This window comes from Rhizobium sp. UGM030330-04 (assembly GCF_003208455.1).
Taxonomy (GTDB): domain Bacteria; phylum Pseudomonadota; class Alphaproteobacteria; order Rhizobiales; family Rhizobiaceae; genus Agrobacterium; species Agrobacterium rhizogenes_A.
In genome coordinates this window covers 1-56,518 of record NZ_QKML01000018.1, presented here as the reverse complement: position 1 = coordinate 56,518, position 56,518 = coordinate 1, and the positions used below count along the sequence as shown (strand labels likewise).

Genomic DNA, 56,518 nt, shown 5'->3' with positions numbered 1-56,518 from the left:
ACATAGGCGCGGACATCCTGCCGGCGTCGTTTCAGGTCGAGCATGACGTAGACGACCCGCTGTCCCGGCCCGTGATAGGTATATTCGCCGCCGCGGCCCGTCGCAAAGACAGGAAAACGGTCCGGTTCTATAAGATCGGCGGCATCGGCGCTGGTGCCGGCCGTGTAAAGCGGCGGATGCTCCAGAAGCCAGACGAGTTCGTCGGCCTCGCCGGCGGCGATGGCGGCAACTTCCCGCTCCATTTCCTCGATTGCCTGCCCGTAAGGGACGAGACCTTCGGAGATTCGCCAGCGAACGGGCGGCGAACCGGGGGTCGGCAGCATATTTGTCTCGATATCCGTGCGTGTGAGCATGAAAAAGTCCTTTCCACAGCCTTCTCGCAAAATGGCGGGAGGCCGGCAACCCCAGCATTTCCGGGCTTCCTGCATATAGGGCGGCGCGGTGCGATTTTTAATTTCAAAAAACTGTCACGACGCTCTTGTGCACCGAAAATCCTTTTGCTACATGCACCCCCGTCGGCGCAAGTTGACATCTACCACGATGCGGTCGTGGCGGAATTGGTAGACGCGCAGCGTTGAGGTCGCTGTGGGGCAACCCGTGGAAGTTCGAGTCTTCTCGACCGCACCAAAGAAACCCGCTTCGGCGGGTTTTTTCTTTTTCAGGCAATTGGTTAGCCTTGAATTCCGTGGAACGGAAAATCCCACTGGCGTAAATTATTCGCACTTTCGACGGTGCCCCGCCTTTTATCTTTTTGCCGGAGCGCTGCAATTTGACAGCGGCAAATTATGGGCTTGCCGCCGTCCGCATCGAGCCTTTCCAGGCTTAGCGTCGGATAATATTCGAAGCGGTACCGTTTTCCTGATGGTTTCCATCACCAACGCGATACGGGTCGCCATCCATGACCTGATCCATCCGCCATCCGCTTCCACGATATGGGCTTTCCCAGGTCTGGCATCCCGCCAGAACGACGGTTGCGGTCAGCAGTCCAAAAGTAAGGGCGGTTCGCAGCATATTGAGCTCCTTCGAAATGGTATCCCAAGTCATGTAGGTGCCGGATGGCTGTTTTGCGACGTCTCTTCGGAATTTATCGTTGCTTCCAGACCGATAACGGAATTTGAGCATCAGGAAATTTCGGTGGATATCGATGCACGCTGCGGTAGCCGGGTGGTCTACCCTGCAAAAACGAGGGGTGGAATATTAGAGGTCTGATGTTAGCTTTTGTCAGGAAAAAATGTCCGGGGGTTTTCGTGCTGGGGGACAAGACGGATTCAGACAAAGCGCTCGGTTATTATATGTGGAGCATTTCCGACAACAGGCTGATCATGGATGCGGTTACCGCTGAATGCCATGGATTTTCCGAGCCGGTGGCATCGCGTGGTGTGACGATCGAAGCGGTTCTTGAAAAAATTGACGTCGAAATGCGCGACCGGGTGGCGCAGGCCATTTTTGACAGCATCACCACCGGTGTGTTCTTCGACCAGCGTTACAAGGTCAACCTGCCGGACGGTTCGGTGCGCTGGATCGTGGCGAAGGGCAGGGCGATCTTTGACGCGGACAATACGCCGTTTCTCGGTATTGGCAGCGTTCGGGATATAACCCTGAAGAAGCCCTATCAGTTCGAGCCGCGCCAATAGGGACCGGGCTCTGGACATATTATAAAAAGAGGCGGCTTTCGCCGCCTTTTTCCGTTCGCGTGTCACCGGGACATCAGAAGACCGCGAGATATTTCAGCAGCGAAATGATGCCGATGATGATGACGATCACCTGGGCGATCTGTTTCGCGCCGCCGCCCACGGGCAGTCGTGCGATGAGCCACAAGACGAGCACAATCACCAGGAAGGTGATCAGAATGCTGACGAGCGTAGATGTAACCATATGTCCCAGCTCCCTTTTTAATCAATCTTCAACGGTCGTTCACCGTTGCGTGAGTAAAAGCGCGAGGCTAGTTTTGGTTCCATCGGCTGGAATCGAGATACGAGGCGGGATGTGAATCAGTTCAGGGTCAAGAAGCGGCCGACGGGTGCTGCGGTTACGCTTGGCCGTCTCGGCCATCCCGAGATCGTCACCGCGACCGGTGGCGCACTCACCGTGGTGACGGCGGCTTCGGAGCCGGGTTTCAACCCGCTTGATCTTCTCTATTCATCTCTCGCCGCCTGTCTGGCGCTGAGCGCCCGGATAGCAGCGAGCCGCATGGGAGTTCTCGACCGGTTCGAAAAGGTCACGGTGCATGTTTCCGGCGAAAAGGCGGAAGAGGAACCATCGCGTATTGTCCGCTTCGATATCCGCATCGCGATTGAGGGGGATTTCGACGGGCCGACCCGCGATGCAATTGCCCATGCCGCCGAAGATATATGCACCGTCAGCAATACGCTGAGGGGTGACGCGGAATTCATCCTGTCGATCGCCGGCTGAGTATCAGGGTTTGCGGGATTTCTCCCATTTTTTCACCAGCCGGTCGCGTTTCAGCTTGGAGAGGCGTTTAAGCCAGAAGATGCCGTCCAGCTGGTCGATCTCGTGCTGGATACAGATGGCATGGAACCCTTCGGCGGTCTGCCGGTGCTCCGCGCCGGATACATCGTGAAACCTCACCTCGACCCTGGACGGACGTTCCACCTCTTCCGTGAAGCCCGGCATGGAGACGCTGCCTTCCACATGCCGCATGGTCGGGGCGGATTGGCTGATGATTTCAGGATTGACGTAGGTCAGGACGGTTCCCGGTGTGAGTTCCAGCACAAAAACGCGTTGTTGCACGCCGATATGGGCAGCGGTAATGCCGACGCCCGGCGCGGCGCGCATGGTGTCGGTGAGGTCGGTCACCAGAGACTGCAGTTGCGTGTCAAAAACCGTGACCGGCACGCAGATATCGGAAAGGCCGGCATGGGGGTAGGGAAGGATCGGCCTGATTGCCAAGGAATGCTCCGTTCGTTTCAAATCCGGCAGGTGGCGGCGAGTGCCTGTCCTTCCGCCGTTGCCTCCAGAAAGCTGCGCTGGGTGCGGGCGTCGCGTTTTGTCACCCGCACATAGCGGGGCGACAGGGCAGCGATTTCGCGCAGAACGAGGGCATGTGCAAGCCCCAGCCGGTTGGCGATGCTGCGGCTGTCGGTGGCTATATCCAGATGAATCGCAAGAAGGATCGCGGCGCCCGTGGCCGTCAGTTCCTGCGATGTCGCTTGCCGGATCTGCTCCACCGCCGCCATGAAGGCGGCAGCAGACTGTTCCTCATCCATCAGGAGGCATCCGGGCGCAGGCGGACGGAAACCAGCACTGATTTCGATGTCGGTGTGAAGCTGCCTTCGCCATAGCTCGACAGCGGCACCAGCACGTTCAGTTCCGGGTAATAACCGCCGATGCTGCCCTGCGGGATATTGTAGGGTACCAGCCGGAAATTTTCCGCGACGCGCTCCACGCCGTCACCATATTCGCCGATGACATCGACACGCTGGCGCGAGTGGGCACCGAGCGTTTCCATGTCCTTCGGGTTCATGAAGATGACCTGGCGTTCGCCATAGACGCCGCGATAGCGGTCATCCATGCCGTAGATGGTGGTGTTGTACTGATCATGGCTGCGGAAGGTCTGCAGCACGAACAGATCGTCACGCAGCAGCGCCTGCTGGTGTTCGGTCTGTTCGGGCAACGGGCCGCTATAGAAGGTCGCCTTTTTCGCCGCCGTGTTCCATTGCCGCTCCGCCGCTGCATTGCGCAGGTGAAAACCGCGCGGCACGCGGACACGCTCGTTGAAATTGTCGAAGCCCGGAATGACCCGCTCGATCATGTCGCGGATGAGATCGTAGTCATCGGCGAGCGCCTTCCAGTTCACGGTGGCGTTGCCCAGCGTCGCTTCGGCTATGCCCGCGATGATGGCGACTTCCGAGCGCAGTTCGTCCGAAGCGGGCGGGTTGATGCCGCCCGAACCATGCACCATGCTCATGGAATCCTCGACGGTGACGATCTGCGCCCTGCCGGCCGAATTCAGGTCGATTTCCGTTCGTCCGAGACAGGGCAGTATGAAGGAGGTTTCGCCCGGCACCAGATGGGAATGATTGAGCTTGGTGGCGATGTTGACGGTGAGCTTCTGCTTCTCGAAAGCCTTGATGATCAGCGGGCTGTCAGGCGTCGCCCGCATGAAATTGCCGCCGAGCGCGATAAAGGTCTGAGCCTTGCCGTCCAGCATGGCGGCCACCGCTTCCACCGTATTATGGCCGCGCCTGCGTGGCATGGAAACGCCGAGTTCCTTTTCCAGCGCGTCGAGAAGTGCCGGCGGCGCTTTTTCATCGATGCCGACGGTGCGGTCGCCCTGAACGTTGGAATGGCCGCGCACCGGGCAAAGGCCGGCGCCGGGACGGCCGATATTGCCGCGCAGCAGCATGAAATTGGTGATCTCGCGCACGATGATGACCGAGTGGCGGTGCTGGGTGACACCCATGGCCCATGTGGCGATGACGGAGCCGGCATTCATGTAGATGCGGGCGGCTTCCTCGATGTCGGCACGGGTGAGGCCCGACTGATCGAGGATTGTTTCCCAGCTCGTCGCATCGACAGCGGCGCGATAGGCCTCGAATTCCGCCGCATGTTCGGCAATGAAGTCGTAATCGATGATGGCGGGTTCGCCCGCGGCCCGCGCGGCATCATCGGCCGCGAAGACCGCCTTGCTCATGCCGCGCACGGCCGCCATGTCGCCGCCCTGACGAGGCTGGTAATAATTGGTGGCGATGCGGGTGCTGCCGCCGGTGATCATCTCGATCTTGTCCTGCGGGTCGGCGAAGCGCTCCAGCCCCTTTTCCCGGATGGGGTTGAGGACGGCGATGCGGGCGCCGCGAAGGGCGGCCCGGCGCAGGTCACCCAACATGCGGGGATGATTGGTGCCGGGATTTTGGCCGATCACGAAGATGGCGTCCGTCTTTTCGAAATCCTCAAGCAGCACCGTGCCTTTGCCGACGCCGATCGACGCCTGCAGGCCAACACCGCTTGCCTCATGGCACATGTTGGAACAGTCGGGAAAATTGTTGGTGCCATAAAGCCGCACCATCAATTGATAGATGAAGGCGGCCTCGTTGGAGGCGCGGCCGGAAGTGTAGAATTCCGCCCGGTCCGGGCTGTCGAGGCTGTTGAGGATGCGACCGATCTCGGCAAAGGCCTCGTCCCAGGAGACCGGCAGATATTTGTCGCTCGTCCTGTCATAACGCATCGGATGGGTGAGGCGGCCCTGTTTTTCCAGATCGTAGTCGGACCAGCCGCGCAGTTCGGAGACCGTGCGGGTGGCAAAGAAGTCCGGCGGCACGCGGGCCTCCGTCGCTTCCCAGGCGACAGCCTTGACGCCGTTTTCGCAGAATTCGAAGGAGGAGCCGTGTTCGGGGTCGCCCCAGGCGCAGCCCGGGCAGTCGAAGCCGTCCGGCTGGTTGGTCTTCAGCAGGACGCGGGCGCCGGAAATCGGCGCGCCCGATTCCATGAGCCGTTTGCCCACACTTTTAAGCGCGCCCCAGCCGCCGGCTGCGGTGGATGCCTTGCCTATGAAGTCCGTCTTGCTCATTTTTCTGGTTTCCCGGAATTTGCCTGCCTGACGCTGAGATGGGAGGCGGCTTGCCGTTTGTCAAAGTCATATTCACAAGCGCCGATGTGCGCTTTATGTCAACGCCTTTGTTGTGCATTGCGATAAAACCGCAATGTCGGCGCCATCTGCGAATTTGGGAACGGCTCGGAGGTTGCGGACGTTGTCGTAAAATAGGCCGCAGAGATTGGCTATTCATCTCCGGGAGCCAGTCACGGTGGTGCCGGATTCGCGCTGAAGAGGAATGACGAATGGAATTTTCGCCGCAGTCGCGGAGCTTGTGGTTTTGCAGCTATCCGGTTGTTGACAATACGCTTTTTAACGCCATTCTGCCTGCGCATCCGTGCACTGCCGCATTTGACTACAAGGGGACGCAAGATTGACAGACCGTGACCACGATCCTGCCGCGCCCGAGGAGTTGAAGCCTGCGGATGCGCCCTCCGATATCTATGCCGAGGACGGGTCGGTCCGCTCCGACTTTCTGACGATGGTGGGCGCGGCAATCGCCGACCGCGACCTGCTTTTCCTGCGCAAGAACGTGGCGCGGCTGCATGAGTCCGAACTTGGCGACGTGCTGGAATCCATCCTGCCGGAACAGCGCCATGCGCTCGTGCGGCTTCTCGGTTCCGATTTCGACATGACGGCGCTGACCGAGGTGGATGAGGGTATCCGCCTCGATATCGTCGACCAGATGTCGAACGAGCAGATCGCCGCCGGTATCGGCGAGCTGGATTCCGACGACGCCGTCTACATTCTCGAGGACCTCGACGACGAGGACCGCGAGGATATTCTCTCGCAGCTGCCGTTTACCGAACGCGTGCGGCTGATGCGGGCGCTGGATTATCCGGAAAGCTCGGCCGGTCGACGCATGCAGACGGAATTCGTCGCCGTGCCACCGTTCTGGACCGTGGGGCAGACCATCGACTATCTGCGCGAAGAGGAAGAACTGCCTGACTCCTTCACGCAGATCTTCGTCATCGATCCCACCTTCAAGCTTGTCGGTGCGCTCGATCTCGACAAGGTGCTGCGCGCCAAGCGTCAGGTGAAGATCGAAACGATCATGCACGAGACCAACCACTCCATTCCGGCCGAAATGGACCAGGAAGAGGCGGCGCAGCTTTTCGAGCAGTATGACCTTCTGTCCGCCGCCGTGGTCGACAATAATGGCCGTCTGGTCGGTGTGCTGACCATCGATGACGTGGTCGACGTCATTCAGGAAGAAGCGGAAGAGGATCTGCTGCGCCTTGGCGGCGTGGGTGACGAAGAACTGTCGGACAGTATCGCCAGCACCTCGCGTTCACGTGTGCCCTGGCTTGCGGTCAATCTCATCACCGCCTTTCTGTCCGCCTCGGTCATCAGCCTGTTCGATGCGACGATCCAGCAGATCGTGGCACTGGCGATCCTGATGCCGGCGGTCGCCGGCATGGGCGGCAATGCCGGATCGCAGACCATGACCGTATCCGTGCGGGCGCTGGCGACCAAAAGTCTCGATATTCATAACGCCGCCCGCATTATCCGGCGCGAAGCGGGTGTAGGCATCCTGAACGGCATGTTGTTCGGCTGCGCCATCGGCGTTGTCGCCGGACTGTGGTTTCAGGACGTGCATATCGGCGGCATCATCGCCACCGCCATGTGTCTCAACATGCTGGCGGCGGCGCTGGCAGGCATTCTCATTCCGCTCGTCCTCGACAAATTCGGCGCTGACCCGGCGGTTTCCTCGGCCGTCTTCGTGACGGCGGTGACCGACATTGTCGGGTTTTTCGCCTTTCTGGGCATTGCGACCTGGTGGTATGGTATTTCAGGATAGGCGAGGGCGGCTGGCAAAAATTGACTTTTACGTGAAGGTCAAATAATATTTTCCGGTTATGAATCGGATAGGCCCGTGAACAAATATTATAGCATAACCGAACTGACCCGAGAATTCGGTGTTTCCACCCGTACCCTCAGATTTTACGAGGATGAGGGGTTGATCCATCCTGAGCGTCGCGGGCGCACACGGCTTTTCCGGGCCGCGGACCGCCGCCTCATTCAGGAAATCCTGCGTGGTCGCCGTATCGGTTTCACGATTGCTGAAATTCGCGAGATTATTCAGGTCTACAAGGAGCCGCCGGGCGAATCGGGCCAGCTTGTGCTTCTGATGAAGAAGGTTGATGAAAAGCGTGCCGACCTGCGGCAGAAGCGCAAGGATATCGAGGAGACGCTGGCGGAACTCGACAATGTCGAAGAGGCCTGTCTGACGCGGCTCGCCGAAATCGGCGTCGGGACTTGAACATAGCCCGATAGCGCTGCCGTTTCATAAATGCTGAAACATCTGCGCCTCTGGTTTCGCTTGTGAGACAGCAAATTGCGAGGTGATATCTTCGCGGGCGATCGCCGCCCTTATCGAGCGTCCGGCAAAGCGGCGGCAGGCCCTGACCTCTTTTTACTGTGCCTCAACCGTGCACTGCTGTGCCACTTCGCTGACCTTCGTCTGCTGATCGGCGCTGAGCTTGCCTTCCATCATGATGTCGAACAGGCTTTCCGCCTGCAGCTTCTCCAGCGTGCAGCCGCAGAAACGCTGGCACAGTTCCAGCCCGTTCGCCTGTTCGACACAGCTTTTTTCGCAGCTGGATTTGTAAAGCTCGACCTGATCGACGGGAGGCGGCGGTGCCACGACCGACAGGACATAAACGAGGCCGATCAACACTGGCTGATGAATGAGGTAGAAGGCCAGGCTGTGCCGGCCGGCGCTGGCAACCAGATTGCGTGGTGAGCTGGGGTTGCGAAAACGATCCAGCCAGCCGCGAGGGGTGACGAATTGCGAAACGCCAAGTCCGGCAAGGAATGGGGCGAGCCAGGGCAGCAACGGCACATAATCGTTGGAGCGGGGCGGCATGGTGGAAAAGCCGATCCAGGCCAGCCATTTCGCATTAAAGAGATCGGATTGCAGGTAGTGCGGTAGCGCGAAGGCGATCACCGCGAAAAGCAGCGTCACCAGCGCTGGTGCGCGCAGGAACAGCAGCCCGACGAGGCTTGCGGCGGCGATATTATGCAGGATGCCGAAGAAGATGAAACTGTCGGGAAAGGCGAAATAGGTGGCGGCGGTAATCAGCAGCGCCGAACCTGCCACCATGGCGAAACGCTTGCCGAAGGACGGCCAGTTCAGGCCTTTACCGTGGGCGAGAAACAGGCTGAAGCCGGCCAGAAACAGGAATGAAGTGGCGATGCCGCGGGCATAGAGCTTCCACAGGCCCGTGGTTGCCGTGCCGGGTTCGAGATAACCGAAATATTCCAGATTCCACGTGAAGTGGTAGGAGGCCATGGCGAGAAGCGCCAGCCCGCGCAGGGTATCAAGACCGCCTATACGGCCCCTGCGGTTGGTTTCGGTGGTGGCTGCGTTTTTATCCATGTTTTCCGCTTTTCACGAGACCGGTATTCATTCGGGCTTGGCCCTTGAAGTGCGGCTATTTCAAGGCCTGCTGTCTTCCATGATGGCGCGACGCGCCTCGGAAAAGAACTGCCGGCGCAAGAGCGCCACGATGATGATGACGGTGCTGGCGATGAAGACATAGGGGCTGATGAACCAGCCGAGATAACCGATGGATAGAAAGATCGTCCGCAGGCCATCATTGAAGTTCTTAGCAGCGATGATGTTCATCTTTATGACGTTTTCGGCGGCGCGCTCGGCCGCCTCGCGGTCCGCACCGGCATCGTGGACCATGGGAATGGCGCCGAACAGGATCGTGCAATAGTTGAACAGGCGGTAGGACCAGCCGAATTTGAAGAAGGAATAACCGAACAGACAGGTCAGCCCGATGACCTTCAGCTCGAAGGCCGTGCGCCCGGCATAATGCACGAATGGCATGTCGCGAAACACCGATTCGACCTGTTCGGTGGCGCCCAGCAGGGCAAAACAGCCGCCGATGGCGAAGATGGAGGTGGAGGCGAAGAAGGCCGTGCCGTTCTGCAGACCGGCCATGATCTGCGTGTCGATCATCTTCAGATCGCGTTTGAGCGAATTCATGATCCAGTCGCGCCGGCGCTCGGCCATGGCCTGGTTGAGGCTGGCGCGCGCAAACAGCCGCGATCCCGTCGTGATATGGGTATAGGCAGCCCACAGCACGACGAAAATGACGATCGATATATAGTCCATGACGGTCATCACGGGCAGGTCACCTTGCTGTTTGCGAATCTTCGAAAGCATATTGATTTGAAGGCCATGGCAAGGCAATGGCGGCGGCCCCGTCGCGCGAATATTCTGCCGCCGCGTTGCAGCTTCGTCATGGCGCGGTTTCGCTAACCTTCCGGTAACCCTATGGCTTTATCAATCGCTTCGCGGACGGAAGGTCTGCCGGTTCCGGGTGAGGTTTTGCGTACCGGTTCCGTGTAAATTCCCGGCACTATCCCCGGCCGATTGACAGAACAGCCATTCGCACCTAGCCTTTCATGAGGACCGGTGTTTCCGGTATCCGGAGTTGCCAAGGCTGATATGTCCCGCATCCCGCAGGCAGGTTTTGTCTCTCCGGTCCGGTATCAGCGGCAGTCCGGCATGAACAACCGGGGGACGCCTTTTTCTACGAATCGTTCCCTTCATGGCCGCCTGTTTCTGGCTTGCGACATCGCAAAGACGCCGGTCCGTCTCATTTTCCTCATTCAGGTTTCCGATGACAGATAAAAACCGCTCCGTTTTCATTCTTGGCGGCGCGCGCTCCGGCAAGTCGCGTTTTGCGGAAGAGCTTGCGGTAAATGCCGGCGGAAGCCTGCATTATCTGGCCACCGGCAGGCCATGGGATGAGGAGATGCGTGACCGTATCGGCCATCATCAGGCGCGGCGTGGCGGCGAGTGGACGACTCATGAAGCGCCGGTCGACATAGTCCCGGTGCTCGCGCGCCTCGACCGGCCGGAGAATATCATCCTCATCGACTGCCTGACATTGTGGCTCACCAATCTGATGATGGAAAATGCCGATATCGATGCCGCCTTCGACGTTTTGGCGGCGGCCGTGGCGCCGGCAAAAGCGAAACTGATTCTCGTCTCCAATGAGGTTGGTCTTGGCATCGTGCCTGAAAATCGCATGGCGCGTGAATTCCGCGATCATGCCGGCCGGCTGCACCAGCGTATCGCGGCCATTGCCGACGACGTTTTTTTCGTCGCCGCCGGGCTGCCCCTCAAGATGAAGGGCTGACGCGACATCTGCGAAAGCAGGTTCGCCGTGACCGCGCACTTTTGCTCTTCCGCAAATTCCCCTCATAAAGCCGCGCCCTGTTTTACCGGGGCTGCGACAGCTTTGCTTTCTTGATCTGGATCAAGGTGGCGTTGCCCTGCCGGTGGCAATGCTCCAACCGACGCAAAGGCGCGTTTCCGCTCTCCCAGGCGCACAACCTGCCTTTCGTCGGTCGGCTTGCACGTTGGGGGAAACCAACAATGAATTACACGTTAGAAACCGCGATCGTGGCCCTTGGGGCCTTTCTCGCGTTGCTTGGGGCAGCTTTTGCCCATGACAGTCTTTTCGCCGCCCATATGTGGGTGCTGTTCTTTACACTGCTGGTCAGCACGGTGCTTCTTTTGCGCCGTGTCTCCTTCGCGCCTGTCGATCCGGCCGCGCTCGCCCGCCGCAAGTCGGAATATTTCGACGAGGTGGTGAAATACGGCGTCATCGCCACCGTGTTCTGGGGTGTCGTCGGTTTTCTGGTCGGGGTCGTGGTGGCGCTTCAGCTTGCCTTTCCCGATCTCAACATCGCACCTTATTTCAATTTCGGCCGCATGCGGCCGCTGCACACCTCGGCGGTGATCTTCGCTTTCGGCGGAAATGCGCTGATCGCCACCTCCTTTTACGTGGTGCAGAGAACCTGTCGGGCGCGCCTGTTCGGCGGCAATCTCGGCTGGTTCGTGTTCTGGGGTTATAACCTCTTCATCATCATGGCCGCCACCGGTTACCTGCTGGGCATCACCCAGGGCCGCGAATATGCCGAACCGGAATGGTATGTCGATATCTGGCTGACCATCGTCTGGGTCGCCTATCTCGTGACCTTCCTCGGCACGATCTTCATGCGCAAGGAGCCGCATATCTATGTGGCGAACTGGTTCTATCTCGGCTTCATCGTCACCATCGCCATGTTGCACATCGTCAATAATCTGGCGGTGCCCGTGTCGTTCCTGGGCGTCAAGAGCTATTCGGCGTTCTCCGGCGTGCAGGATGCGCTGACGCAATGGTGGTATGGCCATAACGCCGTCGGCTTCTTCCTGACGGCCGGCTTCCTCGGCATGATGTATTATTTCATTCCGAAGCAGGTGAACCGCCCGGTCTATTCCTACCGCCTGTCGATCATCCACTTCTGGGCGCTGATCTTCATGTATATCTGGGCTGGTCCGCACCATCTGCACTATACCGCGCTGCCCGACTGGGCGCAGACGCTCGGCATGGTGTTCTCGGTCATGCTGTGGATGCCTTCGTGGGGCGGCATGATCAACGGCCTGATGACGCTTTCGGGCGCATGGGACAAGATCCGCACCGATCCCGTCGTGCGCATGATGGTGATGGCGGTGGCCTTCTACGGCATGGCGACCTTCGAAGGTCCGATGATGTCGATCAAGGCCGTCAACTCGCTCAGCCACTATACCGACTGGACAATCGGCCACGTTCATTCCGGCGCGCTTGGCTGGAACGGCATGATCACCTTCGGCGCGATCTATTACCTGACGCCGAAACTCTGGGGCAGGGACCGTCTCTACAGCCTGCAACTGGTCAACTGGCACTTCTGGCTCGCCACTCTCGGCATCGTTGTTTACGCCGCCGTCATGTGGGTGGCCGGCATCCAGCAGGCTCTGATGTGGCGCGAATATGATGCCCAGGGCTTCCTCGTCTATTCCTTCGCGGAATCGGTCGCGGCCTTGTTCCCCTATTACGTGATGCGTGCACTGGGTGGCCTGATGTTCCTCAGCGGAGCGCTGATCATGGCCTACAACGTCACGATGACCATCCTCGGTCATCAACGCGAGGAGGGCGCCCGCAAGGACGCGGCTCCTTCGCTGCAGCCTGCTGAATAAGGAGAGGCCGATGTCCATACTTGACAAACACGGCGTCATCGAACGCAACGCCACGCTGCTTCTGGTCGGCTCCCTGCTGGTCGTCTCCATCGGCGGTATCGTGGAAATCGCACCGCTCTTTTATCTCGAGAACACCATCGAGAAGGTGGAGGGCATGCGGCCCTACACGCCGCTGGAACTGGCCGGGCGCAACATCTACATCCGTGAGGGATGTTACGTCTGCCACAGCCAGATGATCCGGCCGTTCCGCGACGAGGTGGAGCGTTACGGGCATTACAGCCTGGCGGCGGAATCCATGTATGACCATCCGTTCCAGTGGGGTTCCAAGCGCACGGGGCCAGACCTCGCGCGCGTCGGCGATCGTTATTCGAACGAATGGCACGTGCAGCATCTGGCCGATCCGCGCTCCGTGGTGCCGGAATCGATCATGCCGTCATACGCCTTCCTCAAGACGACGCCGCTGAAGATCACCGACATCTCGATGGAGCTGAAGGCCAACCGCGCCGTCGGCGTTCCCTATAGCGATGAGATGATCGAGAAGTCCGCAGCCGATCTGGCCGCCCAGGCCGATCCGAATGCGGATTCGTCGGAACTTCTGGCGCGTTACCCGAAGGCGAAGGTCGGCGATTTCGACGGCGATCCGGCCAAGCTTACCGAAATGGATGCTCTGGTCGCCTATCTGCAGATGCTCGGCACGCTGGTCGATTTCTCGACCTATGACGATGCCGCCGGATACCGGTGAGGAGGCGAAACGATGGAAACCTATACGGCCATGCGCCACTTCGCCGACAGCTGGGGCCTGCTTGCCATGACCCTGTTCTTCGCCGGCGTCGTCGTTTTTACCCTTCGCCCCGGCTCCAAGAAGGCCGCGGACGATGCCGCCAGCATTCCGCTCAAGGAGGACTAGGATATGTCCGAAAAACACATTGATGACATCAGCGGCGTCGAAACCACCGGCCACGAATGGGACGGTATCCGCGAGCTGAACAATCCCATGCCGCGCTGGTGGGTCTGGACCTTTTATTTCACGATCCTCTGGGCCATCGGTTATACCATCGCCTATCCGGCTTACCCGCTGATATCAGGCGCAACAAAAGGCTTGCTCGGCTGGAGCAGCCGCGGCGAAATCGCCGCCGAAATTGCCGATGCGAAACAGGCGCAGAGCGTCTATGTCGACAGAATCGCCAATTCCTCGCTTGCCGAAATCCAGGCGGACCCGACCCTGATGCAGTTTGCGCTTTCCGGCGGTGCAGCCGCTTTCAAGGTCAATTGCATTCAGTGTCACGGTTCGGGCGCGGAAGGCGGGCAAGGTTATCCCAACCTCAATGACGATGACTGGATGTGGGGCGGCAGTACCGACGATATCTACACGACGGTGAAGCACGGCATCCGTTTTGCCGATGATCCTGATACGCGCGCTTCGGAAATGCCGGCCTTCGGCGACATCCTCCAGTCGAACGAAATCCGCGAGGTCGCCGCCTATGTCGTCAGCCTTACCGGCACGCCTTCCAACCCGGCGCTGGTGGAACCCGGCAAGCAGCTCTTTGCCGACAATTGCGCCTCGTGCCATGGGGAAGACGCCAAGGGTAATCGCGAATTCGGGGCGCCCAATCTGGCCGACGCGATCTGGCTGAAGTCGCATGGGGAGGAGGGGATCGTTTCGCAGATCCGTTCGCCCAAGCACGGTGTCATGCCCGCCTGGGGTGAGCGTCTCGGTGACACGACCGTCAAGCAGCTGGCGATCTTCGTGCATTCGCTTGGTGGAGGCGAATGAGGCAAGTAGAATATAAAGAAGGGCGCCGGAAGGCGCCCTTTTTTATTGTTCAGATCAGGCGTTTTCCGACCGTCCATCCGCATATTCGGCCGGTCCCTTCAACTCGATCTTGTTGCCGAAGGGATCACGGAAATAGAACGAATGTCCCATCCCTCTCGCGCCGCCGTGAAAGGCTTCCTGTTCTAGCGTGACGTTAAATTTCGCCAGATGGGCGCGAAGCGCATCATGGTTCAGGGGACCGGTCGCTATGCAGATGTGATCGACATTACGACCTCCGGCGACGGGCGGAGCGGCCTTTGTGCCACCGGGGTGCGTGACATCCCACAGCACGATCAAGGCATTACCGCACCAGACTTGTTCCATCCCGAGAGCAGGGTAAGAGTAACCATCCCTGCACCCCAGCACGTTCCGGTAAAAATCGAGCGCCCGCGTCATGTCGTCGACGATGAAGACGATATGATCGATACCGACCAACGAAAAAGGCGGTGTTGTCAAAGTCATGGCGAGCTCCTGCCGATCAGCTTTTCGACCAGACGGCCAGTTCATATCCGTCCGGATCGGTGAAGTGAAAACGCCGTCCGCCCGGAAACTCGAAAAGTGCTATGCTGATCTGTCCGCCGGCGGCTTCGACACGCCGCTGGACATCCTCGATATCGGAGGCGTAGAGAATGACGAGCGGTCCGCCCCTGGCCGAAACCGGCGCCGTGGTGGTGAAACCGCCGGTCAGCCGGCCATCGGAAAACTCGCAATATTGCGGACCGTAATCCTTGAAGGTCCAGCCGAATGCGCCGCCGTAAAATTCCTTGCTGCGCTCGATATCGGCAACGTTGAATTCGACATAGTCGATGCGCCGGTCATTGGCATTTTCTGTCATCATTTACTCCATCAATCCGCTTCAAGCAGGGATTTCAGCGTTTCGAGATCGGCCGTGATCGCGCTCGCGTCCTGCTCGAACTCCTCGTCCGTCATGCCGTCAAGCCGAAGCAGCGTGAAGCTCACTTCCGCGCCGCTGCCATTCGGCGTTACCCGAAGCGCGTTATAGACCTTCAGCCCATCAGGCAATGTAACGACATGATCTATGACGCCGAATTCGTTGGCCGGGGCAAAATTCACCCGCACCTCGCCAAGCGGCCCGCCATCGGCGATCCAGTCGTTGCCATCCGGTTTCAGCCCGCCGCCCAGACCTGCCGCCCAGCGCGGCATGTTCTTAGGGTCGGAGGCGAAACCATAGACCTGTGCCCACGGCTTTTCGACTGACAGGTGAATGATTCTCGACTGCATGACAGGCATCTCGTCCTCCCTCTGCGGCGCATGCCTCCGGCTGCGCCACTTTGTCGTCACTTGATGTAAGTCAAGGATGTTTCACCGGGGAGATGGGAGAAAGCAAGGAGATAAAAATGGACTCCTATCATGAACATTTATCGCGCCGGACAGGATCGCCCGCAACAGCCCGTCGAAAGACTGGAGGCGGAAGCCGTCAATTCCGCAAAAACGCGCAAACCGCTTTACGAAGCGCGCAAGAAGATTTTTCCGAAGCGCGCCGAGGGCAGGTTCCGGCGGTTCAAATGGTTGGTGATGCTGGTCACGCTCGGCATTTACTATCTGACGCCTTTCCTGCGCTGGGACCGCGGTCCCTATGCGCCCGATCAGGCGGTATTGATCGATATCGCCAACCGGCGCTTTTATTTCTTCTTCATCGAAATCTGGCCGCAGGAGTTCTTTTTTGTTGCCGGCCTGCTGGTCATGGCGGGGCTGGGGCTGTTTCTCGTCACATCGGCCGTCGGGCGTGCGTGGTGCGGTTACACCTGTCCGCAGACCGTCTGGGTCGACCTGTTTCTGGTGGTCGAACGGGCGATCGAGGGCGACAGGAACGCCCGCATGAAACTGGATGCGGCGCCCTTCACATTTGGCAAATTGCGCAAGCGGGTGCTGAAACATGCGATCTGGCTGGTGATCGGCGTTCTGACCGGCGGTGCTTGGATTTTCTATTTCGCCGATGCACCGACGCTGGCGATGCAGTTCATGACCGGGCAGGCGCCGATGATCGCCTACTCGACCGTCGCCACGCTGACCGCCACCACCTATGTTTTCGGCGGGCTGATGCGGGAGCAGGTGTGCACCTACATGTGTCCCTGGCCGCGCATCCAGGCGGCGATGCTGGATGAGAATTCGCTTGTCGTCACCTATAATGACTGGCGCGGCGAACCGCGCTCGCGGCACGCCAAGAAGGCTGCGGCAGCTGGGGAGAGCATCGGCGATTGCGTCGATTGCAATGCCTGTGTCGCGGTCTGTCCCATGGGCATCGACATCAGGGACGGGCAACAGCTGGAATGCATCACCTGCGCGCTCTGCATCGATGCCTGTGACGGGGTGATGGACAAGATCGGCAAGCCGCGCGGGCTGATCGCCTATGCGACGCTGTCCGAATATCAGTCCAACATGGCGCTGGCGACCGGCAATGGCGAATACGCCATCCGCCCCGCCAATGTGCGTGAGGAGGACGGCAGTTTCAGCAAGCGTGTCCGCCACTTCAACTGGCGCATCATCTTCCGGCCGCGCACGCTGCTTTATACCACCATATGGGCTGCCGTTGGCATCGGCATGCTGTTTGCGCTGGTGACGCGCGAGCGGCTGGCGCTCAATGTGCTGCACGACCGTAATCCGCAATATGTGCTGGAATCGAACGGTTCGATCCGCAACGGCTATACCGTGCGCATTCTCAACATGGTGCCGCAACCGCGCATAATGAGCCTGACAATAGAAGGCCTTCCCAATGCGGTGATGAAGATAAACGGCATGCCGGATACGGCCGCGCGCGCCTTCGAGGTGACGGTGGAGCCGGATGAGGCGACGACGCTGAAGGTCTTCGTCACCCTGCCGGGCAAGGATATCGCGCGGACGGCGGAAAACTTCGAATTCATCGTCAGCGATACGGTCGGCCACGAAACGGCCCGCTACGATGCGGTCTTTAATGCTCCGGGAGTGAAAAAATGACAGTCAACAATCGCCAGACCTCCGGCTTCGTTTTCACCGGCTGGCACATGCTCGGCGTCATGGTGCTGTTCTTCGGCACCATCATCACCGTCAACATGATCATGGCCTGGAATGCGGTCCACAGCTGGAGCGGGCTCGTCGTACCCAACACCTATGTTGCCAGCCAGCAGTTCAACGCCAAGGCGGAAGCCGCCAAGGCACGGGCTGCAACCGGCATCAAGGGCAGGCTTGTGGTGGATGAGAAGACCGTGCGTTACGAGGTTTTCCATCCGGATAAAGGCCCGATCGATACGGACACGGTGACGGCGCATTTTCGCCGGCCCGTGGGTGAAAGCCAGAATTTCGACATGGAACTGACCCCGGCCACCACCGGCGTCTTCACCGGCGCGCATGACATGCTACCGGGGCAATGGATCGTTGAGATCACCGCCGTCAAGGACGGCCGGATCATCGTGCATGAGGGCACGCGGATCGCCGTTATCAGGGGACGTCAATGAGCTGCTGCGCACCGGGAACGGAAGGCTCGCTTCAACTCGGCGAGCCGGTCAATCCACCATCGTCGGAGGAATTGCTGCTGGCGAGCCGCGATCTGGGGCAGGGGCTGCGTCAGACCGATCTCAGCGTGCCGGATGTTTATTGCGGTGCCTGCATCACAACCATCGAGACCGCGCTTAACCGTTTGCCGCAGGTGGAACGCGCGCGGGTGAACCTGTCGTCCAAACGTGTGGCGGTTGTCTGGAGGGAAGAGGTCAATGGCATCAGGACCGATCCCGTCGAGATTGCCCGTGCAATCCTGTCGACGGGATACCGCACACATCTTTTCGCCAGCGGGCAGGATGCTTCGGACGCGTTACGCTCGCAGCTGATAAGGGCGGTGGCGCTGTGCGGTTTTGCCTCCGCCAATATCATGCTTCTGTCCGTCTCCGTCTGGTCGGGGGCGGATGCGGCGACGCGCGACATGTTCCACTGGATTTCGGCGATGATCGCCGCGCCGGCGTTGATTTATGGCGGGCGTTTCTTCTATCAATCTGCCTGGAACGCGCTGAAACACGGCCGCACCAATATGGATGTGCCGATCGCGCTTGCCATCACGCTCTCTTATGCCGTTTCGCTGTGGGAGACTATTCATCACGGTGAGCATGCCTGGTTCGATGCGACCGTGTCGCTGCTGTTCTTCCTGCTGATCGGCCGCACGCTCGACCATATCATGCGCGACAAGGCGCGCTCGGCCATTGCCGGATTGGCCCGGCTTTCGCCGCGCGGGGCGACCGTCATCGGTGAGGATGGAACGCGGGAATACCGCCAGCTTGCCGATGTCCAACCCGGAATGTCGATTGCGCTTGCGGCCGGTGATCGTGTGGCGGTGGATGCCGTGGTCGTTTCCGGCAGCAGCGATCTCGACATGTCCATCGTCAATGGTGAAAGCGCGCCACGCCGCGTTGCGGCAGGCGACAGCCTGCAGGCCGGCACGCTCAACCTCACCGGTTCGCTCACCGCCCGGGTGACCGCCTCGGCCAGGGATTCCTTCCTGTCGGAAGTGATCGGGTTGATGGAGGCGGCCGAAGGCGGGCGGGCGCGTTACCGCCGTATCGCCGACCGCGCCGCAAGCTATTATTCGCCCGTGGTGCATCTTCTTGCGCTGGTTACATTCCTCGGCTGGGGCATTTTGGGCGGGGACTGGAAACAGGCGATGCTGATTGCCATTGCGGTTCTCATCATTACCTGCCCCTGTGCGCTCGGCCTTGCCGTTCCCGTCGTGCAGGTGGTGGCCGCTGGAAGGCTCTTCCGGCACGGCATCATGGTCAAGGAAGGCTCGGCCATGGAGCGGCTGGCCGAAATCGACACCGTATTGTTCGACAAGACCGGCACCCTGACCGTTGGTAAACCGAGACTGGTCGAGACAGGTGATGTGAAGCCGGCCACCATGGCAATTGCGGGGGGACTTGCGGCCCATTCGCGTCATCCTCTCTCGAAAGCCCTGCATGCCGCCTATAGCGGTGCCTTGCCGGCCTATGAGGTGGTGCGGGAAATTCCAGGCTCGGGCGTCGAGGCCGAGACGGAAGCCGGCATCTACCGGCTCGGCAATCGCCGTTTCGCCTGCCCGGATGAGGCACGGACCGACAATGGCGATGCGCGGTCGGAAGTGGTGCTGTCGCTCGATGGCCATCAACTGGCAAGCTTCGGTTTCGAGGATAATCCGCGCGCGGGTGCGGTTGCGGCTTTGCGTAATCTCTCAGTTCGGGGCCTGATGCAGGAAATCGTTTCGGGTGACCGGGCCGCCGCCGTCAGCGCGATGGCGCAGCGCCTGGGGATTGGCAACTGGCGTGCGGACCTGTCGCCGAAGGACAAGGCGGCGCGCTGCGCCGAACTTGCCAGCGAGGGTCGCAGGGTGCTGATGGTGGGAGACGGTATCAACGATGCGCCGGCGCTCGCCGCGGCCCATGTTTCCATGGCGCCCGCCACCGCCGCCGATATTGGCCGTCAAGCCGCGGATTTCGTGTTCATGCAGGAGGATCTCGATGCCGTGCCTTTTGCGATCGAGACATCGCAGCGGGCCGGAAGGCTTATCCGGCAGAACTTCGCGCTTGCCATCGGCTATAATATCATCGCCGTGCCGATTGCGATTGCCGGTTATGCGACGCCGATGATCGCGGCCATTGCGATGTCGACATCTTCATTGATCGTCGTTGCCAATGCGTTGCGCCTTGCCGGTGCGGCTGAAACCATCCGTCCCCGGAACGAGATGAAAACAGGATTTGCAGGCGAGGGGGCGCAACTGGCATGAACATGCTGATCTATCTCATTCCCGTCGCGCTGTTTCTGGGCGCGCTCGGGCTTTTCGCCTTCCTCTGGTCGGTTCGATCAGGGCAGTATGACGATATGGACGGGGCTGCCTGGCGGGTAATCGATGATGGGGATGACCGGCCACGACCCTCTTGAAGGAGAAGCAAAAGGTCGGTTTCGAACTGGCCTTGACCTGTCGCAAATATGCAAAGCTGATTTGCGTCATCAAAATTTAATCGTTTCAGTCGCGCCTAGCCTTGCCGTTTGGTGATTACAGTGCCACAACACGACCACCTAAAAGCAAGATGGAGGCACATCCGTGGAACAGGCAGAAATCGGTTTGATCGGTCTCGGCGTCATGGGCTCGAACCTGGCGTTGAACATCGCGGAAAAGGGCAACAAGATTGCCGTATTCAACCGAACCCCGGAAGTTACACGAAAATTCTACGCCGATGCGGGCGAACTGCAGAGCCAGATCATTCCGTGCGAAACCATCGAGGAATTCGTCGCTGCAATTCGTCCTCCGCGCCCGATCATCATCATGATCAAGGCCGGCGATCCGGTTGACCAGCAGATGGAAATCCTGAAGCCCCATCTCGCCAATGGCGACATCATGATCGACGCCGGCAATGCCAATTTCCGCGATACGATCCGCCGTTTCGACAATCTGAAGGATAGCGGCCTGACCTTTATCGGCATGGGCGTTTCCGGCGGTGAAGAAGGCGCGCGTCACGGACCGTCGATCATGGTCGGCGGCACCGAAGACAGCTGGAAGCGTGTCGAGAAGGTGCTGACCTCCATTTCCGCCAAATATAATGACGATCCGTGCGTGGCATGGCTCGGCAATGACGGCGCCGGCCACTTCGTCAAGACCATCCATAACGGCATCGAATATGCCGACATGCAGATGATCGCCGAAATCTACGGCATCCTGCGTGATGGCCTTGGCATGAGCGCCGTCGAAATCGCCGATGTCTTCGCCGAATGGAACAAGGGCCGCCTGAATTCCTACCTGATCGAAATCACCGAGAAGGTTCTGCGCGCCGCCGATCCGATCACCGGCAAGCCGATGGTCGATCTGATCCTCGACAAGGCCGGCCAGAAGGGCACCGGCAAGTGGTCGGTCATCGAGGCGCAGAACATGGGCGTCGCCGCAACCGCCATCGAGGCGGCCGTGGCTGCCCGTATTCTCTCCTCGCAGAAGGATGAGCGTGAGGCTGCCGAGAAGATCTTCGGCCTGCCGACCCTTGCAGCGGCGCCGGCTGACAAAAAGGCCTTCATCGCCGATCTGGAAAGCGCGCTTCTGGCCGCCAAGGTCGGTGCTTATGCGCAGGGCTTCGCCATCATGTCGGCCGCTTCGAAGGAGTTCAACTGGAACCTGCCGATGCCGACGATTGCCCGCATCTGGCGCGCCGGCTGCATCATCCGCTCGGAATTCCTCGATGAGATCACCTCGGCCTTCACCAAGGACCCGCATGTGGCCAACCTCATCGTGACGCCTGCCTTCTCTGCCATCGTCAAGGATACCGATGCGCCGCTGCGCCGCGTGGTTTCCTACGCCGTGCTCTCCGGCCTGCCGGTTTCGGCGCTGGCTTCGGCACTCGGCTATTTCGACGCCTATCGCCGCGGTCGTGGCAGCGCCAACCTCATTCAGGCGCAGCGCGACTTCTTCGGCGCGCATGGTTTCGAACGCACCGACGGTGTGGACAAGCCGCATGGCCCATGGGGCAGCGGCGCCGACATTTTCTGATCGGCTGAAACGATAAACAACAAAAGGCCCGCGCAAGCGGGCCTTTTTCATTTCGGTTGCTGCTTCAACTCAGCGGGCGGCGGCGAGGCCGACGATGAGGCCGCTGACAGCGTTGATCAGCAGGAACTGGTTGTCGACGCGTACCCAGCGCTGGTCGCGGCGCGGTTCTGCGAGGTGGTAACGGCGGTAGTCACGGCGATCCACCATGTTGCGGCGCTCACGGGCCGAGAGGCGCTGGCCGCGATCCCAGCGGTGCTTCTTGACGATGACTTTCTTGGTGGTGACCTGACGCTCGACGGTGACGCCGCGATGGCGATCGTCGTGGCGGCTCTGGGCCTGTGCCATCGGAGCTGCAAGAACGGTGGCTGCCAGAAGAATGGTGACGAACTTTTTCATGGAAGTTTCCTCTCGGGTTTCGATGAGAAGAACTTACGAATAAACGCATGAACGGAAACTGAATTTAAAATTACATTTATGTAATGGTTATTAACGGTTAGGGGTGGGAGTTAATCTTTTGTTTTGAGGTTTTCGGCCCAACTTTTGCAGTGTGCAGACCGCCCGGCAGAACCGGGCGGTCTCTCCTCAATCAGACGCGTTCGGCGGATTTTGCCCAGAGGTTGATATCCGCTTCCTTGGCGTAACGGTCGATTTCGGCGAGCTCTTCGGCTGTGAAGTCCGATTTTTCGAGTGCCTTCACGCAGTCTTCAACCTGTTCGACACGGCTTGCGCCGATCAGCGCCGAGGTGATGCGACCGCCGCGCAGAACCCAGGCAATCGCCATCTGCGCCAGCGTCTGGCCACGCCGCTCGGCAATGCTGTTGAGGGAGCGGATGTTTTCAACATTGCGCTCGTTGAGGAAGGCCGGGTTCAGCGACTTGCTCTGCGATGCGCGGCTTCCCTGCGGCACGCCGCCGAGATATTTCGTCGTCAACATGCCCTGCGCCAGCGGCGAAAAGACGATGGAGCCGATGCCCAGTTCTTCCAGCGTATCGACGAGACCGTCTTCCTCGATCCAGCGGTTGATCATCGAATAGCTCGGCTGATGGATGATGCAGGGCGTGCCGAGGTCCTTGAGGATGGCGGCGGCCTCACGGGTGCGCTTCGAATTGTAGGAGGAAATGCCGACATAAAGCGCCTTGCCGGAGCGCACGATCTGGTCCAGCGCGCCGCAGGTTTCCTCAAGCGGCGTGTTGGGGTCGAAGCGGTGAGAGTAGAAGATATCGACGTAATCCAGCCCCATGCGCTTCAGGCTCTGGTCGCAGGAAGAGATCAGATATTTGCGGCTGCCCCATTCGCCATAGGGGCCGGGCCACATGTTGTAGCCGGCCTTCGAGGAGATGATCATCTCGTCGCGATAGCCGGCGAAATCCGACTTCAGGATTTCACCGAAGGCGGTTTCAGCGCTGCCGGGCGGCGGGCCGTAATTGTTGGCGAGATCGAAATGGGTGATGCCGAGATCGAAGGCACGGCGGCAAATGGCCTGTTTCGTCTGGTGCGGCGTATCGTTGCCGAAATTGTGCCAGAGCCCCAGCGAGATTGCCGGCAGTTTCAGGCCGGTCTTGCCGCAATGATTGTATTTCATGGACGCGTATCGGTTTTCGGCCGGTTGCCAAACCATGGGTCTTCCTCCACTTGCTGATGACTGGCTGCCGGAGAACCCGGCAACCCTTTGAACCGATGAAAACAGGTGCGGGCGCACCTGTCATTCCCCAGAGGGATGGTTATGCCTTTCTCCGCTTGGTTTCAATGCCGGGGTTGGCCCGAGATTGGGCCCGGATTGGGCGGGGATTGGCAGGTATGAAGATCGAAGATGCGGAAATGCGGCTGGGGGCCGTCCGCCTTCGGGGTGAAGATGATGCGGCGCGTTTCGCCAGAGGAAAGATCGAACAGATTGTCCGAATATCGCCCTGGCTGGTCCGCCTCCAGCATGACGAAGAGGGCGAGACCGGCGGCGGTGACATCGATTTCAAACTGGCCGTTTTTCAGCGGGCCGACAGACAGCTCCAACCCGGCGGGCTGAAGCTCCAGCGCCTTGTAGGTGTCGCGCACGTGATGGCCTTCGCCGGTCATGCCGTTGGAGGCAATGAAGCTCCACGCAAGGATGGCGCCATCCGGCAGGCCGTCCATGTCGATTTCTGTCAGCGTCGCGGCCTTATCCGTCGCGCATGTGCCGTTGGCGGATTTCAGCGGCACGCGGTTGCCGTCCATGGTCAGCGCAACGATGTTCATGTCGATCTCGACATCTTCCGCCGTGTCGTTGACCATGGAAAAGCTCACCTGTCGCCCATCCCTGGAGGGAATGGCCGAGACCGTGACCGGCTGGAAAAAGCGGCGGGCGGCATAATGAAGCGCCTTCCAGCCGCCGCCATAATCGAGGCTCGACCATGAGGCGACCGGCCATGTGTCGTTCAGCTGCCAATAAAGCGTGCCCATGCAATGGGGTTTCAGCGAGCGCCAGTAGTCGACAGCCGTGCGGATGGCCAGCGCCTGCTGGACTTGGCTCAGATAGACGAAGTTCTCGAAATCCCTGGGGAAGCGGAAATAACGGAACATGGTGCCGGCGATCCGTTCATTGCCGCCGACATTCTTCTGGTGCAGCTCGATGACCGGGGAGGCGATGTTCATGTCCTTGTCTTCCGCATAGGTGCGGATGACGGGCATGGATGTATAGGACTGGAAACCGAATTCGGAGCAGAAACGCGGTTTCACCGATCGGTAATTGTCGAACGACTTATTCTCGTGCCAGACGGACCAGTAATGCATGTCGCCGGAGCCGTCCGCATGCCAGGCATCGCCGTAATCGAGATAACCCGACGCGGGACTCGATGGCCACCAGAGCGCTTCGGGGGCGGCTTTTTTCAGGGCCCGTTCGATGGTGCGGTTCAGACGATCATAGGCGACGAGATAGCGGTCGCGATTGTTGCGGGATTCATCGAACCAGGTCAGCGCGCCCACCAGCTCGTTATCGCCGCACCAGAGCGCGATGGAGGCATGCGAGGACAGGCGTTTCACCTGGTAATCGACCTCGTGTTCGACATTGTCGAGAAAGTCCTCGCTGCAGGGATAAAGATTGCAGGCGAACATGAAATCCTGCCAGACCAGAAGGCCGAGACGATCGCAGAGATCGTAGAACCAGTCTTCTTCATAAAATCCGCCGCCCCAGACGCGGATCATGTTCATGTTGGCCTCGACCGCGGAGCAGAGGAGGTCTTCGGTCTTTTCCCGGCTGGTCAGCGAATGGAGCGCGTCGGCCGGAATCCAGTTGGCGCCGCAGCAGAAGATTTCCCGGCCGTTGATGCGGAAAGCGAAACGGCTGCCCGCTTCATCCTTGTCCGTCAGTAGTTCGATGGTCCTGAAGCCGATCTGGCGGGTGACGGTCTCGTCGGGCAATTCCACCGTCAGCCTGTAGAGTGTCTGCTCACCACTGCCGGCCGGCCACCAGAGTTGCGGATTTTCCACGAAGAAGACGTGGCGTACCACCGTCTCGCCCGCGCCGACGCCGCAATCGAGCCGCAGTCTTTCATCGTTGAGGGAGAGGTAGACCGGCAGGCTTGCCGGGCCTTCGGCAAACAGCGTCACGGTCACATGCAACTCGACGCCGCCTTCGACATGATGCTGCGAGGTAACGACATGCTCGATGCGGGCCGTATCGAGGCGTTTCAGCAGGATTTTGCCGTAAAGCCCAAGCGGCGCAATGGCGATGTTCCAGTCCCAGCCGAAATGGCATTGCGGCTTGCGCAACATGTTGCCATTGGCGATCGGCGAATTGCCGGGGTGATAGGGAATATAAAAGGGCTGCCGCGCCTGACGCTCCGCACCGGCCACGATGTTGGAATGGAAATGGATGCGGATGGTGTTTTCACCCGGCCGCACGGCGCGCGAAATATCGGGGCGGTAGCGGCGGAAGCAATTGTCGGCGCTCAGGACCGGGACATCGTTGACGAAGACGATGGCGACGGTGTCGAGATAATCGACATCGAGATACCAGCTGGCATCGACCTCATCGAGGATGAATGTGCGCTCAATGATCCAGTCCCGCTGCGCCACCCATTGCACCGCGTTTTCATTGGCGCCGTGATAGGGGTCGGGAATGATGTCCGCATTTTTGAGCGCGGTGTGAATGTCGCCGGGGACGGAAAGCTCGGTGGCATGGTCTCCCTCCAGCGAACTCAGGCGCCAGAGCCCGGCCAGATCGATGGTGGTTTCGGGCGTGGAAGAAGAGATCATGGTGGGACCCTGCATAATATGAATTCAACAAAGACGGCCCGGCATTGTGAAGCAGGCTTGTGTCAGAATCTGGGGGAACCGCATGCTGGCACAACGGCTTTTGCCGGTTCGCTCCACGTCACGATCTTCTCCCTTCGGCAACGTTACCGTAAAACAAACGTGCCGTCATGCCTTTGATCGCCGACTGGCGAGGTTAAATGCGTCTGTCATCAATGTCACGCCGTGAAGAAGAGGTATTGTGTTATCGTTTCTATATTTTTTATATATTAATCAATTAATTATGACTATTTTTTAATTTAAATAATTAATTTTGGTATGTTTACTAGGTATGAGTTTCCTGGCTGCAGGAGCAGTCTCATGGGCGGAAATATTTTCTGCACCTGCATCGTTATAGCTGAATTGGGGCATGATCGGATGAGACCGAACTGCGCGAGGGGACGTTTGCCTTTGCAACAGCGCAAAAGCTATCTATGATTATCGTTCGGTAAAGCGTGGCGAAATGACATGAACGATACTGGTAAATCCGGCGGGGGCGAAGCACCCGCGACGACGGGCGAGCGCCCGACCTTGAAGACCATCGCCTATATGACGGGTCTTGGCATCACCACAGTTTCGCGTGCATTGAAGGATGCGCCCGATATCGGCGCCGAGACCAAGGAGCGCGTGCGGCTGATCGCCCGGCAGATTGGCTACCAGCCGAACCGGGCCGGCGTGCGGCTTCGCACCGGCAAGACCAATGTCATCGCGCTGGTGCTGAGTGTCGACGAAGAGCTGATGGGTTTCACCAGCCAGATGGTGTTCGGCATCACCGAGGTTCTCTCCACCACGCAATATCACCTCGTTGTCACGCCCCATATCCACGCCAAGGATTCCATGGTGCCGATCCGCTACATTCTCGAGACCGGTTCGGCGGATGGGGTCATTATTTCGAAGATCGAGCCGAACGATCCGCGCGTCCGTTTCATGACGGAGCGCAACATGCCCTTCGTCACCCATGGGCGGTCCGATATGGGCATCGAACATGCCTTTCACGATTTCGACAATGAGGCCTACGCCTACGAGGCAGTCGAGCGTCTGGCGCAATGCGGGCGCAAACGGATTGCCGTGATCATGCCGCCATCGCGATTTTCCTACCACGATCACGCGCGCAAGGGGTTCAATCGCGGGATCAGGGATTTTGGCCTTGCCGAATTTCCCATCGATGTCGTCACCATCGAGACGCCGCTCGAAAAAATCCGCGATTTCGGAGAGAGGCTGATGCAATCGGATGATCGCCCCGATGGCATCGTCTCGATCAGTGGCAGCAGCACCATCGCGCTGCTGGCGGGCTTTGAATCGGCGGGTGTGAAGATCGGTGAGGATATCGATATCGTCTCGAAACAGTCGGCCGAGTTCCTGAACTGGATCAAGCCGCAAATCCATATCGTCAATGAGGATATCAAGCTGGCGGGCAGGGAGCTGGCGAAAGCCCTTCTGGCACGTATCAACGGCGCTGCGCCGGAAACCCTGCAGAGCGTCAGCGAGCCGGTCTGGTCTTCCATGGCGCCGAAGCCGTAAAGAGCTGCGTCGGAATCGATGCTTTGCACCCGACTGTGTTGCCGGTTGCCACTAACTCGCCGTCATGCCGGCCTCGAGCCGGCATCCAGCCAGCCCAAGTCCTTGGGCTGAAAAGAGTCTCCCCGTCGCGCGGACGCGCGTCGGCTGGATTCCGGCTCAAGGCCGGAATGACGCAAAAGAAGCGTTATCGCTCACGGCTGGGTCAGGCAGTCCTTCAGCGAGCCGGCAATGCCGCGCATCAGCTTGAAATAGAGGTCGGGACCGGGCTCCAGCGTGGCCGCTTCTGGATCGAGCGTCGCCGATTTCGCCGCCGTGCCTTCGGTGATGACCGAGATCAGTTTCGGCTCGAATTGCGGTTCGGCGAAAACGCAGGTTGCGCCTAGCTGGCGAACCTTCTCCTGCATCTGCTTGACGCGGTCCGCACCGGGCAGGGTCTCGGGGCTGACGGTGATCGACCCCGCCGTCTTCACGCCATAACGGTGCTCGAAATATTGATATGCGTCGTGAAAGACGATGAAAGGCTTGTCCTTGATCGGCTTGACCGTTTCAGCCAGTTCCATGTCGAGTGCGTCGAGATCGTCGATCAGCTTTTTGGTGTTGGCCTGATAGGTCGCGGCATTGCCGGCATCGGCTGCAATCAGTGCGGTTTCGATCGTCTGTGCCATGGCCTTGGCATTGGCCGGGTCGAGCCAGAGGTGGGTGTCATAGGCGCCGTGCCCATGATCATGGTCGCCGTGGTCATGGCCATGGCCATGGTCATGGGCCGCCTCGCCATCCGCATGGTCTTCATGACCCTCTTCGCCATGGTCATGCGCCTCGAAGGGGCCGCCTTCACGGAAAGGCAGCTTTTCCAGCCCCTTGGCGTCTTCCAGTTCCACCACCGTCGCCTTGCTGGCCAGTGCCTCCAGCGGCTTTTCCAGGAAAGCTTCCAGCCCGGGCCCAACCCAGAACACCACATCCGCCTTTTCCAGCTTGCGCGCATTGGAGGGCCGCAGATTATAGGTATGCGGCGAGGCGGCACCCTCAACGATGAGCTGCGGTTCACCAACACCGCGCATGATGGCCGCCACGAGCGAGTGGATGGGCTTGATCGAGACCACGACATCGGGCGCGGCTGTGGCGCCCGAAGCGGCGGCCGCTATTGCCACCGACGCCATGAGCGGGATCAGGATCGATTTCATGCAATGCACTCCACTTGAAGAAGTATAGTTATGTTATTACATTTATTGCGTAACTCTATAACGTATGCAATAGCGGTAGGCAACATCGCCGAACGGACAATCCCATGCTTCATTCCGCCCGTCAGGGTAACGATATACTGGTTTCCCTTGCCAATGCCGGCGTGCAGCGCAATGGCCGCTGGTTGGTGCGTGGCGTGGAGTTTTCCGTCAGCAAGGGCGAGATTGTCACGCTGATCGGCCCGAACGGTTCCGGCAAATCCACAAGCGCGAAAATGGCGATCGGCGTCGTGAAACCAACCGAGGGTGAAGTCTCGCGCATTGCCGGCTTGCGCGTCGGTTATGTGCCGCAGAAGCTTTCGGTGGACTGGACCATGCCGCTTTCGGTACGGCGGCTGATGACGCTGACCGGGCCGCTGCCCGCCCGCGAAATCGATGCGGCGTTGAATGCGACAGGCATCGCACATCTGGCGAACGCCGAAGTTCAACACCTTTCCGGCGGCGAGTTCCAGCGTGCGCTTCTGGCTCGCGCCATCGCCCGCAAGCCCGATCTGCTGGTGCTCGACGAGCCCGTGCAGGGTGTGGATTTCTCCGGCGAGATCGCGCTTTACGATCTGATAAAAAATATCAGAAATTCAAATAATTGCGGCATTCTGTTAATCTCGCATGACCTGCATGTGGTGATGGCGGAAACCGATACCGTGATCTGCCTGAACGGCCATGTCTGCTGCCGTGGCACGCCGCAGGCGGTAAGCCAGAGCCCGGAATATATGCGGCTGTTCGGCGGTTCTGCCGCAAGGGCGCTTGCTGTCTACAGCCACCACCACGACCACACCCATCTGCCCGATGGCCGGGTGCAGCACGCGGATGGTTCGGTGACGGATCATTGTCATCCTGAAGACGGCCACCATCACGCCCATGATCATGGCCATCATCATGGCGACGAATGCGGTTGCGGCCATGAACATGAACATGGGGAGCAAGCGCCCTCGAAACACGCGCAGGGAGAACGGCATGTTTGACGATTTCTTCGTTCGCGCCATGGTCGCCGGCGTCGGCGTTGCTCTGACCGCCGGGCCTCTCGGCTGTTTCGTGGTCTGGCGGCGCATGGCCTATTTCGGGGATACGATGGCCCATTCGGCGCTGCTTGGCGTCGCGCTCTCGCTGCTGTTGCAGCTCAACCTCATCGTCAGCGTCTTTCTGGTGGCGTCCGCTGTTTCGATCCTGCTGATTTTTCTGCAGCGGCGGCAGGCACTATCGTCCGACGCATTGCTTGGCATCCTGTCCCATTCGGCTCTCGCCATTGGCCTTGTCATCGTCGCCTTCATGAGCTGGGTGCGTATCGACCTCGTCTCGTTCCTGTTCGGCGATATTCTCGCCGTCACCCGCAGCGATATCGCGCTGATCTGGGGCGGCGGGCTGGTGGTCGTCGTCTCCATGGTCTTCCTGTGGCGGTCGCTGCTCGCCTCCACCGTCAATACTGAACTGGCTGAAGCCGAGGGGCTGAACCCGGAGCGGGCGAAGCTCATTTTCACGCTGCTGATGGCGCTGGTGATCGCCATTGCGATGAAGGTGGTCGGCATCATGCTCATCACTTCGCTGCTGATCATACCGGCTGCCACCGCCAGACGTTTTTCCGCCACGCCGGAGGTGATGGCGGTGGTCGCGTCGCTGATCGGCGCCATTGCCGTTATCGGCGGCCTGTTCGGCTCGCTGACCTATGATACGCCGTCCGGCCCCTCCATCGTGGTTGCCGCGGTGATCCTGTTCGTTATAAGCCTGTTGCCGGCGCCGGGTTTTTCCCGCTCCGCGGATGAAGGAGGCAAATCATGAATGCGCAGACCCAGCAGAACCTCACCAAGAACCAGTCGCTGGTCATGAATGCCCTGTCAAACGCGCATCAGCCGCTCAGCGCCTATATGATCCTCGACAAGCTGCGGGATGACGGGTTCCGCGCGCCGCTGCAGGTGTACCGGGCGCTGGAAAAGCTGGTGGAATTTGGTCTCGTGCACCGGCTGGAAAGCCTCAACGCTTTCGTTGCCTGCACGCATACGCAGGCCGAATGCTGCTCGCACCACCATGGCACCGTGGCTTTCGCCATCTGCGAATCCTGCGGGCAGGTGACCGAGTTCCATGATCACGAAATCGACCACCGTCTTGAGCGCTGGGTGAAGGACAGCAAGTTCAAGGCGGAAAAGACCACCATCGAGATTCGCGGTCTCTGCGCCAACTGCGCGTCATAGGCTTGGTTTACAGGGTGGGCATGGTTGCCCACCGTTACTCATCCTTCGATAATCGCCAGATCTTTCGAAAAACGCTTCCAGTTCTCAATGTATTTTTCCGCGGAACGACGCAGGCCAGCGACGGCTTCGTCATCCAGCGTTCGGATGGCCCGCGCCGGCGAGCCGACGATTAGCGAATTATCCGGAAATTCCTTGCCTTCCGTCACCAGCGCATTGGCGCCAACGAGGCTGTTGCGGCCGATCTTCGCGCCATTCAGGATTGTCGCGCCCATGCCGATCAGCGAATTGTCGCCGATGCTGCAGCCATGCACGATGGCGTGGTGGCCGATTGTGCACATTTCGCCAATCGTCGCGGCAAAGCCGGGATCGCTGTGCACCATCGCGCCTTCCTGAATATTGGTGCCGCGCCCGACGCTGATCGGCTCGTTATCGCCGCGCAATGTCGCGCCGAACCAGATGCCGACGTCTTCGCCGAGCGTCACCGAACCGATGACATTGGCATCGGGGGCGACCCAGTAACGATCCGGGGCAGGGGTTTGCGGCACCCGTTCGGCGAGGCGGTAAAGCGGCATTTGGTTTCTCCCTCTGGATTATGCGCCGGCAGCGATCAGGCGACCGTGACCGACAGCGTGCCGACACCATCGACGCCGCAGTCGATGCGGTCACCACGCAGGATCGGGCCAACCCCGGCCGGCGTGCCGGTCATGATCACGTCGCCGGCGGCAAGCGTGAAGAGCTTGGAAAGCTCGGCGATCACTTCCGGCACCTTCCAGATCATCTGTGCGAGATCGCCCGTCTGCTTGCGCTCGCCATTGACATCAAGCCAGATCGCGCCGGTGGCGGGATGGCCGATCTTGTCCGCGGGAACGATGGCGGAAACCGGTGCGGAATATTCAAACGCCTTGGCGCCTTCCCAGGAACGGCCCATCTTCTTCAGCCCGTCCTGCAGGTCGCGGCGGGTCATGTCGATACCGACGGCATAACCCCAGACATGGTTCAGGGCCTCGTCCGCCGGAATATCCGCGCCGCCGCTTTTCAGCACCACGACGCATTCAACCTCGTAATGCACGTTCGAGGACAGGGACGGATAGGGGAAATCATTGCCGGCGGGCAGAAGATTGTCCGGGTTCTTCTGGAAATAAAAGGGCGGCTCGCGCGAGGGATCATGGCCCATCTCAATGGCGTGATCGGCATAATTGCGACCGACGCAATAGACCCGCCGCACGGGGAACATCTCATCCGTGCCCTCAACGGGCAGAAGAACGGGTTTCGGGGCGGGGATGACGGTAGCGGCCATGGGAATTTCCTGTCGTCTCTCTAAGGTGCAATTCTTGTCCCGCGATTCCGGGCTGATTTCCAGTTGAAAATGCTGTCGAGTGCAAAACTGGCTTTTTCCGGTCCTTTGCTGTAGAAGCCGGCGCAAAGAGGTTAATCCATGTACAGACAAGCGCTTGCCAGCGGCGAAAAAATCTTCGCCGTGGCCCCCATGATCGACTGGACCGACACAAGGTGCAGATTTCTGCACCGGCAATTGTCGAAGCGCGCCCTGCTGTTTACCGAAATGATCGTTGCCGATGCCATCATCCATGGCCAGCGCGACAGGCTGCTCGGTTATCATCCGCAGGAACATCCTGTCGCGCTGCAGCTTGGCGGATCGGACCCGGCCAAGCTTGCCGAGGCGGTGCGGATTGCCGGCGATTACGGTTATGACGAAATCAACCTCAATGTCGGCTGCCCTTCGGATCGGGTGCAATCCGGCACCTTCGGCGCCTGCCTGATGCGCGAGCCCGAAGTCGTGGCGCAGTGCGTTTCGGCGATGAAGGCGGTTGCGACTGTGCCGGTGACTGTCAAATGCCGTATCGGGGTGGACGATCAGGAGCCGGAAACCGTGTTGCCGGATTTTCTGACGCATGTTGTCGCGGCCGGCGCGGATGCCGTGTGGATCCATGCGCGCAAGGCCTGGCTGCAGGGGCTCTCGCCGAAGGAAAACCGTGAGGTGCCGCCGCTCGATTATGATCTCGTCTATCGTATGAAGCGGGAAAATCCCGATGTCTTCGTCGGCATCAATGGCGGTATCGCCGATCTCGATCAGGCTTGTGACCATCTGCAACATATGGATGGCGTCATGCTCGGCCGCGCCGCCTATCACAACACCTCCATCCTCGCCGATGTCGATCACCGCATCTACGGTGACGAGGCCCGGCAAGCCGACTGGATGGGGTTGCGCGACGCGATGATGGCCTATGCCGCCGATTATATTGCTGCGGGTGGGCGTCTCAACCACGTCACCCGCCATATGGTCGGTCTGTTTCAGGGCATGCCGGGCGCGCGCCGTTTCCGGCAAATCCTCTCCAGCGACGCCACCCGTCCGGGGGCAGGGACGGAGGTGATCGAGGCGGCTTTCGCAGCGATCGATTTCAACCCGACGAAGGAACTGGCGGGCTGAAGGCTGGAAACGGCATTCTTGCGATTTTATGCCGTCGGCGACCAGGGCGTTGCGGAGAGTTCCGCAGCCTCAATCGTGAGATATCCTGGAGCATTTTGAGTAAAACTGTGTAGTGGTCTTAGGTCCGGAACGTGCGGAAGAACAAAGGGCTGGAGCAGATCCGGCTATTCCGCTTAGACCGGACTGCTCTAGGGAGCGACCCAGACGAGCCCGCGCCATTCCCTGTCCGTAAGACCGGGCATGGAGAAATCGCGCGTTGGTTCGCGGATCAGGCCAAGGCGCGACATGACGGCCTGGGAGCGAAAATTATCGGGGCTGGTATAGGCGATGATCCCAGCTATTCCCGCGTATCCGGTAGCATGGGTCAGCGCGGCTTTTGCGCTTTCGGTCGCATACCCTTTTCCCCAGGCCTGCCTTATGAAACGCCAGCCGATTTCGTGGTGCGGGCCAAGTGGATGATCTTCGGACAGGCGCGGCATGACGCCGGCATAGCCGAGAAACAGGCCATCGGGATTTTCAACCGCCCAGCGGGCGATGCCCTGTTCGCGCTCTGCCCTGCGGTAGCGCTCGAATTTTTCCCTGCTCCGCGTCTCGTCCGCCGGGCCGCCCTGATCGGCCATCACCTCCGGATCGGATTGCATTGCGGCGAAGGCTTCAAAATGGTCCTCCCGCCAATGGCGCAGGCGCAAACGTTCCGTCTCGATCATATTCATTCCGGCCAGCCCTCTGATAACGACAGCCTTTTGCCGGCGAAACGCCTTGTGTCGTCATTGGCATTCTTGCCGGCGTGAGATGACGGGAATGAGACGCGAGCTGTCTATTCTCCGGATACCGAATGTTTTTCGGTACGACGATTTATCGGTGACGCTGCAACATCCGGTGGTCAGCGTCACCGCGTCACTCAGACAGCCTTTTGCAATTCCTGCGCACCGTTGGGTGCATTGACCTTGCCACCGGTGATGAAGAAGGCGAAAACGTCACGCGGCGTTTTTTCCGCTTTACGGTCGGGCGCGATCAGCGGCAGATCATCGGGTACGCCGCCCGCCGCATAGGTCTCGACCCGTTCTGCCCAGTGGCCGATCTCCGTCTTCGGGTAACAGGTTGCGATGTCGTCTTCGCCCTTCTGCAGGCGGCAATAGACGAAATCGGCCGTGACATCAGGCAGCATCGGGTAATCGTGATGATCGGCGCAGACGACGGCAACCTTGTGTCTGGCGAGAAGATCGATGAATTCCGGCACCTGGAATGTCGGGTTGCGCACCTCGACCACATGGCGAAGGCGGATACCATCCTGCTTTTCAGGCAGGAGCGCCAGAAAGGCGCCGAAATCATCCGCGTCGAATTTCTTCGTGGGGGCGAATTGCCAGAGGATGGGGCCGAGATGGGAGCCGAGTTCCGTCAGCCCCTGCGTCAGGAACTTCGTCATGGATTCCCCGGCCTCGGCCAGAACCCTGCGGTTGGTGACGAAGCGGCTTGCCTTTAGCGAGAATACGAAATCCTCAGGCACTTCTGATGCCCATTTGGCGAAGGTTTCCGGCTTCTGGCTGCTGTAATAGGTGCCGTTCACCTCGATGGCCGTGAGTTGCCGGCTGGCGTGTTCCAGCTGGCGCTTCTTTGGCAGTTTTTCCGGGTAAAACGTGCCTTCCCATGGCTCGAAGGTCCAGCCGCCGATACCGGTGCGGATCGTGCCTGATGTCGACATATGCTGTTCCTCCCAATTCTGCGCCGTTTTCAACCCGCCGCGCTATCGCCATTCTCCAGCTTTAAGCGACGGTCGGTGTGTTTTCTGATCATGGATCCTCGCCTCAAGAGCGAGAATGACGGAGAAGGCTCGGGGACCATCGGTGTCCCAACAATTACTCCGCAGCTTCCCGCTTGCCGGCCGGCCGGCGGTCCAGAAGCTCCTTCAGGAAGTGACCCGTATAGGAGCGCTCGACCTTGACGATGTCTTCCGGTGTGCCGGTGGCCACCACTTCGCCGCCGCCCGTGCCGCCTTCAGGGCCGATATCGATGATCCAGTCGGCCGTCTTGATGACTTCGAGATTGTGTTCGATCACCACCACGGAATTGCCCTGTTCCACCAGCGCATGCAGCATTTCCAGAAGCTTGTTGACGTCGTGGAAATGCAGGCCTGTCGTCGGCTCGTCGAGAATATAGAGCGTGCGGCCCGTCGAGCGTTTCGACAGTTCCTTGGCAAGCTTGACGCGCTGCGCCTCACCGCCGGAAAGGGTGTTGGCCTGCTGGCCGACCTTGATGTAACCGAGGCCGACATCGAACAGCGATTGCAGCTTGTCGCGCACCGCCGGCACGGCTGCGAAGAACTCAACGCCTTCCTCCACCGTCATATCCAGCACGTCGGCAATGGATTTGCCCTTGAAAGTCACGTCCAGCGTCTCGCGATTGTAACGCTTGCCGTGGCAGACATCGCAGGTGACATAGACGTCAGGCAGGAAGTGCATTTCGATCTTGATGACGCCATCGCCCTGGCAGGCTTCGCAGCGGCCGCCCTTGACGTTGAAGGAGAAACGGCCGGGCGCATAACCGCGCGCCTTGGCTTCCGGCAGACCGGCGAACCAGTCGCGGATCGGCGTGAAGGCGCCGGTATAGGTGGCCGGGTTGGAACGCGGCGTGCGGCCAATCGGCGACTGGTCGATGTCGATCACCTTGTCGATGAATTCGAAACCATCGATGCGGTCGTGTTCGGCCGGGATTTCGCGTGCGCCCATCACCCGGCGCGCCGCCGATTTGTAGAGTGTCTCGATCAGGAAGGTGGATTTGCCACCACCCGATACGCCGGTCACGGCCGTGAAGACGCCAAGCGGCACGGCGGCCGTGACATTCTTCAGATTGTTGCCACGCGCGCCAAATACCTTGATTTCGCGGCCCTTCTTGGGCTTGCGGCGTTCTGCCGGCACGGCGACACCGAGCTCACCGGAGAGGTATTTGCCGGTCAGCGATTTCGGATTGGCCATCACCTCCTGCGGCGAACCTTCGGCAATGACCTGGCCGCCATGAATGCCGGCGGCCGGGCCGATGTCGACCACATAATCCGCCGTCAGGATGGCATCCTCGTCATGTTCGACCACGATGACGGTGTTGCCGATATCGCGCAGGTGTTTCAGCGTATCGAGCAGGCGGGCGTTATCTCGCTGGTGCAGGCCGATCGACGGCTCGTCGAGAACGTAGAGAACGCCTGTGAGGCCGGAACCGATCTGCGACGCCAGCCGGATGCGCTGGCTTTCACCGCCGGAAAGCGTGCCGGAATTGCGCGACAGGCTGAGATAATCCAGCCCGACATCGTTCAGGAACCGCAGGCGTTCGCGGATTTCCTTGAGGATGCGGACGGCGATCTCGTTCTGCTTGGCGTTGAGGCTCTCCGGTAGCACCTCGAACCAGTCGCGGGCGGTGCGGATCGACATTTCGGTGACTTCACCGATATGCAGCCTGTTGATCTTGACGGCGAGCGCTTCCGGCTTCAGGCGATAACCGGCGCAGGCCGGGCAGGGAGCCGCCGACATGTAGCGTTCGATTTCCTCGCGCGCCCAGGCGCTGTCAGTCTCTTTCCAGCGACGCTCCAGATTGGGCACGATGCCTTCGAAATTCTTTACCGTCTTGTAGGAGCGGGCGCCGTCCTGATAGTTGAATTCGATCTTGTCATCAGTGCCCTGAAGGATGGCCTGCTGTGCGTCCTTCGAAAGCTCCGACCATTTGCTGGAAAGCTTGAAACCGAAGGCCTTGCCGAGCGCTTCCAGCGTCTGGTTGTAATAGGGAGAAGACGACTTGGCCCAGGGAGCGATGGCGCCGTCACGCAGGGTGCGGGCCGGCTCCGGCACGATCAGGTTTTCATCGACCTTCTGCTGCGAGCCAAGGCCATCGCAGCTGGGGCAGGCGCCGAAGGGATTGTTGAAGGAGAACAGCCGCGGCTCGATTTCCGGGATGGTGAAGCCGGAAACGGGGCAGGCGAATTTCTCCGAAAACAGCACACGCTCATGGGTTTCGTTGAGAGACTTGTTGGCGGAACCGCCGGCGGCTGTCTCTTCCGGCGGCAGGGGCCTGTCGGCAAATTCCGCGACAGCCAGCCCGTCGGCGAGCTTGAGGCAGGTCTCGAGACTGTCGGCAAGGCGTGCGGCCATGTCCGGGCGAACCACCGCACGGTCCACCACCACGTCGATATCGTGTTTGTATTTCTTGTCGAGGGCGGGCACGTCGGCGATTTCGTAGAACTGACCATCCACCTTGACGCGCTGGAAGCCCTTCTTCATCAGGTCGGCGAGTTCCTTTTTATATTCGCCTTTGCGCCCGCGCACCATCGGCGCGAGAATATAAAGACGCGTACCTTCCTCGAAGGCGAGGATGCGGTCGACCATCTGGCTGACCGTCTGGCTTTCGATCGGCAGGCCGGTGGCCGGCGAATAGGGAACGCCGACACGCGCGAAGAGAAGGCGCATATAGTCGTAGATTTCGGTGACCGTGCCGACCGTGGAGCGCGGATTGCGCGAGGTGGTCTTCTGCTCGATGGAGATTGCCGGCGACAGGCCGTCGATCTGGTCGACATCCGGCTTCTGCATCATTTCGAGGAACTGGCGCGCATAGGCCGAGAGGCTTTCGACATAACGACGCTGGCCCTCGGCATAGATCGTGTCGAAGGCGAGCGACGACTTGCCCGAGCCGGAAAGCCCGGTCATGACGATCAGCTTGTTGCGTGGCAGATCGAGATCGATACCCTTGAGATTATGCTCGCGGGCACCACGGATGGAAATCGTCTTCAGTTCACTCATGACAAGGCTCGGATAAAAACAACAGGCTTGATGGCGGCGCGTCCTTATGTAGTGACGCAGCCGGACGTGTCGAGGTCTATTCCCAATCGGTCGCAGCTTTTCGGAATGCTTGACTCGAAATCTGCGATTTAATAGAACAAAAAAGGAACGAATTGCAAGCGCGAATGTCTGCTCCCGCAGCATAAGATTATTCTTTGTGGATAGTTCCATGCTTGCGGTGCCCTTTGCGGGCAGCGGCAGCTATTGTGTGGCGAATTTTTTGAAATGCAATTGCCGGTCATGATGGCTGGCGGACAGGATGACGAGATGGCTGGTAGCGTAAACAAGGTAATTCTGATCGGAAACGTGGGCGCCGATCCCGAAATCCGCCGGACGCAGGATGGCCGCCCGATCGCCAACCTGCGCATCGCCACTTCGGAGACCTGGCGTGACCGCAACAGCGGCGAGCGCCGTGAGAAGACCGAATGGCATACCGTCGTGGTTTTCAACGAAGGCCTGTGCAAGGTCGTCGAGCAATATGTCAAGAAGGGCGCCAAGCTCTATATCGAAGGCCAGCTGCAGACGCGCAAATGGCAGGACCAGACCGGCAACGACCGCTACTCCACCGAAATCGTGCTGCAGGGCTTCAACTCCACGCTGACGATGCTCGACGGTCGTGGCGAAGGTGGCGGCGGCCGCAGCGGCGGCGGTGATTTCGGCGGTGGCAATGACTATGGCAGCGGCGGTGGCTCGGGTTATGGCGGCGGTTACGACCAGCAGTCTTCGTCGCGCGGCAGCTCTTCGCGGGGCGGCGGCCAGCCTTCCGGCGGCTTCTCCAACGACATGGACGACGATATCCCGTTCTGAGCGGACGGCGAATACGTAAAGGCGTGACAGGAGACAGGCATGAGTGACGAATCCGCACCGAAACAGCCGGCGACAAAACAACCGGCTACCTGGCGCATCATTCTCGCTTTCTTCCTTGATTTCTGGACGGCGTTTTTCGCCGCCGGATTTCTCGTCGCAGCGGTTGCTGGCGGGCGCACGCCACAGGGTTTTGCCCTGAATGGCGTGCCCGCCTTTGTCGCCTTTGCGCTGATCATCGCCTATTTCGTCGTGCTCGGACGGTTCTTTGGCGGCACGCTATGGCAGCGCCTCCTGAAGGCGAGACGCTAACCGCCCCGCCTTTCCGCCCCCCAGGGAGAGGCAGGCACTTCGATATCGCGGCAGGCTATGCCGCGACCTTGTCCGCCAGCATCGCAACCATGACGTCGGATTGCGACACGATGCCCACCATCTTGCCCCTGGCATCGATCACCGGCAGATAATGCAACCCTTCCTCCGCAAAGCGGATGATGGCTTCCTCGATCGAGGTTTCCGGCCGCACGGTTCTCACGGGTGAAGTCATGATGTCCTTGACGGTATCGTTGGGGGCACTTGCGCCTGAGAAGATGAGGCGCAGCCGCTGCAGGAAACCGATCGACGGGCGACCGTTTCTCCAGCTTGCCTTTTCCAGAAAATCCGTCTGGGTAACGATGCCGACGATTTCCGCCCTGTCATTGGTGACCGGCAGTGCCTTGAAATGATGGCTGTGCATCAGCGCATGGGCGTGGCGCAGGCTGTCCTCAGGGGCAACGCCGACGACATCGCGCGACATGACGCTGGCGCAATCGAGATGCAGCGCGCGGCGGCGCCAGGAACGCAGCTCGGTCTTGCGCAGGATAGTTTCCAGTTCGTCACGATCGATATCGAGAACCTCGTCATATTCCTTCAGCACCTCATCGAGATCGGTGGAGGAAAAGCCGATTTTCTGGATAGGCGTCGGATCGGTGGTGCCGTGGGCGGCCTTTCCAAGCTTCAGGCCATGCGGATAGGCGCGGCCGGTGGCATTGTTATAGGCGAGCGCGAGCGCAAGAAGGATCAGCGAATTTCCGGCGACCGGCCACAGCAGGAAACCGTATCCGAGGCTGTGCACCGCGGGGCCGCCGAGAACGGCCGTCAGCGCCACCGCGCCGCTTGGCGGGTGCAGGCAGCGCAGCGCCATCATGGCGGCAATGGCGAGGCTGATGGCAAGGGCGCTGGCAAGGAATGGGTCCGGAAGGAGCAGCGCCACCGTCACCCCCACGAAAGCCGATACGAGATTGCCGCACAGGATGGACCAGGGCTGGGCCAGCGGGCTGGAGGGGACCGCGAATAAAAGCACGGCCGACGCGCCCATCGGCGCGATCATGGCGGGCAGGGTTGGGTCGAAACGAAGAGCGAGGCTACCCAGAAGACCGGTCAGCAGAATGCCGACGAAGGCGCCGGTCGCGGAGCGCAGCCTTTCCCTGTTACTGACGGGTGCGGCATCCGGGATCAGGCGGCGCAGCGTGGAACGCATGGAGATAACTTTCGAATCCGAAAAAAAACATGCGTCTTTTAACCGAAGCGGCAGCCGGATTTAAAGGGAGGATTTTCCTGCATTTCAACGATTGGCAGGAATTTATTGCGCAGGTCTCGCCATGCGTGGGCGGCTCAGAAAGCGAAGGCCGATTTTATGCCGTCGACCACGAATTGCACGGAAAGCGCCGCAAGCAGAACGCCGAGCAGCCGGGTGAGGATGGCGCGGCCGGTATTGCCGAGAAACCGGTCCATACGCTCCGAAACGATCAGCGCCGCGTAGACGAGAGCCATGGCGAAAGCGAGGATCAGGATGAGCACGACCATCTCGATGGTGGTCTTCATCGTTCCGGCGAGAAGGACGGTGGCGGAAATGGCGCCCGGTCCGGCGATCAGGGGGAGCGCCAGCGGAAAGACCGCCAGATTGTGAAGATGGTCCTTGGTGATGGCGATCTCGGAGGTCTTTTCCTTGCGCTCCTGACGCTTCTCGAAAATCATCTCGAAGGAAATCCAGAACAGCAGAAGGCCGCCGGCGATGCGGAAGGCGCCAAGCGAAATGCCGAGCAGGTTGAGGATGGCAAGCCCGAAAAGGGCAAAGACGGCGAGGATGCCGAAGGCGATGATGGAACCGCGCAGCGCCACCTGGCTGCGCTGGTCGCGCGTCATGCCGGCGGTCAGCGCCAGAAAGACGGGCGCAAGCCCCGGCGGATCGAGTGTGACCAGAAGTGTGGTAAGCGCGTTGATGAGCGTTTCGCTGCTGGCCATTCTTTCCCCGTCGGTTTTGTTTTTAGACGCAAGCCTACGCAAGTCGCCGGGACTTTGAAAGGGAGTGGCGCGCTTTTGCCGGGCTAAATCGTGAAAAGCGGCGCTCGTCTTGCAAATGACGCAAAAGCCTGTTCAAAACTCGCCGGGAAATTGGCTTAACGTGGCTGTTTCCGCTATAAAAATCCATCCGATTCTTAACAGAGAATGTGATCCGTTTTGACTGACCAGAGCCCCCCCGGCGGCGGAAAGCTTCCGCCAGGCATTGAACCGATTTCCATCATGGAGGAAATGCAGCGGTCGTATCTCGACTACGCCATGAGCGTTATCGTGTCCCGCGCGCTTCCCGATGTGCGAGACGGCCTGAAGCCGGTTCATCGCCGTATTCTCTACGGCATGTCCGAACTCGGCATCGACTGGAACAAGAAATACGTCAAGTGCGCCCGCGTCACCGGTGACGTGATGGGTAAATTCCACCCGCACGGCAACATGGCGATCTACGACGCGCTGGCGCGTATGGCGCAGGACTGGTCGCTCCGCCTGCCGCTGATCGACGGGCAGGGCAATTTCGGCTCCATCGACGGTGACCCGCCGGCGGCCGAGCGTTATACCGAATGCCGTCTGGAAAAGGCCGCGCATTCGCTGCTCGACGACCTCGACAAGGAAACGGTCGATTTCCGCGACAACTATGACGGCACGCTGCAGGAACCGGTCGTCATTCCGGCGAAGTTCCCGAACCTGCTGGTCAACGGGGCAGGCGGCATCGCCGTCGGCATGGCCACCAACATTCCGCCGCACAATCTGTCCGAAGTCATCGACGGCTGTATCGCGCTCATCGAAAATCCGGCGATCGAATTGCCGGAGCTGATGCAGATCATTCCCGGACCGGATTTCCCGACCGGCGCGCTGATCATGGGCCGTTCCGGCATCCGATCGGCCTATGAGACGGGACGCGGATCGGTCATCATGCGCGGCCGTGCGACCATCGAGCCGATGCGCGGCGATCGCGAGCAGATCATCATCACCGAGGTTCCCTATCAGGTGAACAAGGCGTCGATGATCGAGAAGATGGCCGAACTGGTCAAGGAAAAGCGCATCGAGGGCATTTCCGATCTGCGCGACGAATCCGACCGGCAGGGTTACCGCGTCGTGGTGGAGCTGAAGCGCGACGCCAATGCCGATGTCATCCTGAACCAGTTGTATCGCTACACGCCGCTGCAGACCTCTTTCGGCTGCAACATGGTGGCGCTGAACGGCGGCAAGCCCGAGCAGATGACGCTGCTGGACATGCTGCGCGCCTTCGTCGCATTCCGCGAGGATGTCGTCAGCCGCCGCACCAAATATCTGCTGCGCAAGGCGCGCGAACGTGCGCATGTGTTGGTCGGTCTTGCAATCGCCGTTGCCAATATCGACGAGGTCATCCGCGTCATCCGACATGCGCCCGACCCGGCTTCGGCGCGCGAAGAGCTGATGACGCGGCGCTGGCCGGCGCAGGATGTGGAAAGCCTGATCCGCCTCATCGACGATCCGCGCCACCGCATCAATGATGACGGCACCTACAATCTCTCCGAAGAGCAGGCACGCGCCATTCTCGAATTGCGCCTTGCCCGCCTGACGGCACTCGGCCGCGATGAAATCGGCGACGAGCTGAACAAGATCGGCGCGGAAATCAGCGAATATCTGGAAATCCTTTCCTCGCGCCTGCGCATCCAGCAGATCGTCAAGGACGAGCTTGGCGCCGTTCGCGACGAATTCGGCACGCCGCGCCGCTCCGAGATCGTCGAGGGTGGCCCGGACATGGATGATGAAGACCTCATCGCCCGTGAAGACATGGTCGTCACCGTCTCGCATCTCGGCTATATCAAGCGCGTGCCGCTGACCACCTATCGCGCACAGCGTCGCGGCGGCAAGGGCCGTTCCGGCATGGCGACGCGCGACGAGGATTTCGTCAATCGTCTCTTCGTGGCCAACACCCATACGCCGGTGCTGTTCTTCTCCTCGCGTGGCATTGTCTACAAGGAAAAGGTCTGGCGCCTGCCGATCGGCACGCCGCAGTCCAAGGGCAAGGCCCTTATCAACATGCTGCCGCTGGAGCCGGGCGAGCGCATCACCACCATCATGCCGCTGCCCGAGGACGAAAGCACCTGGGAAACGCTTGATGTGATGTTCTCGACCACGCGCGGCACGGTTCGCCGCAACAAGCTCGGCGATTTCGTGCAGGTCAACCGCAATGGCAAGATCGCCATGAAGCTCGATGAGGAGGGCGATGAAATCCTCTCCGTCGAAACCTGTACGGACCGCGACGACGTGTTGCTGACGACCGCGCTTGGCCAGTGCATCCGCTTCCCCGTGGACGATGTACGTGTCTTTGCCGGACGCAATTCGGTCGGCGTGCGCGGCATCAACATGGCCGAAGGCGATCGCATCATCTCCATGACCATTGTCGGCCATGTGGAGGCTGAGCCGTGGGAACGTGCCGCCTACCTCAAGCGCTCGGCAGCCGAACGGCGTGCCGCTGGTGTCGACGAGGAAGATATCGCACTCGTTGGCGAGGAAGTGACGGAAGAGGGTGAGCTGAGCGAAGAGCGTTATCAGGAGCTGAAGGCACGCGAGGAATTCGTGCTGACGGTTTCGGTGAAGGGTTTCGGCAAGCGCTCGTCCTCCTATGATTTCCGCACATCGGGTCGCGGCGGCAAGGGTATCCGTGCCACCGACACTTCGAAGACGGCCGAGATCGGCGAACTCGTTGCGGCGTTCCCCGTCGACGAAGGCGACCAGATCATGCTCGTTTCCGATGGCGGCCAGCTTATCCGCGTGCCGGTAAACGGTATCCGCATCGCCAGCCGCGCCACCAAGGGTGTCACCATCTTCTCCACCGCGAAAGATGAGAAGGTGGTTTCCGTGGAGCGCATCAACGAGCCTGAGGGCGACGACGAAGCCGACAATGGTAATGGCGAAGAAGCGGACGGCTCTGTGTTGGATGCGCCTGAGGCGCCGGAGAGCGAGGCATAAGCCGCCTCGTTTCCTCCACCCATTAATAAAAACCCCGCGGCGCACAGGCACCGCGGGGTTTTTCTTTGGCTTGTCTTTTGGTGGGTGTCTTTTACCGGATACGCATATGGATCGGTGCGCGTCCGGAACGGCGGGCGACGTGAAGGTGGATGCTGGCTTCCGGCTGATTGGCGCGCCATGCGCGGGCGCCATGCGACAGAAGCAGGCTGACGAGATCACGCGTCTTCGCCTTGGAGCGGTTGAGACCGAGATCGGCGATACGCATCGCCGCCTCGTGAATGGGATGCAGAACCGACAGGCTGCTTTGCCCGTTGCCAGACGCAATGTCCGAATAATTCTCGTTGACTGCCATCTTGGAAAGCCTCGCTACACATTACACAATTCGAGGAGACAGGCGATGCGTCGGGAATGAAACACCGCCTGCGGAAACGTCTCTTACTGGAGCGACGCCCAGCAGCTGACGCCTTTCTTTTTCAATGCATTGCATGCATTTACCGCGGCGTTCTGGCCATCAAAGCCGCCGAAACGGGCGCGGTAGATCTGGGAGCCGTCCTTGCTGAAGGCCACCGTGAAGGGTTTTGCGGAGCGCAGGGCCGCGCCGCCTTTTTCCTGGGCGCTCTGCAACAGGCCGCGGGCGGAGTTTTCATCCGGCGATGCGCCGATCTGGATCACCCAGCCGCCCTGCGGAGCCTCGGACTTGGCCGAAACCGAAGGGGAGGCGACGGAAGCCGTGACGATATTGTCCACCTTGGTTGAGTTGGTGATCAACTTGCGATCCGGTGGGATGGGTGCCTGAACGATAGGGTCCTTGCCCTTCTGCCAGGTGGCGGCTTCCATGGCCTTTACGGCGGCGTTGGAAGAGGAGGCAGCAAAGGCTGTGACCGGTGATTCCTCATAACGGGCCTGCGGTACCGGGCCTGCATGCGGCAGACCGGAATCCGTCGCGGCAACTGCAACGGAGGGAACGGCTGCCGCCACTGCGACCGGTTCCTCGATCGGCGCGGACCGCGTCTGTGCGATCAGGTTGCTGTTGCCACCGCGGGAGGCCTGCGGAAGATAGGTTGCAACGAGCTTGCGCATCGTGGCGTCACGGGCGGCGCTGGAGCGCCCACCAAGGACGACGGCGACGATGGAGCGGCCATCGATCTGCGCCGAGGTTGCAAGATTGCTGCCGGCTGCACGGGTGTAACCGGTCTTGATACCGTCCACGCCCCTGACGGTTCCGACCAGGCGGTTGTGATTGCCGATGACCTGCTTGCCGAAATTGAAGGTACGGGTGGAGAAATAGCCGTAATATTGCGGATAATGCTGACGAAGGGCGATGCCGAGGCGGGCCTGGTCACGCGCCGTCGTCATCTGCGCCGTGTTGGGCAGGCCGTTGGCGTTGCGATAGGTCGTACGGGTCATGCCGAGTGCGCGGGCCTTGGCGGTCATCATTCTGGCGAAACGGTCTTCCGAACCGCCGAGATATTCACCAAGTGCGGTTGCCATGTCGTTGGCGGAGCGGGTGACGAGCGCGAGGATTGCTTGCTCGACGGTGATGCTGCCACCGGCGCGCACACCGAGCTTGGATGGCGGCTCCTTGGCGGCATTGGCCGACACAGGCACTTTCGAATCCAGCGAGATACGGCCGGCGCTCAGCGCCTCGAACGTCAGATAAAGCGTCATCATCTTCGTCAGCGAAGCGGGATAACGCAAGCCATCCGGATCCTCGCCGTAAAGAACCTTGCCGGTCTTGGCGTCGATGACGATGCCCGCATATTTCGGATCGGCCTGCGCGGTGCCAACGGATGTTGCGGTTATGAACGCCGCAGCAAGGGTCAACGCCAGAAACCTTACAAAAGACGTCGCACCCGCCTTGCGCGAATGTGCCCCAGATAGACTTTTCAACACTGCTGAACTCTTCAATCGCATATTTCTATTCCGCTCGGACACGCCCCGCCCGATTGCTCCGGGAAGAAACTTTATCGGGATGGCGTTACCAAGTGGTTTATGAAAGGTATCCGCCTTCCATAAAATGCGACTTTTGGCGCGCAATCTGTGCCATGGCGTTTCACGTATTTCCGTCTTTTAAGAGGCGCTGCTCGACATAAGCCTTCACATCCGCGTCGAGCTTTTGCCATTGCGGCAGCAGGCTTGCGGAAAAACGGTAAAACAGGGTGAGATCCTGGCCGACATGGATATCCCTCTGGCAATCGCTGCCCGTTGTTTCCTCGGGCTTTTGCGGCAGCAGGCAGCGCACGACGTAATCGCTCTCGCCCTCGCGCCGTCCGGTCAATACGACCTCCTTGCCGTACCCCGAATCCGGCCGCAGACGGTGCAGCAGCAGGCCGTGCTTCAGCGGCATGGGCTCTCCCTGTGTCAACCGGGCATAGATCGGCCCGAAACGGCCCGACATATCCTGCGACATGGTGCTTTGTGACAGCTGGATAAAGATCAGTCCCGTCACGTGAGCCGGATCATCGAATGCGGTGCGATTCGCATCCTCATATCCCCTGAGGTCGGGCCAGGTGAGGTAAAGATCGATCCGTTCCTGTTCGCCACCCTGGCGGTCGGCGGGCATGCGCAGCGTATTTTTCGCAAGTTTCAGCCGGTCGTTGCCGATGGTGATCTCCACCGTATCGGTTGCCGTCGTATGGCCCGCCTTGAGAATCCGTTCGCCGTACCATTTGATGCCGACATTGAGCACGATGACGACAATGAGGAGGATTCCGGCAATGACGGCGACGCGGCGCATCAGAGACGATGAAAACAGGGGGCTTTCGTTTTGCATGGGCCTCCAAATTCACTCTTGCCGCCAATGCGGTTTCCGGGCCGGAAATGGGCTGACAAAGCTTTAACCTGCGGCGATCGCCATTGAAATGATGTTTTGCCGCTGTTACCTGATAGCGACAAGCAGAGGACGGCATATGGCAGCGCGCGACAGATATTCCCGGAAACTCGAATGTTCCAAATGCGGCCATCAGGGTTTCGCCGAAGTGTCGGAATCGGATGACAAAACCCGCCGTGACGTCGATTTTCGCATCGATGACATGCCCCGGGGATTTCGCACGGAACGCGCCTCGGGCGATCCGACGGATTTCATGATCCGCTGCGCGCAATGCGGCAATATATTCCGTTTCCTGCAGAAAACCGCCTATGCGCCGGGAGGCGAACCGCGCGTCAAGGCCTGAACGGAAGGTGCCGGAATGACGTTACCGCAACAACCGAACGGGGAGCCGCAGCGGCGCAAGCCGATCTGGCCGTGGATATTGCTCCTGGTCCTGACGCTCTGCGCCATCTATTCCTATAATCGCGCCAACGAAATCATTGCCGAACTTTCCGACACCTTGCCGCCGGCGCTGCTCAACCTGTTCGAGGATATTCTCCGGGATGGAGGACGGCACGGTGATGGCGGATCGGGAATCGGCGTTTAAGCGATAAAAGGTATAAGGTGCGTGCGCTGGCGTGGCCTGTCTTGGCCGGGCGTTCTCTATAAGAGACGCCAAAAAAAAAGCCCCGCAGATGGCGGGGCAGGTTGATCGCTCGGGGAAAGTTGGGCAATGCCCGGGAGCGATGTGACTATATAAGCGACAATAGTGCTGACGTGATAGGCCATTTCCGTCCCAAACAGTACGCCGGCGCATAAATTTTGCTCATTGCGAAGTTGAGGAGAGGGTGTCACGCAGAGGAGCTGGATGACGGGTTGCCGTGGCTGAAGGGCCAGAGAGATCCTTCGCCGGTTGCAAAACGACGAAAGCGAACGGACAATCGGCGCCGCATGCTTTTCGATTCTGCCTGTTGCCTCGAATTCCCCATATTCCACCCTAACATAACCGGACATGAGCAGACGCATGGACAAATCCGGAATTTTCTTCGTGGCGCTGTTGCTGGTGCTTGTTGCAATTGTTCTCAGCCTGACCCTGTTTGATTCGGCTCAGCAGGTTCCGAATGTTCCCTCAGGCGAGGGATCGCTGCTGCCGCCGGCAACGACGCCAGGACAATGACAAGCCAACGGAAACAGGAGGACCAGGGCGGCTTGCGCGGGCGGGATTGACGGCCTTTTTCAAACCGCTATAAAGCCTCACCACCGAAGGATGGGTGTCCGAGTGGTTTAAGGAACCGGTCTTGAAAACCGGCGTGCGTGAGAGCGTACCGTGGGTTCGAATCCCACCCCATCTGCCACTTTTGTTTTGCATATGTTCCCATATGTTCTCATTGGCCCTTGCGCGCTTCGATCGTTCCGGTTCATATATTCCCACTGGTTCCCATAACGTTTCGTACTATCCCGGTCATTTCCGGGTACCAAACCGGGTATCAGGTGGCGAAAACCGGGTATCGATGGGGTGGGCGTGCTAACCGACACGGCGATTCGAAAAGCGAAGGCGCAGGACAAGCCTTACAAGCTCTCTGACACCAATGGCCTGCATGTCTATGTTACGAAGGCAGGTAGCAAGATTTTCCGGTACCGCTACGAGTTTCTCGGCAAGGAAAAGACACTCGTCATCGGTGATTATCCTGAGATGAGCTTGCTAGATGCACGGCGGGCGAGGGACGAGGCGCGTCAGCTCCTTAAATCTGGGAAAGACCCGTCAGCACAGAAAAAGCTTGAAAAGGCGATCCAGCGCTCTGACGCGGAAGCGACGTTTGAAGTTGTCGCAAAGGAGTGGTTCGACCTTGCCAGCACTGTGTGGGCGCCAGCCCATGCGAACGAGGTCTGGCGAACGCTCAAGCGTGACGTGTTGCCCCATATTGGCGGGCTGTCCATCACTGCAATCGACGCGCCGATCGTCCTTGGTGTGCTCCGTCTAATCGAGAAGCGGGGTGCCGTTGAGACGGCGAAGCGACACCGTCAGCGGATATCAGCCGTCTTCGTCTACGCCATTTCCACCGGTCGAGCGACAAGCGATCCAGCCGCAGTGGTGCAGGGCGCGCTGGTGCCGCTTCACAAGGGCAGGCGCCCAGCTTTGACGTCCGCTGAGGCAATCAGGCAGCTCCTTACCGATGTGTGTAAGACGCCTGGCCGTCCGCACGTCAAGTTGGGTCTAAGACTGCTCGCAATTACAGCGGTGCGACCTGGAACCCTAGCATCCACGCCTTGGGCAGAGTGGGACGACTTGGACGAAAACGATCCGGTTTGGCGCATCCCTGCGTCACGGATGAAGCTCAAGCTGGATCGGAAACAAGCCGATCTTTACGATCACCTAGTGCCACTACCTCGCCAAGCGATGGAGATAATAGCTCTGTTGCGAAGGCTGACTGGGAGGGGCGAATTTGTGTTCCAGAATCCTCGGCGTCCGACGCAATCGATGTCATTAAATGCCATGGGCTATTTTCTTAACCGGGCAGGGTATTATGAAAAGCATGTGCCTCACGGCTTTCGCGCATCCTTTTCGTCAATCATGAACGAGAGGTACCCGCAGGATCGCCACGTCATAGATTTGATGCTCGCGCACACTCCGAAAGACAAGGTGGAAGCGGCATATAATCGTGCGCTTCACATCGAACGGCGGAAAGAGCTGGCGCAGATCTATGCAGATCTCATTTTGAAGGGCGTCCCGTCGCTCGAAGACTTTGTGAATGGTCCGATCCGGCTCAATAAAGGAGGTCCGGACCCGGCTCGGTCGCGTAAAAGGCGTATTGCGGTTTAACAGCCAATTCAACTTCGACCAATTTCCGCAGGCGCCAAAGAGACACGGTGTAGCCCTCGGCGTGGCGAAAACGATTACAGAGGAAGAAGCACTCCACCCGTGCTTGCGGTGTTTACTTAGTTGAGTGAATGCTTAACAGTAACTTAAAGGCGAATCGCGTTACGGGGGTGCGACGGTGGATTGGGCAGCAATTGTTGGCGATGTTGGTGAAAAACAATACTCAAAGCGTCTAGCGACTCTTCATGCGAAAAATATTGACACCAAGTCTATTGAGGACACCGTTGAGAAAACAGTCTCAAATATTGAAGGTATAAATGGTCGTTCATTAGTAATTTTTGGCGAGCCCCAGAGTGGTAAGACTGAGATGATGATCGCGCTGAATGCGCGGCTGTTAGATGAAGGCGCCAGCCTCATACTAAATTTGCTGACAGATAGCGTAGATCTTCTCGAGCAGAGCCTGTCGAGATTCAGAGACTCCGGGTTGAGCCCTTCGCCAAAGCAGTTCAGTGAGCTGCCACACGAAGCAAAAGATTTGGGGTCAAAAAAATGGGTAATATTTTCCAAAAAGAATGCGCGAGATTTGGAGAAGCTGAAAAAATTACTGCGTTTCAGAAAAGATATTATTATTATTGATGATGAAGCTGACTTTGCTTCCCCTAACGCGAAAGTAAATAGCGCTGACAAGACAAAAATAAACGAGCTAATTCACGAGCTTTTGGGCGAGAACGGACGTTACATAGGTGTTACTGCTACTCCGGCGAGGCTCAATCTCAATAATACGTTCGGCAACAATAGCGAGATGTGGGTGGATTTCCTACCGCATGCAAATTACGTCGGCCAAGACTTCTTTTTTCCGTTTGACGGAAAGGTCGATTATAGACTTCACGAATTTGAGTCCCACCAAGGTTCCGAGCGTGGTGAGCTGGAGAATGCGATAATCCATTTTCTTTGTGGCGTGGCGGAGCAGCATGCCCGCGGCAACCTAAAGAATTTCACCATGTTGGTGCACACCAGCGGCAAGCGGGATGAACACCAAAACGACATCGACGTTATTCAGAATACGATCACGGGACTTTCTTCCCCTGAAGGGGGCGCGTTTGAAAGGCTTAAAAACAAGCTGGTTTCTGTCGCAAAACATTACTCAAAAGATGATCCAAATTCTGTTGTAGAGTTCGTTCTTAGGAATATTTATAGACATGTTATCGTTGAAATAAATTCAAAAGGTCAGAGTGGTCGCGTCTCTGATATTGCTAGACCAACCAGCTTATTTTCTTTCGGTGCGGGCGGTAATATAATTTCCCGTGGTGTGACATTCGACAATCTTCTATCGATGTACTTTACCAGATCCGTAAAGGGAAAATTTGCGCAGGATACTTACATTCAGCGTGCTCGTATGTTTGGTTCAAGAAATGATTACAAAGAGTACTTTCAATTGTGGCTTCCAAAGCTGCTTATGAGAGAATGGAGCAAGTGTTTCGCGTTCCATAAGCTAGCGATTCAGGCGGTCCGAACTAGCGCGGGAGCACCTGTATGGCTTTCGGATCATAAAACGACCCCAACTGCCACCTCGTCGATTGACCACGCTACCGTGAGCTTCGAAGGAGGTGAGATGTCCTTTGCGCTTTTTGAATACGATGAAAAAATCCACGAAGCTTTGATGGCCCGAAAAGGGGAGACCGATGTGCAAATGCTTCAGCGGCTACGCGAGCATTTTTCGGAAACCGAGTTCCCGACCTTCCTTCTTAACTTCCTCGCCTACGACATAAATAATTCTCGGGCTAAATTATCGTTTCATAAGTCGAGTGATTTTGGTTCAACGAGCACGAAGTATCCAGTTGAAGAAGTTGCTTCAATCCGAAGATCGAAAGGCATATTTAGTACCAACGAATATGGCCGGAGTGAGTATCCGGATGCGAAACACCACCTAAAAATATTTCACAACGAACTGGGCAAGGCGCGCTTATTCTACAAGATAAATGGTAAGAAGATTAAGTTTATTCAGAATAGAAAATGATAACTGACTCATCCCGATATTACGGTTCTGTTATTCATCGAATTGTGGAGGCTTCGAACGTTTCTGTTTCGATTGCGCGTTTAGATGTCACCGTTCCTGGCTTTTTTCTACTAAACGATCGTTTGCCTTTTTACGTGAAATATTCAACCGCGCGAAAAGGGCCTTGGGGGTTCAACTTCCATGTGTCTCAACGAAGCTTGCTAGATGATTACCGGACACGCTTTGGTGAGTGTCTGAGTGTTCTTGTTTGCGCGAAAGACGGAATGGTTACACTTTCTTATTCCGATCTGGAATCCGTTTTGGAAGATCGTGGTGAGACGCAGGAAAATGTTTCAGTTAAGCGGGGACATCGAGAAATGTATGAGGTAAAAGGCCCTGGAGGAGCGCTAGATCATAAGGTCGCTCGGAACAGTTTGTTGCTTGCGCTCGATACGAGCCTGCGCGGAGCCTGAAATGAGACATATTCACCCGTTTCCTGCACGGATGGCACCGGAAATCGCCATCGAGAAGGTTCAAGCTTTATCTCCGGGTCAGACTGTCCTGGATCCGATGGCGGGTTCTGGAATGGTGCTCTCGCAAGCGGCGAGAAATGGGATCAATGCTGTTGGTGTTGATCTCGATCCTTTGGCGGAGCTGATCTCTCGGGTTGGAGCGACACCCATCAACATTGTCGATGTAGAGGCGGGACTACGCGCAATGCTATCAGCATGTGCCAAAGATTGCTCGCGCGAAGAGTACCTCCCTTGGATTGATGATGACATTGAAACACGGAGTTTCATCGATTTTTGGTTCGCCGAGAAGCAGAAAACGCAGCTTCGTAAGTTTGCTTGGCAGTTGTGCGAGAATAGGCTTGGGTTATCACCGTCGGTACTAGACGTTTTAAAGGTGGCAGTGTCACGCCTGATCATAACGAAAGAGCCTAAGGCGTCATTGGCCAGAGACACAGCTCACAGTCGTCCTCACAGAACCATTTCAGAGAACGACTTTGACGTGTTCTCCGCGCTACCAGCGTCAGTCAAGCACATTTCGTCCGTACTCGGATCAGCAAATTTCAGTGGGAAAGTGTCAACTAAGGTTGGGGATGCGCGGAAGCTGGATCATATCGGCGACGATACAGTTGATTTGATTATTACATCGCCCCCGTACCTAAATGCGATCGACTACATGCGAGGTCATAGATTATCACTTGTGTGGCTCGGTTTTGGACTAGGAGGTCTTCGTGAGGTTCGAGGCACCGCTATTGGTGCCGAGAAATCAAGGGGAGGAGCCATGTCTGAACGGTTTGCAGCGTTACTGTTGCAGATGGGCCTCTCAGATCTTCCCACAAAAACAGCTGGAATGTTGCAGCGGTATTTTGACGATTTGGTACAGCAGACAGGTGAAGCTTTTCGGGTGCTGAAAGCCGGGTCGGTAGCGACTTACGTGATCGGCAACTGCACAATTCGCGGTATTTATATTCAGAACAGCGAATTTCTCAAACATGCGGCCTTTCAAGCTGGGTTTGCGCTAGCCGGCGAAGCTGAGCGCGAGATTCCTGATAATCGCCGATATATGCCCGTGGCTGTAAACGCCGGAAACAGCCTAGGCAGTCGAATGAGGAAAGAACACATTATCGATTTGCGGAAAGTAGCATAATTTTACTATGCTTTGCCGATTTAATGATCGTTAGAAGACTACCGAGAAGTATCTGGCGAATGCTGGGTTGGGGAAGGTTCGCGCTGGACGCCCAGGATGAGCGTCTAGACGGTAGTAGGTGACATATTGAATGAAGAGTATATCCCCGTCGCTGCAGATCTTTCGCGGACGCGCCCGCGGGTCTGCTTGACAAGCCTAACCCGCTTTATGGTGCTTTAAACCTTTGCTAGTAGGATGCAGACCGTTGCGCTGGCGTACCCATAGAGAGTTTGAGACGTGCTAAAATTTAAAGTGAGTAATCTTGGTAGGGTGAGATCGGCAAGTGTTCAGCTCGCTCCTCTTACAATCCTTGTTGGCAAGAATGACACCGGGAAAAGCTATCTTGCGACCTTGATCTGGGCACTGAACAACCTCAACCTACTGCTTTCAAATAAAGAAGCACGAAGCAGGCGCCCAAAATGGATCAGAGACTTTTTCAGTTTAGATGGGTTTGACACAGATAGAGAGATCATCATCGACGCCGAAAAAGGTGCCGAGCTAATCAAATATTTGAATGATCTTTTTAGACGACAAGGGGCAGAGTTTCTTGCCAAAGTTTTTGCATTTGACGGCTTCGATCGCACATCAGTTTCGGTAGAGACCACAGAGTTCGAGCCCTTCACTATGCGGTTCTCTCGTGTTCGAGAGGTCAGTAGTGATGGTGACGAGCGAGAAGACATGTACGTTCGCGTGGGGGGAGCAGATGATCATTTGTCTTTTGGCCTACAATTTGAGAGGCGTTTTTTTGAAGAAACCAATGTGTTCCAAGATCTGCTGTTTCAGCAGCTCCTAAGCATTGTCGTCAACGGTTATGTACGTCCCTTCGGAGGTGTGTCCTACATTCCTGCTGCTCGAACCGGTTTGATGCTCACTTACAACTCGATCGCATCGGATAGGTTTGCACCTACTGGCGCCCAAAACCTAGATCTCCCTATGCCACTTACAGCCTTTCTTCAAAAGCTGTCCGCTACGCAGAGCCAATTCAAGGATTCGAAATCAAAGTTGGCAAAGTGGTTGCAAGAAACAATTATGAGTGGCGACATCGTTCTAGGGGAAGGGAAGACTAGGAAGTCTTTGGCTTTCAGACCCAGCGGTTCTGAGTTGGAATTGCCGTTGCATGCCACATCTTCAATGATAACCGAGCTAGCTCCTTATCTCATTGAAATGAAATCTTACATTCGGGGAAAACATTTTATTTTAGAAGAACCGGAGGCCCATCTTCATCTTGAAGCGCAGCGCGAAATGGCTCGGGCCATCTCACGTCTCATCGCCGCCGGGGCTCAAGTGACACTTACAACTCATAGTGACACTTTTTTGCAGCAGATAAACAACCTGATGTCGCTGTCTGATCATCCAAAACGTCGGGCGCTGATGAAAGAGTTTGGCTATAAGCGCGAGGACATCATCAGTCCCGACATGGCAGAAGCTTACGAGTTCAACTCGATCGAAGGGGCAACTGACGTTCAAAAAATTAAAAAAACGCCAGAGGGGTTCGTAGTCCCCAGTCTGAATAGAACGCTTCTATCACTCGCACGTGAAACGCTGGCGATACGCGAGAAACAGCGCAATGATTAAGGTCTGTGAGGACAACGTTAGAGAACATTTTTTGCCAGAGTTCTTACAGTTTTTTGGCGCTGGCGAAGAATTCCACTTTGAGGAAAAGAAGGACCAGGGACGAGGCAAAGCGTTCTTTAGATCAAGTGCGCCTGTATTAAAGGTAAAAGCCAAAGATCAAGCTCCGATGATCTGGTCATTATCTAATAAAAAATGTGCCGAGGGAGCTTTCATCACCTTCGAACGCGACGGGTGCAAGCTTCATATTATCGAGATGAAGATGAAGATGTCGCACAGTAGGTGGGTCAAGGCGCTACTTCAGCTTAAAGGGATGTATTTAACAAGCCTCGCCGTCGCCAGATTGGTTGGGATAAGTGACTTCATGGAGGTAATATGCCACGTTGCGTATTCTGAGGACGCAATGTCGGCCGATAAAGTTGCGGACCCTATTTTAATCAAAGGCTTTGTTGGAACAGAGAACCCCGTAGGTGGCAATAACGAATGGACATCGGAGACAGTATCTCTACCCTTCGGAGCCATTGCGAAGCTTAATAAAGGTGTCAGATCGAACAACGGCGGCCAAGACGTCGACTTCGGGACCATTTAAACGACACCGTTTAAATGTATGACCGTTGGCTGGCTTGTTGCATAGCGATGATCACACCCGGGGGGAGACCTTCGTGCAGCCCCACCAGAAATTCACGGTGGCGTCGCACCACTCGATTGCGGAGGTTTCAGCCATTGGCGGCCCCCGGCGTCTTGGAGCGCGCCGCTATGACCGTCGGCAGCTTCTTGCACCAGCGCACGAAGCCATCCAAAACGGGCTGAACATTCGTGTCGTCAGCCCATCCGGCAAAGCCTATGAACTCGCCGGGATTAAACGAGACTGTTGATTGCCACTGAGAACTGACCCGGCGTGGCGTGATATTTCCATTGAGAATTGACCCATGTTCCAACCTTCCCTCGCATGTTTTCAGCGAGGGCTATGGAGTGATCGACATGGCGTTATTGAGCGTGATCCGACGCTGGCATTTTCGAGAACATTTATCGATCCGGGAGATTTGCCGCAGGACTGGCCTATCCCGGAATACCATCCGCAAATACCTGCGTCTGGACGGCGTGGAGCCGAAGTTCAAGGTCCCGGAGCGGCCGAGCAAGCTCGATCCTTTTGCCGATCGGTTGTCTGCCTGGCTGAAGACCGAATCCAAGAA

The 56,518-nt window shown here is 58.4% G+C and carries 56 protein-coding genes, 2 tRNA genes and 1 pseudogene (1 of these 59 cut by a window edge); 35 read left to right on the top strand and 24 right to left on the bottom strand.

Annotated features, from left to right (window positions below; genetic code table 11):
• On the bottom strand, positions 1–353 hold the beginning of the coding sequence (gene lipB, locus N434_RS23030; protein WP_110760448.1) for a lipoyl(octanoyl) transferase LipB. The gene continues 379 nt to the left of window position 1, outside the view; 353 of the gene's 732 nt are visible here — the first part of the coding sequence; the start codon lies at positions 351–353; its stop codon lies off the left edge, out of view.
• 189 nt (positions 354–542) lie between these two features.
• Here lipB and N434_RS23025 point away from each other — a divergent pair.
• The 3 genes from N434_RS23025 to N434_RS23015 all read left to right on the top strand — a co-directional run bounded on the left by N434_RS23025 (position 543) and on the right by N434_RS23015 (position 1,634).
• Positions 543–627: transfer RNA gene (locus N434_RS23025), tRNA-Leu, on the top strand.
• Positions 598–1,209, top strand: a complete 612-nt coding sequence (locus N434_RS25855; protein WP_181424051.1) for a hypothetical protein — start codon at positions 598–600, stop codon at positions 1,207–1,209. The genes N434_RS23025 and N434_RS25855 overlap by 30 nt, the downstream gene beginning before the upstream one ends.
• Positions 1,209–1,634, top strand: coding sequence for a PAS domain-containing protein (locus tag N434_RS23015; protein WP_110760447.1), 426 nt, complete (start codon positions 1,209–1,211; stop codon positions 1,632–1,634). The genes N434_RS25855 and N434_RS23015 overlap by 1 nt, the downstream gene beginning before the upstream one ends.
• Positions 1,635–1,707: 73 nt before the next feature.
• On the opposite strand, the gene N434_RS23010 is transcribed toward N434_RS23015, so the two are convergent.
• The gene (locus N434_RS23010) at positions 1,708–1,875 is read right to left on the bottom strand and encodes a Thivi_2564 family membrane protein (RefSeq protein ID WP_003502827.1); all 168 of its coding nucleotides are present in this window, start codon (positions 1,873–1,875) and stop codon (positions 1,708–1,710) included.
• A gap of 111 nt (positions 1,876–1,986) precedes the next feature.
• Here N434_RS23010 and N434_RS23005 point away from each other — a divergent pair, with 111 nt between their 5' ends.
• A complete protein-coding gene (locus tag N434_RS23005) occupies positions 1,987–2,412 on the top strand; it encodes an OsmC family protein (protein WP_110760446.1) in 426 nt (141 codons plus the stop codon).
• Positions 2,413–2,415: 3 nt separating this feature from the next.
• Here the strand turns inward: N434_RS23005 and N434_RS23000 are convergent, their stop codons facing one another.
• The 3 genes from N434_RS23000 to N434_RS22990 are packed head-to-tail and all read right to left on the bottom strand — an operon-like array spanning position 2,416 to position 5,527.
• Positions 2,416–2,910 (bottom strand): peptide deformylase, encoded by a 495-nt coding sequence (locus tag N434_RS23000; protein ID WP_110760445.1) that lies wholly within the window; start codon positions 2,908–2,910, stop codon positions 2,416–2,418.
• Positions 2,911–2,927: 17 nt separating this feature from the next.
• Positions 2,928–3,227, bottom strand: a complete 300-nt coding sequence (locus N434_RS22995) for a hypothetical protein (protein ID WP_065115630.1) — start codon at positions 3,225–3,227, stop codon at positions 2,928–2,930.
• Positions 3,227–5,527: an FdhF/YdeP family oxidoreductase gene (locus N434_RS22990; RefSeq protein WP_110760444.1), complete on the bottom strand. Its 2,301-nt coding sequence runs from the start codon at positions 5,525–5,527 to the stop codon at positions 3,227–3,229. Before N434_RS22990 ends, N434_RS22995 begins: the two co-directional genes overlap by 1 nt.
• A gap of 397 nt (positions 5,528–5,924) precedes the next feature.
• Here N434_RS22990 and mgtE point away from each other — a divergent pair, with 397 nt between their 5' ends.
• Entirely contained in the window at positions 5,925–7,352 is a 1,428-nt protein-coding gene (gene mgtE, locus N434_RS22985; RefSeq protein WP_065115628.1) for a magnesium transporter, read from the top strand.
• A 75-nt stretch (positions 7,353–7,427) separates the two neighbouring features.
• Positions 7,428–7,814, top strand: a complete 387-nt coding sequence (locus tag N434_RS22980; protein WP_004441868.1) for a MerR family transcriptional regulator — start codon at positions 7,428–7,430, stop codon at positions 7,812–7,814.
• A gap of 153 nt (positions 7,815–7,967) precedes the next feature.
• Here the strand turns inward: N434_RS22980 and N434_RS22975 are convergent, their stop codons facing one another.
• A complete protein-coding gene (locus tag N434_RS22975; RefSeq protein ID WP_110760443.1) occupies positions 7,968–8,933 on the bottom strand; it encodes a heparan-alpha-glucosaminide N-acetyltransferase in 966 nt (321 codons plus the stop codon).
• A gap of 60 nt (positions 8,934–8,993) precedes the next feature.
• A complete protein-coding gene (locus tag N434_RS22970; protein ID WP_110760463.1) occupies positions 8,994–9,686 on the bottom strand; it encodes a DUF599 domain-containing protein in 693 nt (230 codons plus the stop codon).
• A gap of 502 nt (positions 9,687–10,188) precedes the next feature.
• Between N434_RS22970 and cobU the strand changes: the two genes are divergently transcribed.
• From cobU to ccoP, 5 genes are all read left to right on the top strand, one after another.
• On the top strand, positions 10,189–10,710 hold the full coding sequence (gene cobU / locus N434_RS22960) for a bifunctional adenosylcobinamide kinase/adenosylcobinamide-phosphate guanylyltransferase (RefSeq protein WP_110760442.1): 522 nt from the start codon (positions 10,189–10,191) through the stop codon (positions 10,708–10,710).
• Between the two features lie 239 nt (positions 10,711–10,949).
• A complete protein-coding gene (gene ccoN / locus N434_RS22955; RefSeq protein ID WP_065115625.1) occupies positions 10,950–12,572 on the top strand; it encodes a cytochrome-c oxidase, cbb3-type subunit I in 1,623 nt (540 codons plus the stop codon).
• 10 nt (positions 12,573–12,582) lie between these two features.
• Positions 12,583–13,314 carry a cytochrome-c oxidase, cbb3-type subunit II gene (gene ccoO, locus N434_RS22950; RefSeq protein ID WP_003495954.1) on the top strand — a complete coding sequence of 244 codons (732 nt, stop codon included), beginning with the start codon at positions 12,583–12,585 and terminating at the stop codon, positions 13,312–13,314.
• 12 nt (positions 13,315–13,326) lie between these two features.
• On the top strand, positions 13,327–13,479 hold the full coding sequence (locus N434_RS22945; RefSeq protein ID WP_003502810.1) for a CcoQ/FixQ family Cbb3-type cytochrome c oxidase assembly chaperone: 153 nt from the start codon (positions 13,327–13,329) through the stop codon (positions 13,477–13,479).
• A gap of 3 nt (positions 13,480–13,482) precedes the next feature.
• Complete coding sequence (gene ccoP, locus N434_RS22940) at positions 13,483–14,346, top strand: cytochrome-c oxidase, cbb3-type subunit III (RefSeq protein ID WP_110760441.1); 864 nt, start codon at positions 13,483–13,485, stop codon at positions 14,344–14,346.
• Positions 14,347–14,400: 54 nt separating this feature from the next.
• Here ccoP and N434_RS22935 read toward each other — a convergent pair whose 3' ends face one another.
• From N434_RS22935 to N434_RS22925, 3 genes are read right to left on the bottom strand one after another with little or no spacing between them, the layout of a single operon-like run.
• Positions 14,401–14,847, bottom strand: a complete 447-nt coding sequence (locus N434_RS22935; RefSeq protein ID WP_110760440.1) for a VOC family protein — start codon at positions 14,845–14,847, stop codon at positions 14,401–14,403.
• Between the two features lie 16 nt (positions 14,848–14,863).
• Entirely contained in the window at positions 14,864–15,220 is a 357-nt protein-coding gene (locus tag N434_RS22930) for a VOC family protein (protein WP_110760461.1), read from the bottom strand.
• Positions 15,221–15,231: 11 nt separating this feature from the next.
• Complete coding sequence (locus N434_RS22925; protein ID WP_110760439.1) at positions 15,232–15,636, bottom strand: SRPBCC family protein; 405 nt, start codon at positions 15,634–15,636, stop codon at positions 15,232–15,234.
• Between the two features lie 120 nt (positions 15,637–15,756).
• On the opposite strand from N434_RS22925, the gene ccoG reads away from it, so the two are divergent.
• The 5 genes from ccoG (at position 15,757) to gnd (ending at position 21,874) form a co-directional block, all read left to right on the top strand.
• Positions 15,757–17,340 carry a cytochrome c oxidase accessory protein CcoG gene (ccoG, locus tag N434_RS22920; protein ID WP_110760438.1) on the top strand — a complete coding sequence of 528 codons (1,584 nt, stop codon included), beginning with the start codon at positions 15,757–15,759 and terminating at the stop codon, positions 17,338–17,340.
• Positions 17,337–17,837, top strand: a complete 501-nt coding sequence (locus N434_RS22915; protein ID WP_110760437.1) for a FixH family protein — start codon at positions 17,337–17,339, stop codon at positions 17,835–17,837. The genes ccoG and N434_RS22915 overlap by 4 nt, the downstream gene beginning before the upstream one ends.
• Entirely contained in the window at positions 17,834–20,125 is a 2,292-nt protein-coding gene (locus tag N434_RS22910) for a cation-translocating P-type ATPase (protein WP_110760436.1), read from the top strand. The genes N434_RS22915 and N434_RS22910 overlap by 4 nt, the downstream gene beginning before the upstream one ends.
• Positions 20,122–20,280, top strand: coding sequence for a cbb3-type cytochrome oxidase assembly protein CcoS (gene ccoS / locus N434_RS22905; protein ID WP_035223387.1), 159 nt, complete (start codon positions 20,122–20,124; stop codon positions 20,278–20,280). The genes N434_RS22910 and ccoS overlap by 4 nt, the downstream gene beginning before the upstream one ends.
• Positions 20,281–20,443: 163 nt before the next feature.
• The gene (gene gnd / locus N434_RS22900) at positions 20,444–21,874 is read left to right on the top strand and encodes an NADP-dependent phosphogluconate dehydrogenase (protein WP_110760435.1); all 1,431 of its coding nucleotides are present in this window, start codon (positions 20,444–20,446) and stop codon (positions 21,872–21,874) included.
• Positions 21,875–21,943: 69 nt separating this feature from the next.
• Here gnd and N434_RS22895 read toward each other — a convergent pair whose 3' ends face one another.
• The 3 genes from N434_RS22895 to N434_RS22885 form a co-directional block, all read right to left on the bottom strand.
• On the bottom strand, positions 21,944–22,270 hold the full coding sequence (locus tag N434_RS22895; protein ID WP_003525025.1) for an RcnB family protein: 327 nt from the start codon (positions 22,268–22,270) through the stop codon (positions 21,944–21,946).
• A gap of 190 nt (positions 22,271–22,460) precedes the next feature.
• Positions 22,461–23,492 carry an L-glyceraldehyde 3-phosphate reductase gene (mgrA, locus tag N434_RS22890; protein ID WP_065115618.1) on the bottom strand — a complete coding sequence of 344 codons (1,032 nt, stop codon included), beginning with the start codon at positions 23,490–23,492 and terminating at the stop codon, positions 22,461–22,463.
• Between the two features lie 125 nt (positions 23,493–23,617).
• Positions 23,618–26,116 (bottom strand): beta-mannosidase, encoded by a 2,499-nt coding sequence (locus N434_RS22885; RefSeq protein WP_110760434.1) that lies wholly within the window; start codon positions 26,114–26,116, stop codon positions 23,618–23,620.
• 489 nt (positions 26,117–26,605) lie between these two features.
• Here N434_RS22885 and N434_RS22880 point away from each other — a divergent pair, with 489 nt between their 5' ends.
• Entirely contained in the window at positions 26,606–27,658 is a 1,053-nt protein-coding gene (locus tag N434_RS22880; RefSeq protein WP_110760433.1) for a LacI family transcriptional regulator, read from the top strand.
• 191 nt (positions 27,659–27,849) lie between these two features.
• Here N434_RS22880 and znuA read toward each other — a convergent pair whose 3' ends face one another.
• Positions 27,850–28,839: a zinc ABC transporter substrate-binding protein ZnuA gene (znuA, locus tag N434_RS22875; RefSeq protein ID WP_110760432.1), complete on the bottom strand. Its 990-nt coding sequence runs from the start codon at positions 28,837–28,839 to the stop codon at positions 27,850–27,852.
• Between the two features lie 104 nt (positions 28,840–28,943).
• Here znuA and znuC point away from each other — a divergent pair, with 104 nt between their 5' ends.
• Genes znuC through zur form a run of 3 tightly spaced genes read left to right on the top strand, consistent with a single transcriptional unit; the run spans position 28,944 to position 31,079 of the window.
• Complete coding sequence (gene znuC / locus N434_RS22870; RefSeq protein ID WP_110760431.1) at positions 28,944–29,858, top strand: zinc ABC transporter ATP-binding protein ZnuC; 915 nt, start codon at positions 28,944–28,946, stop codon at positions 29,856–29,858.
• Positions 29,851–30,669: a zinc ABC transporter permease subunit ZnuB gene (znuB, locus tag N434_RS22865; RefSeq protein WP_110760430.1), complete on the top strand. Its 819-nt coding sequence runs from the start codon at positions 29,851–29,853 to the stop codon at positions 30,667–30,669. Before znuC ends, znuB begins: the two co-directional genes overlap by 8 nt.
• Positions 30,666–31,079, top strand: coding sequence for a zinc uptake transcriptional repressor Zur (zur, locus tag N434_RS22860; RefSeq protein WP_065115613.1), 414 nt, complete (start codon positions 30,666–30,668; stop codon positions 31,077–31,079). Before znuB ends, zur begins: the two co-directional genes overlap by 4 nt.
• Positions 31,080–31,117: 38 nt before the next feature.
• On the opposite strand, the gene N434_RS22855 is transcribed toward zur, so the two are convergent.
• Together N434_RS22855 and N434_RS22850 are read right to left on the bottom strand one after the other, a co-directional pair.
• Positions 31,118–31,651, bottom strand: coding sequence for a gamma carbonic anhydrase family protein (locus N434_RS22855; RefSeq protein ID WP_110760429.1), 534 nt, complete (start codon positions 31,649–31,651; stop codon positions 31,118–31,120).
• 35 nt (positions 31,652–31,686) lie between these two features.
• Positions 31,687–32,376 carry a fumarylacetoacetate hydrolase family protein gene (locus N434_RS22850; RefSeq protein WP_065115611.1) on the bottom strand — a complete coding sequence of 230 codons (690 nt, stop codon included), beginning with the start codon at positions 32,374–32,376 and terminating at the stop codon, positions 31,687–31,689.
• A 138-nt stretch (positions 32,377–32,514) separates the two neighbouring features.
• Here N434_RS22850 and dusA point away from each other — a divergent pair, with 138 nt between their 5' ends.
• On the top strand, positions 32,515–33,525 hold the full coding sequence (dusA, locus tag N434_RS22845) for a tRNA dihydrouridine(20/20a) synthase DusA (protein WP_110760428.1): 1,011 nt from the start codon (positions 32,515–32,517) through the stop codon (positions 33,523–33,525).
• Between the two features lie 188 nt (positions 33,526–33,713).
• Here the strand turns inward: dusA and N434_RS22840 are convergent, their stop codons facing one another.
• From N434_RS22840 to uvrA, 3 genes are all read right to left on the bottom strand, one after another.
• The gene (locus N434_RS22840) at positions 33,714–34,238 is read right to left on the bottom strand and encodes a GNAT family N-acetyltransferase (RefSeq protein WP_110760427.1); all 525 of its coding nucleotides are present in this window, start codon (positions 34,236–34,238) and stop codon (positions 33,714–33,716) included.
• Between the two features lie 188 nt (positions 34,239–34,426).
• Positions 34,427–35,227, bottom strand: coding sequence for a DUF72 domain-containing protein (locus N434_RS22835; RefSeq protein WP_065116202.1), 801 nt, complete (start codon positions 35,225–35,227; stop codon positions 34,427–34,429).
• A gap of 154 nt (positions 35,228–35,381) precedes the next feature.
• On the bottom strand, positions 35,382–38,303 hold the full coding sequence (gene uvrA / locus N434_RS22830; RefSeq protein WP_110760426.1) for an excinuclease ABC subunit UvrA: 2,922 nt from the start codon (positions 38,301–38,303) through the stop codon (positions 35,382–35,384).
• A 264-nt stretch (positions 38,304–38,567) separates the two neighbouring features.
• On the opposite strand from uvrA, the gene N434_RS22825 reads away from it, so the two are divergent.
• On the top strand, positions 38,568–39,149 hold the full coding sequence (locus N434_RS22825) for a single-stranded DNA-binding protein (RefSeq protein ID WP_065115608.1): 582 nt from the start codon (positions 38,568–38,570) through the stop codon (positions 39,147–39,149).
• Between the two features lie 39 nt (positions 39,150–39,188).
• Positions 39,189–39,458: a hypothetical protein gene (locus tag N434_RS22820; RefSeq protein WP_065115607.1), complete on the top strand. Its 270-nt coding sequence runs from the start codon at positions 39,189–39,191 to the stop codon at positions 39,456–39,458.
• 55 nt (positions 39,459–39,513) lie between these two features.
• On the opposite strand, the gene N434_RS22815 is transcribed toward N434_RS22820, so the two are convergent.
• Positions 39,514–40,662: a CBS domain-containing protein gene (locus N434_RS22815; protein WP_110760425.1), complete on the bottom strand. Its 1,149-nt coding sequence runs from the start codon at positions 40,660–40,662 to the stop codon at positions 39,514–39,516.
• Positions 40,663–40,796: 134 nt separating this feature from the next.
• Positions 40,797–41,426 (bottom strand): MarC family protein, encoded by a 630-nt coding sequence (locus N434_RS22810; protein ID WP_110760424.1) that lies wholly within the window; start codon positions 41,424–41,426, stop codon positions 40,797–40,799.
• A 216-nt stretch (positions 41,427–41,642) separates the two neighbouring features.
• Between N434_RS22810 and gyrA the strand changes: the two genes are divergently transcribed.
• Positions 41,643–44,435: a DNA gyrase subunit A gene (gene gyrA / locus N434_RS22805; protein WP_110760423.1), complete on the top strand. Its 2,793-nt coding sequence runs from the start codon at positions 41,643–41,645 to the stop codon at positions 44,433–44,435.
• Positions 44,436–44,526: 91 nt separating this feature from the next.
• On the opposite strand, the gene N434_RS22800 is transcribed toward gyrA, so the two are convergent.
• The 3 genes from N434_RS22800 to N434_RS22790 all read right to left on the bottom strand — a co-directional run bounded on the left by N434_RS22800 (position 44,527) and on the right by N434_RS22790 (position 47,208).
• Positions 44,527–44,787 carry a hypothetical protein gene (locus N434_RS22800; protein ID WP_065115603.1) on the bottom strand — a complete coding sequence of 87 codons (261 nt, stop codon included), beginning with the start codon at positions 44,785–44,787 and terminating at the stop codon, positions 44,527–44,529.
• Positions 44,788–44,870: 83 nt separating this feature from the next.
• A complete protein-coding gene (locus tag N434_RS22795; RefSeq protein WP_110760422.1) occupies positions 44,871–46,349 on the bottom strand; it encodes a D-alanyl-D-alanine carboxypeptidase family protein in 1,479 nt (492 codons plus the stop codon).
• A 139-nt stretch (positions 46,350–46,488) separates the two neighbouring features.
• Positions 46,489–47,208, bottom strand: a complete 720-nt coding sequence (locus tag N434_RS22790) for a hypothetical protein (protein WP_110760421.1) — start codon at positions 47,206–47,208, stop codon at positions 46,489–46,491.
• Positions 47,209–47,344: 136 nt separating this feature from the next.
• On the opposite strand from N434_RS22790, the gene N434_RS22785 reads away from it, so the two are divergent.
• The 11 genes and pseudogenes from N434_RS22785 to N434_RS22740 all read left to right on the top strand — a co-directional run.
• Positions 47,345–47,608, top strand: a complete 264-nt coding sequence (locus N434_RS22785; protein WP_065115600.1) for a hypothetical protein — start codon at positions 47,345–47,347, stop codon at positions 47,606–47,608.
• 15 nt (positions 47,609–47,623) lie between these two features.
• The gene (locus N434_RS22780; RefSeq protein WP_110760420.1) at positions 47,624–47,851 is read left to right on the top strand and encodes a hypothetical protein; all 228 of its coding nucleotides are present in this window, start codon (positions 47,624–47,626) and stop codon (positions 47,849–47,851) included.
• A gap of 417 nt (positions 47,852–48,268) precedes the next feature.
• Entirely contained in the window at positions 48,269–48,421 is a 153-nt protein-coding gene (locus N434_RS22775; protein ID WP_162854489.1) for a hypothetical protein, read from the top strand.
• An 88-nt stretch (positions 48,422–48,509) separates the two neighbouring features.
• Positions 48,510–48,599: transfer RNA gene (locus N434_RS22770), tRNA-Ser, on the top strand.
• Positions 48,600–48,766: 167 nt separating this feature from the next.
• Positions 48,767–50,065, top strand: a complete 1,299-nt coding sequence (locus N434_RS22765; protein WP_110760460.1) for a tyrosine-type recombinase/integrase — start codon at positions 48,767–48,769, stop codon at positions 50,063–50,065.
• Between the two features lie 175 nt (positions 50,066–50,240).
• The gene (locus N434_RS22760) at positions 50,241–52,079 is read left to right on the top strand and encodes a Z1 domain-containing protein (RefSeq protein WP_146227700.1); all 1,839 of its coding nucleotides are present in this window, start codon (positions 50,241–50,243) and stop codon (positions 52,077–52,079) included.
• On the top strand, positions 52,076–52,531 hold the full coding sequence (locus tag N434_RS25515; protein ID WP_146227698.1) for a hypothetical protein: 456 nt from the start codon (positions 52,076–52,078) through the stop codon (positions 52,529–52,531). Before N434_RS22760 ends, N434_RS25515 begins: the two co-directional genes overlap by 4 nt.
• A gap of 1 nt (position 52,532) precedes the next feature.
• Positions 52,533–53,714, top strand: coding sequence for a TRM11 family methyltransferase (locus N434_RS22755; protein WP_146227697.1), 1,182 nt, complete (start codon positions 52,533–52,535; stop codon positions 53,712–53,714).
• A 276-nt stretch (positions 53,715–53,990) separates the two neighbouring features.
• Positions 53,991–55,328: an AAA family ATPase gene (locus tag N434_RS22750; RefSeq protein ID WP_146227695.1), complete on the top strand. Its 1,338-nt coding sequence runs from the start codon at positions 53,991–53,993 to the stop codon at positions 55,326–55,328.
• A complete protein-coding gene (locus N434_RS22745) occupies positions 55,321–55,914 on the top strand; it encodes a hypothetical protein (RefSeq protein ID WP_112494180.1) in 594 nt (197 codons plus the stop codon). The genes N434_RS22750 and N434_RS22745 overlap by 8 nt, the downstream gene beginning before the upstream one ends.
• Before the next feature lie 392 nt (positions 55,915–56,306).
• A pseudogene (locus tag N434_RS22740) lies at positions 56,307–56,518 on the top strand (winged helix-turn-helix transcriptional regulator); the annotation flags it as partial.

Coding starts and splice junctions, on each gene's coding strand:
- N434_RS23015 (WP_110760447.1), top strand. CDS start 1,209: ATGTTAGCTTTTGTCAGGAAAAAATGTCCGGGGGTTTTCGTGCTGGGG.
- N434_RS23010 (WP_003502827.1), bottom strand. CDS start 1,875: ATGGTTACATCTACGCTCGTCAGCATTCTGATCACCTTCCTGGTGATT.
- N434_RS22995 (WP_065115630.1), bottom strand. CDS start 3,227: ATGGATGAGGAACAGTCTGCTGCCGCCTTCATGGCGGCGGTGGAGCAG.
- N434_RS22990 (WP_110760444.1), bottom strand. CDS start 5,527: ATGAGCAAGACGGACTTCATAGGCAAGGCATCCACCGCAGCCGGCGGC.
- N434_RS22975 (WP_110760443.1), bottom strand. CDS start 8,933: ATGGATAAAAACGCAGCCACCACCGAAACCAACCGCAGGGGCCGTATA.
- N434_RS22970 (WP_110760463.1), bottom strand. CDS start 9,686: ATGACCGTCATGGACTATATATCGATCGTCATTTTCGTCGTGCTGTGG.
- cobU (WP_110760442.1), top strand. CDS start 10,189: ATGACAGATAAAAACCGCTCCGTTTTCATTCTTGGCGGCGCGCGCTCC.
- ccoN (WP_065115625.1), top strand. CDS start 10,950: ATGAATTACACGTTAGAAACCGCGATCGTGGCCCTTGGGGCCTTTCTC.
- ccoO (WP_003495954.1), top strand. CDS start 12,583: ATGTCCATACTTGACAAACACGGCGTCATCGAACGCAACGCCACGCTG.
- N434_RS22945 (WP_003502810.1), top strand. CDS start 13,327: ATGGAAACCTATACGGCCATGCGCCACTTCGCCGACAGCTGGGGCCTG.
- ccoP (WP_110760441.1), top strand. CDS start 13,483: ATGTCCGAAAAACACATTGATGACATCAGCGGCGTCGAAACCACCGGC.
- N434_RS22935 (WP_110760440.1), bottom strand. CDS start 14,847: ATGACTTTGACAACACCGCCTTTTTCGTTGGTCGGTATCGATCATATC.
- N434_RS22930 (WP_110760461.1), bottom strand. CDS start 15,220: ATGACAGAAAATGCCAATGACCGGCGCATCGACTATGTCGAATTCAAC.
- N434_RS22925 (WP_110760439.1), bottom strand. CDS start 15,636: ATGCCTGTCATGCAGTCGAGAATCATTCACCTGTCAGTCGAAAAGCCG.
- ccoG (WP_110760438.1), top strand. CDS start 15,757: ATGAACATTTATCGCGCCGGACAGGATCGCCCGCAACAGCCCGTCGAA.
- N434_RS22915 (WP_110760437.1), top strand. CDS start 17,337: ATGACAGTCAACAATCGCCAGACCTCCGGCTTCGTTTTCACCGGCTGG.
- N434_RS22910 (WP_110760436.1), top strand. CDS start 17,834: ATGAGCTGCTGCGCACCGGGAACGGAAGGCTCGCTTCAACTCGGCGAG.
- ccoS (WP_035223387.1), top strand. CDS start 20,122: ATGAACATGCTGATCTATCTCATTCCCGTCGCGCTGTTTCTGGGCGCG.
- N434_RS22895 (WP_003525025.1), bottom strand. CDS start 22,270: ATGAAAAAGTTCGTCACCATTCTTCTGGCAGCCACCGTTCTTGCAGCT.
- mgrA (WP_065115618.1), bottom strand. CDS start 23,492: ATGGTTTGGCAACCGGCCGAAAACCGATACGCGTCCATGAAATACAAT.
- N434_RS22885 (WP_110760434.1), bottom strand. CDS start 26,116: ATGCAGGGTCCCACCATGATCTCTTCTTCCACGCCCGAAACCACCATC.
- N434_RS22880 (WP_110760433.1), top strand. CDS start 26,606: ATGAACGATACTGGTAAATCCGGCGGGGGCGAAGCACCCGCGACGACG.
- znuA (WP_110760432.1), bottom strand. CDS start 28,839: ATGAAATCGATCCTGATCCCGCTCATGGCGTCGGTGGCAATAGCGGCC.
- znuC (WP_110760431.1), top strand. CDS start 28,944: ATGCTTCATTCCGCCCGTCAGGGTAACGATATACTGGTTTCCCTTGCC.
- znuB (WP_110760430.1), top strand. CDS start 29,851: ATGTTTGACGATTTCTTCGTTCGCGCCATGGTCGCCGGCGTCGGCGTT.
- zur (WP_065115613.1), top strand. CDS start 30,666: ATGAATGCGCAGACCCAGCAGAACCTCACCAAGAACCAGTCGCTGGTC.
- N434_RS22855 (WP_110760429.1), bottom strand. CDS start 31,651: ATGCCGCTTTACCGCCTCGCCGAACGGGTGCCGCAAACCCCTGCCCCG.
- N434_RS22850 (WP_065115611.1), bottom strand. CDS start 32,376: ATGGCCGCTACCGTCATCCCCGCCCCGAAACCCGTTCTTCTGCCCGTT.
- dusA (WP_110760428.1), top strand. CDS start 32,515: ATGTACAGACAAGCGCTTGCCAGCGGCGAAAAAATCTTCGCCGTGGCC.
- N434_RS22840 (WP_110760427.1), bottom strand. CDS start 34,238: ATGAATATGATCGAGACGGAACGTTTGCGCCTGCGCCATTGGCGGGAG.
- N434_RS22835 (WP_065116202.1), bottom strand. CDS start 35,227: ATGTCGACATCAGGCACGATCCGCACCGGTATCGGCGGCTGGACCTTC.
- uvrA (WP_110760426.1), bottom strand. CDS start 38,303: ATGAGTGAACTGAAGACGATTTCCATCCGTGGTGCCCGCGAGCATAAT.
- N434_RS22825 (WP_065115608.1), top strand. CDS start 38,568: ATGCAATTGCCGGTCATGATGGCTGGCGGACAGGATGACGAGATGGCT.
- N434_RS22820 (WP_065115607.1), top strand. CDS start 39,189: ATGAGTGACGAATCCGCACCGAAACAGCCGGCGACAAAACAACCGGCT.
- N434_RS22815 (WP_110760425.1), bottom strand. CDS start 40,662: ATGCGTTCCACGCTGCGCCGCCTGATCCCGGATGCCGCACCCGTCAGT.
- N434_RS22810 (WP_110760424.1), bottom strand. CDS start 41,426: ATGGCCAGCAGCGAAACGCTCATCAACGCGCTTACCACACTTCTGGTC.
- N434_RS22800 (WP_065115603.1), bottom strand. CDS start 44,787: ATGGCAGTCAACGAGAATTATTCGGACATTGCGTCTGGCAACGGGCAA.
- N434_RS22795 (WP_110760422.1), bottom strand. CDS start 46,349: ATGCGATTGAAGAGTTCAGCAGTGTTGAAAAGTCTATCTGGGGCACAT.
- N434_RS22790 (WP_110760421.1), bottom strand. CDS start 47,208: ATGCAAAACGAAAGCCCCCTGTTTTCATCGTCTCTGATGCGCCGCGTC.
- N434_RS22785 (WP_065115600.1), top strand. CDS start 47,345: ATGGCAGCGCGCGACAGATATTCCCGGAAACTCGAATGTTCCAAATGC.
- N434_RS22780 (WP_110760420.1), top strand. CDS start 47,624: ATGACGTTACCGCAACAACCGAACGGGGAGCCGCAGCGGCGCAAGCCG.
- N434_RS22775 (WP_162854489.1), top strand. CDS start 48,269: ATGGACAAATCCGGAATTTTCTTCGTGGCGCTGTTGCTGGTGCTTGTT.
- N434_RS25515 (WP_146227698.1), top strand. CDS start 52,076: ATGATAACTGACTCATCCCGATATTACGGTTCTGTTATTCATCGAATT.
- N434_RS22755 (WP_146227697.1), top strand. CDS start 52,533: ATGAGACATATTCACCCGTTTCCTGCACGGATGGCACCGGAAATCGCC.
- N434_RS22745 (WP_112494180.1), top strand. CDS start 55,321: ATGATTAAGGTCTGTGAGGACAACGTTAGAGAACATTTTTTGCCAGAG.